The 56684-nt window shown below is 40.5% G+C and carries 61 protein-coding genes, 1 tRNA gene and 1 pseudogene (1 of these 63 running past the window's edge); 37 read left to right on the top strand and 26 right to left on the bottom strand.

Annotation, left to right across the window (positions count from 1 at the left end; translation table 11 throughout):
* Positions 1–1072: the start of a flagellar hook-length control protein FliK gene (gene fliK, locus FW757_RS16765; RefSeq protein WP_259398485.1), read on the bottom strand. 1595 nt of this gene lie to the left of the window's left edge; only the first 1072 of its 2667 coding nucleotides appear in the window; the start codon lies at positions 1070–1072; the stop codon falls past the left edge of the window.
* A 102-nt stretch (positions 1073–1174) separates the two neighbouring features.
* On the opposite strand from fliK, the gene ccmA reads away from it, so the two are divergent.
* From ccmA to FW757_RS16715, 10 genes are read left to right on the top strand one after another with little or no spacing between them, the layout of a single operon-like run.
* The gene (gene ccmA / locus FW757_RS16760; RefSeq protein WP_149981467.1) at positions 1175–1795 is read left to right on the top strand and encodes a cytochrome c biogenesis heme-transporting ATPase CcmA; all 621 of its coding nucleotides are present in this window, start codon (positions 1175–1177) and stop codon (positions 1793–1795) included.
* Complete coding sequence (gene ccmB, locus FW757_RS16755) at positions 1795–2481, top strand: heme exporter protein CcmB (protein ID WP_182718172.1); 687 nt, start codon at positions 1795–1797, stop codon at positions 2479–2481. Before ccmA ends, ccmB begins: the two co-directional genes overlap by 1 nt.
* Position 2482: 1 nt before the next feature.
* On the top strand, positions 2483–3220 hold the full coding sequence (locus tag FW757_RS16750; RefSeq protein ID WP_149981466.1) for a heme ABC transporter permease: 738 nt from the start codon (positions 2483–2485) through the stop codon (positions 3218–3220).
* Positions 3221–3222: 2 nt separating this feature from the next.
* Positions 3223–3426, top strand: coding sequence for a heme exporter protein CcmD (ccmD, locus tag FW757_RS16745; protein WP_182718171.1), 204 nt, complete (start codon positions 3223–3225; stop codon positions 3424–3426).
* Entirely contained in the window at positions 3423–3902 is a 480-nt protein-coding gene (gene ccmE, locus FW757_RS16740; RefSeq protein ID WP_149981464.1) for a cytochrome c maturation protein CcmE, read from the top strand. Before ccmD ends, ccmE begins: the two co-directional genes overlap by 4 nt.
* Position 3903: 1 nt before the next feature.
* Positions 3904–5871 (top strand): heme lyase CcmF/NrfE family subunit, encoded by a 1968-nt coding sequence (locus FW757_RS16735; RefSeq protein WP_182794254.1) that lies wholly within the window; start codon positions 3904–3906, stop codon positions 5869–5871.
* Complete coding sequence (locus FW757_RS16730) at positions 5868–6440, top strand: DsbE family thiol:disulfide interchange protein (RefSeq protein WP_182718169.1); 573 nt, start codon at positions 5868–5870, stop codon at positions 6438–6440. The genes FW757_RS16735 and FW757_RS16730 overlap by 4 nt, the downstream gene beginning before the upstream one ends.
* A complete protein-coding gene (locus FW757_RS16725; RefSeq protein ID WP_182718168.1) occupies positions 6437–6898 on the top strand; it encodes a cytochrome c-type biogenesis protein in 462 nt (153 codons plus the stop codon). Before FW757_RS16730 ends, FW757_RS16725 begins: the two co-directional genes overlap by 4 nt.
* Positions 6899–8197, top strand: coding sequence for a c-type cytochrome biogenesis protein CcmI (gene ccmI, locus FW757_RS16720; RefSeq protein ID WP_182761086.1), 1299 nt, complete (start codon positions 6899–6901; stop codon positions 8195–8197).
* A gap of 9 nt (positions 8198–8206) precedes the next feature.
* Positions 8207–8938 (top strand): MlaA family lipoprotein, encoded by a 732-nt coding sequence (locus tag FW757_RS16715; protein WP_182718166.1) that lies wholly within the window; start codon positions 8207–8209, stop codon positions 8936–8938.
* Positions 8939–9005: 67 nt separating this feature from the next.
* On the opposite strand, the gene FW757_RS16710 is transcribed toward FW757_RS16715, so the two are convergent.
* On the bottom strand, positions 9006–10229 hold the full coding sequence (locus FW757_RS16710) for an EAL and HDOD domain-containing protein (protein WP_182718219.1): 1224 nt from the start codon (positions 10227–10229) through the stop codon (positions 9006–9008).
* A 378-nt stretch (positions 10230–10607) separates the two neighbouring features.
* Between FW757_RS16710 and putP the strand changes: the two genes are divergently transcribed.
* The gene (gene putP, locus FW757_RS16705; RefSeq protein WP_149981458.1) at positions 10608–12119 is read left to right on the top strand and encodes a sodium/proline symporter PutP; all 1512 of its coding nucleotides are present in this window, start codon (positions 10608–10610) and stop codon (positions 12117–12119) included.
* A gap of 70 nt (positions 12120–12189) precedes the next feature.
* Here putP and FW757_RS16700 read toward each other — a convergent pair whose 3' ends face one another.
* The gene (locus tag FW757_RS16700) at positions 12190–12504 is read right to left on the bottom strand and encodes a YebG family protein (protein ID WP_182718165.1); all 315 of its coding nucleotides are present in this window, start codon (positions 12502–12504) and stop codon (positions 12190–12192) included.
* Positions 12505–12765: 261 nt separating this feature from the next.
* Here FW757_RS16700 and FW757_RS16695 point away from each other — a divergent pair, with 261 nt between their 5' ends.
* Positions 12766–13062, top strand: coding sequence for a ComEA family DNA-binding protein (locus tag FW757_RS16695; RefSeq protein ID WP_446441455.1), 297 nt, complete (start codon positions 12766–12768; stop codon positions 13060–13062).
* Positions 13063–13078: 16 nt separating this feature from the next.
* On the opposite strand, the gene FW757_RS16690 is transcribed toward FW757_RS16695, so the two are convergent.
* From FW757_RS16690 to nhaB, 3 genes are all read right to left on the bottom strand, one after another.
* Positions 13079–13381: a DUF6170 family protein gene (locus FW757_RS16690; protein WP_182718163.1), complete on the bottom strand. Its 303-nt coding sequence runs from the start codon at positions 13379–13381 to the stop codon at positions 13079–13081.
* Positions 13381–13893, bottom strand: coding sequence for a disulfide bond formation protein DsbB (gene dsbB / locus FW757_RS16685; RefSeq protein ID WP_182739673.1), 513 nt, complete (start codon positions 13891–13893; stop codon positions 13381–13383). The genes FW757_RS16690 and dsbB overlap by 1 nt, the downstream gene beginning before the upstream one ends.
* Positions 13894–14057: 164 nt before the next feature.
* Positions 14058–15641, bottom strand: coding sequence for a sodium/proton antiporter NhaB (gene nhaB, locus FW757_RS16680; RefSeq protein ID WP_182718161.1), 1584 nt, complete (start codon positions 15639–15641; stop codon positions 14058–14060).
* A 433-nt stretch (positions 15642–16074) separates the two neighbouring features.
* Between nhaB and fadR the strand changes: the two genes are divergently transcribed.
* Positions 16075–16788 carry a fatty acid metabolism transcriptional regulator FadR gene (gene fadR / locus FW757_RS16675; RefSeq protein ID WP_149981452.1) on the top strand — a complete coding sequence of 238 codons (714 nt, stop codon included), beginning with the start codon at positions 16075–16077 and terminating at the stop codon, positions 16786–16788.
* A 270-nt stretch (positions 16789–17058) separates the two neighbouring features.
* Positions 17059–17664, top strand: coding sequence for a peroxiredoxin C (locus FW757_RS16670; protein WP_145239274.1), 606 nt, complete (start codon positions 17059–17061; stop codon positions 17662–17664).
* Positions 17665–17768: 104 nt separating this feature from the next.
* Here FW757_RS16670 and smpB read toward each other — a convergent pair whose 3' ends face one another.
* Complete coding sequence (smpB, locus tag FW757_RS16665; protein ID WP_064666579.1) at positions 17769–18248, bottom strand: SsrA-binding protein SmpB; 480 nt, start codon at positions 18246–18248, stop codon at positions 17769–17771.
* A gap of 146 nt (positions 18249–18394) precedes the next feature.
* Between smpB and FW757_RS16660 the strand changes: the two genes are divergently transcribed.
* The gene (locus FW757_RS16660) at positions 18395–18832 is read left to right on the top strand and encodes a type II toxin-antitoxin system RatA family toxin (protein WP_149981450.1); all 438 of its coding nucleotides are present in this window, start codon (positions 18395–18397) and stop codon (positions 18830–18832) included.
* Entirely contained in the window at positions 18832–19161 is a 330-nt protein-coding gene (locus FW757_RS16655; protein ID WP_145239596.1) for an RnfH family protein, read from the top strand. Before FW757_RS16660 ends, FW757_RS16655 begins: the two co-directional genes overlap by 1 nt.
* 75 nt (positions 19162–19236) lie before the next feature.
* Here the strand turns inward: FW757_RS16655 and FW757_RS16650 are convergent, their stop codons facing one another.
* Entirely contained in the window at positions 19237–19596 is a 360-nt protein-coding gene (locus tag FW757_RS16650) for an outer membrane protein assembly factor BamE (protein WP_145239264.1), read from the bottom strand.
* Positions 19597–19715: 119 nt separating this feature from the next.
* Here FW757_RS16650 and FW757_RS16645 point away from each other — a divergent pair, with 119 nt between their 5' ends.
* Complete coding sequence (locus FW757_RS16645) at positions 19716–20033, top strand: GIY-YIG nuclease family protein (RefSeq protein ID WP_446441454.1); 318 nt, start codon at positions 19716–19718, stop codon at positions 20031–20033.
* A 37-nt stretch (positions 20034–20070) separates the two neighbouring features.
* Here FW757_RS16645 and FW757_RS16640 read toward each other — a convergent pair whose 3' ends face one another.
* The 4 genes from FW757_RS16640 to ilvC form a co-directional block, all read right to left on the bottom strand.
* Entirely contained in the window at positions 20071–20940 is an 870-nt protein-coding gene (locus FW757_RS16640) for a M28 family peptidase (protein WP_446441453.1), read from the bottom strand.
* A gap of 37 nt (positions 20941–20977) precedes the next feature.
* A complete protein-coding gene (locus FW757_RS16635; RefSeq protein ID WP_182719323.1) occupies positions 20978–22171 on the bottom strand; it encodes a tetratricopeptide repeat protein in 1194 nt (397 codons plus the stop codon).
* Positions 22172–22252: 81 nt separating this feature from the next.
* Positions 22253–24166 (bottom strand): methyl-accepting chemotaxis protein, encoded by a 1914-nt coding sequence (locus tag FW757_RS16630; RefSeq protein ID WP_446441452.1) that lies wholly within the window; start codon positions 24164–24166, stop codon positions 22253–22255.
* A gap of 194 nt (positions 24167–24360) precedes the next feature.
* Positions 24361–25833 carry a ketol-acid reductoisomerase gene (gene ilvC / locus FW757_RS16625; RefSeq protein WP_182830584.1) on the bottom strand — a complete coding sequence of 491 codons (1473 nt, stop codon included), beginning with the start codon at positions 25831–25833 and terminating at the stop codon, positions 24361–24363.
* 164 nt (positions 25834–25997) lie between these two features.
* Between ilvC and ilvY the strand changes: the two genes are divergently transcribed.
* From ilvY to FW757_RS16600, 5 genes are all read left to right on the top strand, one after another.
* On the top strand, positions 25998–26912 hold the full coding sequence (gene ilvY, locus FW757_RS16620) for an HTH-type transcriptional activator IlvY (RefSeq protein WP_145239251.1): 915 nt from the start codon (positions 25998–26000) through the stop codon (positions 26910–26912).
* Positions 26913–27064: 152 nt separating this feature from the next.
* Positions 27065–27925: a MipA/OmpV family protein gene (locus FW757_RS16615; RefSeq protein ID WP_182731025.1), complete on the top strand. Its 861-nt coding sequence runs from the start codon at positions 27065–27067 to the stop codon at positions 27923–27925.
* A gap of 1 nt (position 27926) precedes the next feature.
* Positions 27927–28313 carry a DUF3019 domain-containing protein gene (locus FW757_RS16610; RefSeq protein WP_182719327.1) on the top strand — a complete coding sequence of 129 codons (387 nt, stop codon included), beginning with the start codon at positions 27927–27929 and terminating at the stop codon, positions 28311–28313.
* A gap of 14 nt (positions 28314–28327) precedes the next feature.
* The gene (locus FW757_RS16605) at positions 28328–29020 is read left to right on the top strand and encodes a response regulator (protein ID WP_145239242.1); all 693 of its coding nucleotides are present in this window, start codon (positions 28328–28330) and stop codon (positions 29018–29020) included.
* Positions 29021–29026: 6 nt separating this feature from the next.
* A complete protein-coding gene (locus FW757_RS16600; protein ID WP_182739676.1) occupies positions 29027–30262 on the top strand; it encodes an ATP-binding protein in 1236 nt (411 codons plus the stop codon).
* 171 nt (positions 30263–30433) lie between these two features.
* Here the strand turns inward: FW757_RS16600 and FW757_RS16595 are convergent, their stop codons facing one another.
* From FW757_RS16595 to FW757_RS16585, 3 genes are all read right to left on the bottom strand, one after another.
* A complete protein-coding gene (locus FW757_RS16595) occupies positions 30434–30652 on the bottom strand; it encodes a DUF3820 family protein (protein WP_182719329.1) in 219 nt (72 codons plus the stop codon).
* A gap of 117 nt (positions 30653–30769) precedes the next feature.
* Positions 30770–31051 carry a hypothetical protein gene (locus tag FW757_RS16590; protein ID WP_145239233.1) on the bottom strand — a complete coding sequence of 94 codons (282 nt, stop codon included), beginning with the start codon at positions 31049–31051 and terminating at the stop codon, positions 30770–30772.
* 286 nt (positions 31052–31337) lie between these two features.
* Positions 31338–32909 (bottom strand): cation:proton antiporter family protein, encoded by a 1572-nt coding sequence (locus FW757_RS16585; protein WP_149981440.1) that lies wholly within the window; start codon positions 32907–32909, stop codon positions 31338–31340.
* Positions 32910–33174: 265 nt separating this feature from the next.
* Here FW757_RS16585 and FW757_RS16580 point away from each other — a divergent pair, with 265 nt between their 5' ends.
* Together FW757_RS16580 and FW757_RS16575 are read left to right on the top strand one after the other, a co-directional pair.
* Positions 33175–33918 carry a sporulation protein gene (locus FW757_RS16580; RefSeq protein WP_145239228.1) on the top strand — a complete coding sequence of 248 codons (744 nt, stop codon included), beginning with the start codon at positions 33175–33177 and terminating at the stop codon, positions 33916–33918.
* A 79-nt stretch (positions 33919–33997) separates the two neighbouring features.
* On the top strand, positions 33998–34450 hold the full coding sequence (locus FW757_RS16575; protein WP_145239226.1) for a GNAT family N-acetyltransferase: 453 nt from the start codon (positions 33998–34000) through the stop codon (positions 34448–34450).
* 16 nt (positions 34451–34466) lie between these two features.
* On the opposite strand, the gene FW757_RS16570 is transcribed toward FW757_RS16575, so the two are convergent.
* From FW757_RS16570 to FW757_RS16545, 6 genes are all read right to left on the bottom strand, one after another.
* Entirely contained in the window at positions 34467–35819 is a 1353-nt protein-coding gene (locus FW757_RS16570; protein WP_182719332.1) for a sodium-dependent transporter, read from the bottom strand.
* A 216-nt stretch (positions 35820–36035) separates the two neighbouring features.
* Positions 36036–37331 carry a sensor histidine kinase gene (locus FW757_RS16565; protein ID WP_182719333.1) on the bottom strand — a complete coding sequence of 432 codons (1296 nt, stop codon included), beginning with the start codon at positions 37329–37331 and terminating at the stop codon, positions 36036–36038.
* Between the two features lie 28 nt (positions 37332–37359).
* Positions 37360–38064, bottom strand: coding sequence for a response regulator transcription factor (locus FW757_RS16560; RefSeq protein WP_182831387.1), 705 nt, complete (start codon positions 38062–38064; stop codon positions 37360–37362).
* Positions 38065–38077: 13 nt separating this feature from the next.
* Positions 38078–38470, bottom strand: a complete 393-nt coding sequence (locus FW757_RS16555; protein WP_149981434.1) for a DUF3019 domain-containing protein — start codon at positions 38468–38470, stop codon at positions 38078–38080.
* Positions 38460–39317: a MipA/OmpV family protein gene (locus tag FW757_RS16550; RefSeq protein WP_404699367.1), complete on the bottom strand. Its 858-nt coding sequence runs from the start codon at positions 39315–39317 to the stop codon at positions 38460–38462. Before FW757_RS16550 ends, FW757_RS16555 begins: the two co-directional genes overlap by 11 nt.
* Positions 39318–39421: 104 nt before the next feature.
* Entirely contained in the window at positions 39422–40225 is an 804-nt protein-coding gene (locus FW757_RS16545; RefSeq protein WP_182719340.1) for a hypothetical protein, read from the bottom strand.
* Positions 40226–40341: 116 nt separating this feature from the next.
* Between FW757_RS16545 and FW757_RS16540 the strand changes: the two genes are divergently transcribed.
* Complete coding sequence (locus FW757_RS16540; RefSeq protein WP_446441451.1) at positions 40342–41520, top strand: serine hydrolase domain-containing protein; 1179 nt, start codon at positions 40342–40344, stop codon at positions 41518–41520.
* The gene (locus tag FW757_RS16535; RefSeq protein ID WP_182719336.1) at positions 41517–41993 is read left to right on the top strand and encodes a SixA phosphatase family protein; all 477 of its coding nucleotides are present in this window, start codon (positions 41517–41519) and stop codon (positions 41991–41993) included. The genes FW757_RS16540 and FW757_RS16535 overlap by 4 nt, the downstream gene beginning before the upstream one ends.
* A gap of 93 nt (positions 41994–42086) precedes the next feature.
* Here the strand turns inward: FW757_RS16535 and yhbY are convergent, their stop codons facing one another.
* Positions 42087–42383, bottom strand: coding sequence for a ribosome assembly RNA-binding protein YhbY (gene yhbY / locus FW757_RS16530; protein ID WP_016707974.1), 297 nt, complete (start codon positions 42381–42383; stop codon positions 42087–42089).
* A gap of 88 nt (positions 42384–42471) precedes the next feature.
* Here yhbY and rlmE point away from each other — a divergent pair, with 88 nt between their 5' ends.
* The 8 genes and pseudogenes from rlmE to FW757_RS16490 all read left to right on the top strand — a co-directional run.
* A complete protein-coding gene (gene rlmE / locus FW757_RS16525; RefSeq protein WP_145239201.1) occupies positions 42472–43101 on the top strand; it encodes a 23S rRNA (uridine(2552)-2'-O)-methyltransferase RlmE in 630 nt (209 codons plus the stop codon).
* 66 nt (positions 43102–43167) lie between these two features.
* Positions 43168–45111, top strand: coding sequence for an ATP-dependent zinc metalloprotease FtsH (gene ftsH / locus FW757_RS16520; protein ID WP_145239198.1), 1944 nt, complete (start codon positions 43168–43170; stop codon positions 45109–45111).
* 102 nt (positions 45112–45213) lie between these two features.
* Positions 45214–46068: a dihydropteroate synthase gene (gene folP / locus FW757_RS16515; protein WP_182761081.1), complete on the top strand. Its 855-nt coding sequence runs from the start codon at positions 45214–45216 to the stop codon at positions 46066–46068.
* Positions 46069–46070: 2 nt separating this feature from the next.
* Positions 46071–47420 carry a phosphoglucosamine mutase gene (gene glmM, locus FW757_RS16510; RefSeq protein ID WP_145239192.1) on the top strand — a complete coding sequence of 450 codons (1350 nt, stop codon included), beginning with the start codon at positions 46071–46073 and terminating at the stop codon, positions 47418–47420.
* A gap of 72 nt (positions 47421–47492) precedes the next feature.
* Positions 47493–48242, top strand: a complete 750-nt coding sequence (gene tpiA / locus FW757_RS16505; RefSeq protein WP_182719338.1) for a triose-phosphate isomerase — start codon at positions 47493–47495, stop codon at positions 48240–48242.
* Position 48243: 1 nt separating this feature from the next.
* Complete coding sequence (gene secG / locus FW757_RS16500) at positions 48244–48594, top strand: preprotein translocase subunit SecG (protein WP_169019853.1); 351 nt, start codon at positions 48244–48246, stop codon at positions 48592–48594.
* A gap of 82 nt (positions 48595–48676) precedes the next feature.
* Positions 48677–48761 (top strand) — tRNA-Leu (locus tag FW757_RS16495).
* A 546-nt stretch (positions 48762–49307) separates the two neighbouring features.
* A pseudogene (locus FW757_RS16490) lies at positions 49308–49400 on the top strand (transposase); the annotation flags it as partial.
* Positions 49401–49582: 182 nt separating this feature from the next.
* On the opposite strand, the gene FW757_RS16485 reads toward FW757_RS16490, so the two are convergent.
* Entirely contained in the window at positions 49583–49951 is a 369-nt protein-coding gene (locus FW757_RS16485; RefSeq protein WP_446441450.1) for a hypothetical protein, read from the bottom strand.
* Between the two features lie 95 nt (positions 49952–50046).
* On the opposite strand from FW757_RS16485, the gene FW757_RS16480 reads away from it, so the two are divergent.
* Together FW757_RS16480 and ggt are read left to right on the top strand one after the other, a co-directional pair.
* Entirely contained in the window at positions 50047–50583 is a 537-nt protein-coding gene (locus FW757_RS16480) for a GNAT family N-acetyltransferase (RefSeq protein WP_446441449.1), read from the top strand.
* A gap of 92 nt (positions 50584–50675) precedes the next feature.
* Entirely contained in the window at positions 50676–52346 is a 1671-nt protein-coding gene (ggt, locus tag FW757_RS16475; RefSeq protein WP_446441448.1) for a gamma-glutamyltransferase, read from the top strand.
* A gap of 458 nt (positions 52347–52804) precedes the next feature.
* On the opposite strand, the gene FW757_RS16470 is transcribed toward ggt, so the two are convergent.
* The 3 genes from FW757_RS16470 to FW757_RS16460 all read right to left on the bottom strand — a co-directional run bounded on the left by FW757_RS16470 (position 52805) and on the right by FW757_RS16460 (position 55079).
* The gene (locus tag FW757_RS16470) at positions 52805–53098 is read right to left on the bottom strand and encodes a HigA family addiction module antitoxin (RefSeq protein WP_182719628.1); all 294 of its coding nucleotides are present in this window, start codon (positions 53096–53098) and stop codon (positions 52805–52807) included.
* On the bottom strand, positions 53098–53376 hold the full coding sequence (locus tag FW757_RS16465) for a type II toxin-antitoxin system RelE/ParE family toxin (protein ID WP_182740827.1): 279 nt from the start codon (positions 53374–53376) through the stop codon (positions 53098–53100). Before FW757_RS16465 ends, FW757_RS16470 begins: the two co-directional genes overlap by 1 nt.
* 836 nt (positions 53377–54212) lie before the next feature.
* Complete coding sequence (locus FW757_RS16460; RefSeq protein ID WP_182719627.1) at positions 54213–55079, bottom strand: alpha/beta fold hydrolase; 867 nt, start codon at positions 55077–55079, stop codon at positions 54213–54215.
* Positions 55080–55771: 692 nt separating this feature from the next.
* Between FW757_RS16460 and FW757_RS16455 the strand changes: the two genes are divergently transcribed.
* A partial coding sequence (locus FW757_RS16455) for a transposase (protein WP_446441447.1) occupies positions 55772–56684 on the top strand: 913 nt, incomplete at its 3' end.

Genomic DNA, 56684 nt, shown 5'->3' with positions numbered 1-56684 from the left:
CAGTTTGATCTGTTGGTGTTAGTGATTGTGCTACAGCTGATTTATTGCTGACTTGACTAAATGGTTTGCTTTCAAAATAGCGTACAGCGTCACTTATTCGGGTTTTTAAGTCAGCAAAACTGTCTTGCAACCACGAGCTTATTGGGCTGCTGCTGACCAATAAGGGGCTGCTAGGTGCGACACTTGTTTGGGTATTAAACTGGCCTGGTACATGGCTTTTTTGTAGCAATGAATTAAAAGTATGGGCTAATGAATTTTTTAACTGCAGAGCTATTTTTGGTAGCTGCGTTTTTATTATTAATTGTTCATTAAGCGCATTTAATTGTACTTTTTGAATTACCCCACCAGGCTGAGTTGAGTGTATGCTGTGATTATTTAACGGCTGCTGCAGTGCGAGCTTAATATTGCCATTATAATTATTAAAGCTCAGTATTGCGGTATTTTTATCTAGCTGTAGCTGCCCATTTGGTACCAGTTTACTGAGCCAAAGAGCAAGTTTTGCTTGGCTGATTGGCTGCTGGTGAAGTGTATCAGCAAAGCGATTAACAACACTTAAGGTAAAATTATTGCGGTTCGGGGTAATTATTGCTTTTAGATCTTGCTCATTGTGCAGTAGTTGGGCGACTTCTTTATTGATAGGAATACTGGCGTGTAACTGATTTAACAGTAATTTTGCAGCAGGCTGTAAAATAATTTGCAACGACAAAGGTTTATTCTCGACCTGAACACCACTGTTAATTAAATTTAAAACACTTTGCAGTTGGTTTGTTTGACGCAAGCTGATCTCAGCTTGCTTTGGTAAAATAGTGAGTTGTTTACCATCATTACTGAGTTGAATATCGGCACTGGCAATTTTTTGAGTGTTTGTTTCAGTGCCAGTTGTAGCTAAGCGTAATGTTTGCCAATGCTTATCAACATAGACTTCCATCTGCACAGAGCCTTTGGCGAACACGATGTTTTTAGCGCTGAGTGTTTGCTCGCTGAAAACAGGTAATTGCTGTGCAACGCCATTGTGCGACGAATGACTGACAGGAAGCGAATTCGCTAATGTTATCTGTGTAGGTTTGTTCATTATTTTAAATCAAGTTTTTGTTAATCGGTGCAAAGCATTATTCGTATTACCCTATCATTATGCTAGACTAACGCCTAATTTTGGGTATAGAGAATCATCATCTTGTTACACATTAAGTCCGTCACCTGCATCAAGCAAGAACGTTGTTTGTTTGCGGATCTTAATTTCAGCTTGAAATCAGGCCAAATCATGCAATTAGCAGGCCCAAATGGGGCTGGTAAAACATCCTTGCTGCGTATAATTGCGGGTTTTTCTGCGCCCGATGAAGGACAAGTTATGTGGCAAGGTGAATCAATTGCTAAAAATTATGATGAATTTGCCCGGCAATTGTTATTTATCGGCCATAAAACAGGGGTGAATAGCCAACTTAGTGCGATTGAAAACCTGCGATTTTGGTTACAGATTCAAGGTTACGACACTGAGCAAGATCTTTACTCATTATTAGCTAAGATTGGCTTAGTTGGTCTTGAAGATGTACCTGTGCGTACTCTATCTGCTGGTCAACAACGTCGTGTTGCGTTGATCAGACTTTGGCTTAATGATGCGAAGTTATGGGTGCTGGATGAGCCATTTACAGCCTTAGATAAAGCCGGTATCGCATTTTTGCAGCAACGCTTTTTAGCTCACCTAGCACAAGGTGGGGCGATTTTATTAACCACCCACCAAGACTTAACGACCCACTTTAATGAGTTGCAAACCGTTACTCTGGAGTACCGACACTGATGTTACGCCAGCATTCATATTGGCAGCTATTTAGTGCCGTTTGTAAAAAAGATTTACGGCTGGCATTTCGCCAGCGTGCTGAAATCGTAAACCCCATTTTGTTCTTCTTAATTGTTATTACATTATTTCCGTTAGCAATTGGTCCTGAGCCCGGTCTACTTAGCCGTATGGCACCTGGTATTATCTGGGTCGCTGCGTTACTTTCAACCATGTTAGGCTTAGATAAACTATTTCGTGATGACTATCATGATGGTAGTTTAGAGCAATTGATTGCTTCATCGTACCCGTTACCGTTGACGGTGCTTGGCAAAGTCGTTGCCCATTGGATTATTACAGGCTTGCCGTTGGTGTTGATGACGCCGCTGTTCGCCTTGTTATTAAATTTAGACAATCAAGCATTGATTGCAACGGTGCTTACCTTGCTATTGGGTACGCCATTACTTAGTTTTATCGGCGCTATTGGCGCTGGGCTTACAGTGGGATTACAAAAAGGCGGCATTTTGATGAGTTTATTGGTCTTGCCTTTATATATCCCCGTATTAATTTTTGCAACGTCTGCTATCGATACCAGCACAATGTCGCTGGATTATAGTGGTCAGCTTGCCATCCTTGGTGCGATGCTTGTCATTGCAATTATCAGCGCACCAATTGCCATATCGTCAGCATTGAAAGTGAGTGTAAGTTAATATGTGGAAGTGGTTACATCCCTACGCTAAAGCAGATCGTGCATATCAATTATGCAATACGTTACTGCCCTATTTTGCCGTGATAACGGTTGTCTTTATGATTATTGGTTGGGTCTGGGGGTTAGCCTATGCACCAGCTGACTATCAACAAAAAGACAGTTATCGCATTATTTTCATTCATGTACCGTCAGCTATTTTGTCGATGGGGGCTTATTCATCAATGGCTATTGCGGCAGTGATCGCTTTGGTATGGCAACTTCGTAATGCCGAGTTGGCGGTGATTGCCATCGCACCTGTTGGCGCATGTGTAACTGCAATTGCACTTATTACTGGCGCCGCTTGGGGTAAACCTATGTGGGGTGCGTGGTGGGTATGGGATGCACGACTTACGTCTGAGCTCATTCTATTATTTCTATATTTGGGGGTATTGTCTTTATATCATGCCTTTGAAGATAAAAAAGCAGCAGGTCGAGCTGCATCTATTTTAGCTATTGTGGGGGTAATTAACCTACCCATTATCCACTTTTCGGTTGAGTGGTGGAACACCTTGCATCAAGGTGCCACTATTACTAAGTTTGATACGAAAGCCATTGATTCAAGTATGTTTTGGCCATTAATGGTAAATATAGTCGCGTTTGCTGGTTTTGTTGGCATGGTGACTTTGATGCGTCTTAAAAATGAAATTTTACAACGTGAAAAGCATCGCCCTTGGGTGCGTCAGTTGTTAAATAGGGGCTAGTTATGCAGTTTGATTCTTTTTCTGATTTTATTGCCATGGGCGGTTACGGCTTTTATGTGTGGCTTTCTTTTGGTTCATGTGCACTGATTTTATTAGGTATTTTAGTTAGTTCTTTGAATGATACTAAGCGCATTATGGCTTCTGTGCAGCAACAAGCTGAACGAGAGGCTCGCATTAAACACGCTCAACAGGAGAATCAAGCATGAACCCAAGACGTAAGAAACGTTTGCTTGGCGTCGTCGCTATTGTATTCGGTATTGGTGCCGCCATCGGTTTAGTATTGTATGCGCTGCAAGAAAATATTAACTTATTTTATACTCCAAGTGAGTTAATTGAAGGTAAAGGCCCGAATAAAGAAAAGCCGCACATTGGTCAAAAGTTGCGTATTGGCGGTATGGTGGTCCCAGGATCAGTGATTCGAGATGAAACCAGCCTACAAGTAAGCTTTACCTTGATTGATACAGGCCCTTTAGTAACGATCAAATACCAAGGTATTTTGCCTGACTTATTTCGCGAGGGGCAAGGGATTGTTGCTCAAGGTGTGTTGATTGAACCTAATGTAATAGAAGCGTTTGAAGTATTGGCTAAGCATGATGAAGAATACATGCCTGCTGAAGTTGCGGAAGCGGTGAAGGGGATCAAACACGAAAAACCTAAATATAACTTAGAAAGTGGCAATTAAGATGATCCCAGAACTCGGTTATTTTTCCCTAACACTGGCCATGGTGCTGAGTGTTTTATTGTGTATTTTTCCTCTATGGGGCGCACATACTGGTAATTTACGGTTAATGCGTGCAGCTCCTTCATTAGCTGTTGGCCAATTTGTATTTGTATTAGTGTCATTCGCTGCCTTAATTTATGCCAGTTTAACCGATGATTTTACCGTCGCGTACGTGGCTTATCATTCTAGCAGTACCTTGCCTTGGTATTATAAAATCACTTCAACCTGGGGTGGGCACGAAGGTGCTATTTTATTGTGGCTAGTAATGCAAGCCGGTTGGACAGCAGTAGTAGCACTGCGCTCTAATTCACTGCCTTGGATACTGCGTGCTCGTGTATTAGGTGTGTTAGGCTTTTTAGGTGTTGGCTTTATGCTTTACACCCTGTGGATGTCAAATCCATTTGAATTATTACTGCCGTATTTTCCTGTCGAAGGGCGCGACCTTAATCCGCTATTACAAGATCCAGGGATGATCATCCATCCACCTTTATTATATATGGGTTATGTTGGTCTATCGGTTTCTTTTGCATTCGCAATTGCAGCGTTATTAACAGGTAAACTTGATAATACGTGGGCTAAGTGGTCACGTCCTTGGACAATGACTGCGTGGGGATTTTTAACACTAGGTATTACTATTGGAAGCTGGTGGGCATATTCCGAGCTTGGCTGGGGTGGCTGGTGGTTTTGGGATCCCGTTGAAAACGCATCGCTTATGCCTTGGTTAGTAGCTACTGCATTATTGCACTCATTATCGGCAACCGAAAAACGCGGTGTATTTAAATCATGGACCGTATTACTTGCGATTGCTGCATTTTCATTGAGTTTACTGGGCACCTTTATTGTTCGCTCTGGCATTATTGTGTCAGTGCATGCGTTTGCTACCGATCCTGATCGTGGCTTATTTATCTTAGCGTTTTTAGCGATAGTGGTTGGTGGTGCGTTAACCTTATATGCATTTAGGGTATCGCAAGTACGCAGCGAAGGTCGTTACAAACTGGTATCACGTGAAGTGGCGTTATGGCTCAATAATATATTTTTAGTGGTTGCTACATTTATTGTGTTACTGGGTACTTTATTACCTATGGTTCATAAAGAAATGGGCTTAGGCAGTATTTCAATTGGCGAACCATTCTTTAATAAAATGTTTGCCATTATTTTGGTGCCGTTTGCCATCTTAATGGGCACTGGCCCTCTGTTACGTTGGAAGCAAAATAAGTGGTCTTTTTTACAAAATAAACTACTTGTGTCAGCGTTAATGAGCATAGTGATCAGTGCTGCTTGGTTATATTCAAGTTATGCCAGCGTAGCGCCTTTAACTTTATTGGCGACCACGCTTGCGATATGGATTGTGATCACCACCGGTGTTGATTTATATGTTAAAGCTACTTTGCAAACTAACTTTAGCCAAGGTCTTAAAAGGTTAGGACTTAGTTATTGGGCTATGGTACTAGGGCATGTTGGTATTGCCTTTGTTATCGCAGGTGTCACTTTAACTTCGGCGTATTCGGTTGAACGTGATGTTTCGATGAAGCCGGGCGAAATCGTACAGTTAAATCAATATCAGTATCGTTTTGAAGGGGTATACACTATTCGTGGTGCAAACTACAGTGGTCATGCTGGAGAAGTGAGCGTCCTGAAAAATGATAAACTAGTCACTGTACTGCATGCTGAAAAGCGCCGTTACGATATTGGTATGCAATTTATGACTGAGGCTGCAATTGATGCTGGCTTTACCCGTGATTTATACCTTGCTCTGGGTGAGCAATTAAATAACGGCGGTTGGTCATTGCGCATCTATCACAAGCCATTTGTACGTTGGATGTGGATTGGTGGTGTATTGATCTCACTTGCCGGTTTTATGATTTTAGGTGACAAACGTTACCGTACTAGCAAGAAAAAAACCGATAAGTCACAGGAGAAACTGGTATGAACCGCAAATTGTTAGCGCTGATACCTCTGCTGGCATTTGTTTTAGTGTGCGTGTTTTTATTTCAAGGTTTGTTTTCAAACCCAAGAGAAATTCAAACCGGTCGGTTAGGTCAGCCAATGCCAGCCTTTGATTTACCTGATTTAATGCAGGATTCAAAGCGTTGGCAAGATAGCCAATTAAAAGGCGATGTATATCTACTCAATGTATGGGGCACTTGGTGTCCTACCTGTTTAGCTGAATTAGATTATTTAACCCAATTGCGAGAGCAAGGCGTTAAAATTATCGGGCTTTACTATGTACAAAGTTATGATGCTGACTTTGATGGTGAATTTGATATGCCAGCGCTACGTGAAGAAGTGACGTCAATGTTAAGTCGTGCCGGTGATCCGTATCAGTTTAATATTCTTGACTTACACCGTACTCTTTCGCTTGATTTAGGTGTGTCAGGTGCACCTGAAACATTTTTAGTGGATAGCAAAGGCACCATTTTATTGCACCATACTGGCGATATAAACCCACGAGTTTGGCGTGCTAAATTTGCTCCCTTGATGCAGGAATTACAGCCATGAAATATTTTTTAATTGTTTTAATGATACTAGCCAGTGGCATAGCTATGGCAGAGCAAGATCGTTACCAATTTGATAACAACGAACAAGCGCAACGCTTTACTGAGTTAACTAAAGAATTACGTTGCCCTAAATGTCAAAATCAAAATATCGCAGATTCAGATGCTGTGGTTGCGAAAGATTTGCGCGAAAAAGTATTGGCGTTAGTCAAAGAAGGCAAATCGAAAGACGATGTGATTGAATATATGATTGACCGCTATGGCTATTTTGTTCACTATGATCCGCCAGTAACGCCAGCAACATTAGTGTTATGGGTATTACCTATTTTGATTGTGGTATTTGGCTTTGGCTTTATTATTTTTCGTCAACGTAAGGCTGCGGTTAAGCAAACATGGAGTGAGCAAGATGAGGCGTTATTAGCCAAGCTCATTGCGAAAAATGAACGTCAGGAGCAGATTTAAATGATACTAATGTGGGTTTCTTTTGCATTATTAACCTTATTAGCTGTGACGTTTGTGGCATTGCCGTTTTTGAGTAAAGAGCGGGTACAAAGTCTCACTTACAATGCTAATTCAGAGCTTATTGCCATCTACCATCAGCGCCTTGGCGAGCTGGCAAATGATTTAGCAAATCAACGTATTGACCAAGTTAACCATGATGAGTCTGTGATTGAGCTCAAACGTCGTTTACTAAATGAGTTATCGCCTGAAAAATCACTGATGAGCAGAGGCAATAACCGTATTTTTGCATTAACAGGCAGTGCATTTTTAATCGCTTTTACCGCTGTATTTTATACCGCAACTGGTTCACAACAACAGTTGCAGAACTGGCACAGCGCCATGGATAATTTAGCAGTTTATGGTGAACGAGCCGTGATGCAACAAGGCGAACCTTTAACCCAAAATGAATTACAAGCGTTTGCGTTAGGGCTACGCACTAAACTTGCGCAAAGTGGTGATGATCAAGTGGCTTGGATGCTACTCGGTCGTGTTGCAATGTCATTGAATGAATACGACATGGCGCAACAGTCATTTGATAAAGTGCTACGCATGGATCCTGACAACATGCCTGTGCTGATCAGTTACAGCCAAGTACTATTACTTGAAGGCAGTGATGTAAATATGACGCGCGCTGCGGGTATGCTCTCTAAAGTGCTCAAAGACGATCCAACTAACCTTGATGCTATTTCATTGTTAGCGTTAATTGCTTATGAGCGTCATGATTGGTTGCAAGCAAAAGCAGCATTCGAAGTGCTTTTAAAGAGTATGGATGAGCAAGATACTCGCTATGACATGATTGCTCAGCGAATTACTGAAATTGAACAAAATATTACAGCTGAAAACACACAACTAGCACCTGCGTTGCAACCACAAGCTGAGCAGGGCAGTGGCGAGGATAATAACGCAGCTAAAATGAGTGCTATCAAAGTTACCGTTAATCTTGCGCCACAGCTTGCGGACAAGCTTCCAATCCAAGGTACCTTATTCGTATTTGCAAAAGCTGCCAATGGTCCGCCAATGCCGCTCGCAGTGGTAAAATTAACAGATTATAGTTTTCCAATTGAAGTACAGTTAAGTGATAGTAATGCTATGGTCGCAGGGTTAACGCTTTCAAGCGTTGATAAAATTATTTTAACTGCACGCATTTCAAAGGATGCATCAGTAATGCCTTCAACGGGTGAGTTGGAAGGGCGTTCAGATGTGTTAGAACGTAGCCAAACCAAGGCTTACGATTTACTTATCAATGAATTAATACCTTAAGGATAAAAGATGTTAAGACAGAGTTTAGTTTTGTTTGGGCTATTGGTGCTAGCAGGATGCGCGCAAGTGCCTGACGAAAAAATAGATGAGCGAGATCCACTACAATCATTTAACCGTCCAATGTATGATTTTAATATGGATGTACTTGATGCTTATGTTCTGCGCCCTGTTGCGGTAGGGTATGTGGCCGTAACACCAACACCGGTGCGCCGTAGTATCGTCAATTTTACTGGCAACATTAGTGCACCAACTGATGTAGTTAATGCCACGCTACAAGGTAAAGCGGGTAACGCAGGCGTGAGCTTAGCGCGGTTTTTAGTTAATTCAACTGTGGGTATTTTTGGCTTATTTGATGTTGCGACATCGCTTGGTTTGAATATTGTCGATGAAGACTTTGGTCAAACTCTGGGGGTATGGGGAATAGGCGACGGTGCTTATTTAATGCTACCGGGAATGGGACCGTCAACAGCGCGTAACCTAACGGGTGCAGTGGTTGATGGCTATGTGTTACCAAAAATTGCCTTAACCACGCCACAAACTGTATTGGTGTTTGCGTTAAAGGCTGTAGAAGCTCGGGCTTCTTTAATACCACAAGAAAGCTTATTGAATGAGTCACTCGATCCGTATATTTTTATGAAAGACATTTACTTTCAACGTCAGTTATATGAGTTGTATGATGGTAATCCACCGGTTGAAAAAGAGCCCGACGATTTTGATGAAGACTTTTTAGAAAGCCTTTAATGTGTATTTTCAGGTTAAATAAAAATGCCAGCGTCTAAGCTGGCATTGTTATTTACGGTATTATTTATTATCCTGCCAGCACTTTCATTTGTTCATTAGCCCAGTTAACGGCATCATGATACGCATCTGGCACTTTACCAGCGCCAAGACCAAGCTCATCTTTAATCGCGTTTGCACCTTGCCAATTGGCTTGTTCGTATAATTTTACTAAGCGCAGATATTGTGCCAGTAAACCTTGATCCTCTAATAATGCTAACTTTATGTCGTTGGATAATGGTAGCTTTTTCATCACGCTTTGCATATCTTCATCTAATATGGCATCCATTAATGACATCATACCGGTTAAAAAAGCCATGCCCGTATCTTTGAGTTTATTATGGTTTATAGCTAGCAACTCAGTAAAGCGTGCTCTGGTTAACGATAAGCGTATTAACTCTGCGGGTTTATCACCAGCAACTTGAGCTGCAAACAACAAGGATAAAAACTTTTTAATTTCTGCTGCACCTAGCACAATTAGGGCTTGTTTGATGGTGCTGATCTCAGCTCTGCGCTTAAATGCCGCTGAATTACTATAACGTAATAATTTATAAGAGAGGTTTACATCTCGCTCAAATACGTCGGTAATTTTCTTTAAATTGACTTCAACAGTGGATGTCTCATAAAGCAGCTCGGCAAGAGCTATCTCTGATGGCGGCAAGGTTTTACTTTGCACCATTTCTGGTTTGGAAAAGAAAAACCCCTGAAAGTAAGTAAAGCCAAGATCTAATGCTAATTGATACTTTTCGTAGGTTTCTACCTTTTCTGCTAATAATTTTATATGCGGATAAGGTTTAATTTCTTCGATTATGGTGTGGATAGTGTCAACGTCACAATTGATAAAATCTATTTTAATAATATCAATAAAAGGATAAAAATGACGCCATACAGGCTGGTGAATATAATCATCCAGCGCGAGCGTATAACCTTTTTGTTTTAAGTCTTTGACGATCGCGAGCAAGCGTTTCCCAGGTTGAATTGTTTCGAGTATTTCTACAACAATCTGATCTTTACCAAGCAGAGTTGGGTAGCCTTTTTGTAATGTTTCAAGCGTAAAGTTGATATACGCTGGTTTATTATCGGTGAGATCTTCTAAACCAAAATTGAATTGACTACCTTCAATTAGCCGAGTGGTTGCCTCGTCACCATCAATATCAGGGAATACATTATCAACGCCATCACGAAAGAGTAGCTCATACCCTACAAGTTGTTTGTTTCGATCTAAAATTGGTTGGCGTGCAGCATAAAAATACATAAACAGCGGGTCCACATCAGTTAAGCGATTACTTGGGCAATATAAGATAAAACAGCATAAATAGCATTAATTATATTTAGAATATCAATGCTATAGTATTAATTAATTGATACATCATCGATCTAATCCTAAGGTAATTAAGTATTAATTACCATGTTCTGTAGTTAAATAATTAACCATCAGATAAAAACAACTCCACCTTATATCATTACTTGGCTACCTCAGTAAGTGGAGTTATTCACCCTTTGCGTGATATAGTCAAGTTCTAGGTTGGTTTTTACACCAATAATGACTTTATATAGTATTGATTTATGAGTCATTATTAGGATTGAAAGCCAGGTTTTAACTTCAGAGTTGGAGGCGAGTTTGGAAACTGGAATGATTATTTCTTTAGCTGCGTATTTTATCGTAATGCTAGGCATTGGCTTGTACGCTTATAAGCAGTCTACCGCCGATGTGTCGGGTTATATGTTGGGTGGCAGAAGTTTATCACCAGCTGTAGCTGCACTATCTGCAGGTGCATCGGACATGAGTGGTTGGCTACTTATGGGTTTACCCGGTGCTATGTATCTATTTGGCTTAAGTAAAGTTTGGATTGCGATAGGTTTAGTACTTGGTGCTTGGGCAAACTACTTTTTAGTCGCGCCAAGGCTACGTGTCTATACTGAAAAAGCGAATGACTCGATTACCATCCCAGATTACTTTGCTAATCGTTTTGCTGATAATAAAAATATATTACGAGTCATCTCGGCAATCGTGATCATCGTTTTCTTCACACTTTATACTTCTTCAGGCGTTGTCGCTGGCGGAAAATTATTCGAAAACTCATTTCAGATGAGTTACGAAACAGGGCTTTATGTGACAACCGGAGTCGTCGTACTCTATACATTGTTTGGTGGTTTCTTAGCTGTTAGTTTGACTGACTTTGTGCAAGGTTGCATTATGTTTGTCTCGCTACTTGCTGTACCTATTGTTACTTATACGATGCTAGACCAGCCAGTGTTAGACACACTTGCTAATGCCAGCTATGACTTGCTGTTAAGCGCTCCGAAAGAGAGCGAAGTCCACTCGCTTAATATGTTAGATTGGTTTGCTGGTGGTTCAACTATCGCTATTATTTCTGCAATGGCATGGGGCTTAGGTTATTTTGGTCAACCGCATATCATAGTACGTTTTATGTCAGTACGGTCAGTGAAAGATATGCCAACTATGCGTCGTATTGGTATGTCGTGGATGACTTTATCAGCGATTGGTGCAGTGTTAACTGGACTATTTGGTGCCGCTTACATGATCGAAAATCAAATGCTGATTGACGATAAAGAAACTATATTCTTAGTATTATCTGAATTGGTTTTCCATCCACTTATTGCCGGCTTTTTACTTGCTGCTATTTTAGCTGCGATTATGAGTACTATTTCATCTCAGTTATTGGTTTGTTCAAGCTCTTTGACTGAAGACTTCTATAAAATTTATTTAAACCGTGATGCATCACAAACCGAGCTGGTTTTAGTTGGGCGAATTAGTGTACTACTCGTTGCATTATTTGCTATTTATTTGGCTTATGATCGCGATAGTTCTATTTTAGATTTAGTAAGTAATGCATGGGCTGGTTTTGGGGCTGCGTTTGGCCCGTTAGTATTACTTAGCTTGTATTGGAAGCGAATGAATCTACAAGGTGCGATCAGTGGCATGGTTGTGGGTGCAGGGACAGTGTTGATCTGGATATACGCGCCAATCACTATAAATGGTGAGAGCCTCAGCAGTATCATTTATGAAATTATACCGGGCTTTATACTTGCAACAATTGCAATCATTACAGTGAGCTTATCAACAGCGCCACCAAATAAAGAGATCACCGAATTATTTGATGAAGTTGAACGAGGGCTATAACGGGTAGTAATTTTTATAACTAAAAAAGGGCAATTAATTGCCCTTTTTTAGTTAGTTAACTTGTAATTTTTTAGCTTGCTTCTTTATCTGCGCTGGCTTTAATCGACGCTACATTTTCTTTTTTTACTTTCGCCGTAGGTGTTTTCTGTATTGCCTCTTTGCCGCCTTTAAGTACATTCATAAAGTCGTCTTTACTTTTAGCAATCTCAAGTGCGAGCGATTCGATTTGTTGTTCGCTTAGTGGCACATCAACTTTCTCAAGCATAACCTCAAGCGACTCTGCTATATCAAGCATTTTGTCATACGCGTCAGCTTCTTTTTTAGTAGTAAACGTCATACGCTCGACTCCGTTTCTCTCTACAACATATTTAACAACAACAGCCATGATTTCTCCTGCCAATTTGCTTGGTGAATAACAAGTTCACCTTGATTGATTACTGTTTTTATGTACAGTAATTGTTTATTGGTCTTTTTGCAAGTGAACATTTTTATTTTTTACTACTAGGATTTGACAAAGAGGTACAACTTTACTTTATTTAAATAGTCGCACTTTTTTAGTATGACTTTATTTGGAGGTAGTCCAAAAGTGAAGGCATTAAAATCAACTATTAATTGAGTCCACGTATGGATATCATGGAGGAGAAACATGAAGTTTTTAACTTTAATAGTGGTAGTGCTTGGCTTAGCTATTTCATTGCCTAGTAGCGCAGCTGTAACTAAAACAGAGACTGCTGAAAGTATGAAGAAAGTTCAGTTAGTCAATGTGAATCAAGCAACAGTCGAACAGCTTACTAAGCTGCCGGGTATTGGTAAATCAAAAGCGCAAGCGATAATTGATTTCCGTACCAAGCAAGGCAAGTTTAAGTCTGTTGCAGATTTAGCGCAGGTGAAAGGTATTGGCGAAAAATTAGTCGCTAAATTGGATGGCAAAGTTACATTCTAAAAATCAGCAGGGCGAATTATTCGCCCTGCTCAAATTGCTTAATAGCGTGCCTTAAATAGCGTTTAGAGAATTGAATTTCGACTGGAGTGGTTAACAACGGGTAGCTTAACCCGGCCAGAAGTAAAGCTGGAAGTAACAACCAACCTTCAACATACGCTAATGATAGAAATACTGGGATCAATAAAACCAGCTTTATAATACGCAAACTGATTTTTTGCATTGGAGTTAACATACTCACTGCAATCGCAATTATTTGCTGACGTTGACGTATTTTAAACGATTTTAATTGCGTTACTTGACTTGAAAATAATGCCATCATCACAGCGACTTTTTAATTATTAAACGACTTGCTACAACGGCCATTAGTATCAGAGTAAATGCGGCAAAAATGATCTCCATCCACGCCGGCATACTTAGCCCTGCAAATTGCCAATCGATGTTGCCACAGTCACCTGTTGCAGCAAAAAAATGTGGCATCCATTCGTGCAATGGTAATGGGAAATTAGGTTCGAATTCACAGCTAAACGCAAAAGGATCGGTGGTAGTTTGCATATCGATATGTTCGCGTGCAATTAAATAACCCCAAATACTGGCAACTGCCCATGCAGAAAATGCTGTTAGACGGCATATTACATTCGTGGGTTTAATTGCACCGAGTAACCCTGCGGCTAATAACCCCAGCATGGCAGTACGTTGGTAAATACACATAATGCATGGCTCTAAGCCCATTTGATATTGAAAAAACAATGCGATTACTTCAAAAATAAAAGCACTAAAAGCGAGCAGTAACCAAGCACTGCGCTGTTGGGCTAAATTTGCTAACCAAGTCATAAAATATCCAATCTATAATTTGTAGATGAATTATGACTTAGTCATTAAACTAGGCGCAAGGATAAATATGATTTGTAACAATAAAAAAGCTGCCGAAGCAGCTTTGTTTTTTACTCTTTAACCTAAATATGGGTTAAGGGATTTACTGTCCAGAGTTTGGATATTTAATGCCCTGAACTTCCTATACTTTGTAAGCTTGCGCTGTGGTGTTCAATCCAACCCCATTGATAGAGTAAATCAGTTACCTCACTAAGCCCTAGATATGTAGAGCTTAAACCAACAACCGTAAGTACAATGGTATAGGGAAGTGCCATATAAACCATACGCCCGTAAGATAAACGTAATACGGGAGCAAGTGTTGATGTTAGTAAGAATAAAAATGCAGCTTGTCCATTCGGTGTGGCTACACTTGGTAAGTTAGTACCAGTATTAATTGCTACTGCTAATAAATCAAATTGGTCGCGACTAATTTGTCCTGCTTTTAAAGCCGCCGCTACTTCGTTGATGTAAACAGTGCCAACAAACACATTATCACTGACCATCGAGAGTAGGCCATTAGCGACAAAAAACATAACTAACTGTAATTGCCCTTCAAATGTCAGTACCCAAGTTATTACAGGAGTAAATAAGTGTTGATCAATAATTACTGCAACGATTGAGAAAAATACACATAACAGTGCAGTAAACGGCAATGCTTCTTCAAACGCTTTTCCTAGTTGGTGTTCTTCGATTATACCAGCGGACGCAGTTGCAAAAATAATGACGGATAAGCCAATTAAGCCAACCGTGGCAAGGTGTAAAGCTAATGCAATGATCAACCATACAGCAATAAATGACTGAAACATCAGATTAACTTTATCGCGTTTAGTGCGTTTGTTATCGAGCTCTTTTGCGTGATCAGCAAGTATTTGATGAATCGGTTCTGGTAACTTTGCGCCATAACCGAAGGTTTTTGTTTTTTCGAGTAATATTGTAGTAACAATACCAGCGATGAATACAGGCATAGTAACAGGCAACATACGCAAGAAAAACTCCCCAAATTGCCAGCTTGCTCGTTCTGCAATAATAAGATTTTGTGGTTCACCCACCATAGTACAGACTCCACCAAGCGCGGTACCAATCGAAGCATGCATTAATAAGTTACGTAAAAAAGCTCGAAATTCTTCAAGTTCCTGACGATTAACTGGGCGTACTTGGTTATCATCGTTAATGTCATGTTCACTAGTGGAGTCTTTCCCTGAGGCGACTTTATGGTAAATACTGTAAAAGCCCATAGCGACAGCTATGACCACCGCCATTACTGTAAGTGCGTCTAAAAAAGCAGAAAGAAATGCTGCAGAAATAGTAAATGCTAAGGAAAGTACAGTTTTGCTGCGAACTGATACCACCAAGCGGGTGAAAATATAGAGTAATAAATCTTTCATAAAGTAGATACCTGCGACCATAAAGATCAACAGTAAGATTACATCTACATTTTGAACAATTTCATGCTCTACTTGCCCGGCAGTTGTCATGCCTATAAACAGTGCTTCAATTGCAAGTAAACCACCTGGTTGCAGTGGATAACATTTCAGCGCCATCGCGAGAGTAAAAATAAACTCTAAAACTAATGCCCAACCAGCCATATAGGGATTGATATGAAATAACACAGGGTTAATAGCTAAAAAAGCAATAATTGTGTATTTATACCACTGTGGGGCAGAGCCTAAAAAATTCTTAAAAATTGCATTGAAAACACTCTGTTGCATAGGTGTTCCTTATTATTGTACATTTAAGTATAACTGTTGTTGGTTAAGTTAATTCAGTCTAGCCGTGGTGTAAACAAAAAAGCTATAAACAACATCACGTACCTTTTATCCATTTAATATGCCGCGCTATATTAAGTGTAGCTGAAATAGCGAAATGGGTATTTTTATTCAGTCCGTATAGTGTGCATAATGAAGTTAAATGTCTATTACTCTTTGTGGTCAATCCCTTCAATTTAGTATAAAAGAAAGCGACACTGAAAGAGTGATAAATTAGCCTGTATCCATTTTAAAAACGTGGCGAGAGTAGAGGCTTAAGCCTGTCGTCGTGGGTGAATTAATGAAGTGACTTTACTTGTTAGTTTGGCTTCATCTGGTACAATCAGTCAGTTAATCGTTTAAAGTAATGTTATGTGGTAACTCAAGTGGGAATTGAATGAGAATTTTTAAAGCGAAAAGCCCAGCAGGGTTTGCCGAAGAGTACATTGTTGAGTCAATTTGGAATGGTGATTTTCCACCAGGTTCTATTCTTCCCGCTGAGCGAGAGTTATCAGAATTAATCGGTGTTACTCGTACAACCTTACGTGAAGTACTGCAGCGTTTAGCGCGTGATGGTTGGTTAACAATCCAACACGGTAAACCGACTCGAGTAAATAACTTTTGGGAAACCTCAGGACTTAATATTTTAGAGACCTTAGCGCGTCTTGATGAAGATAAAATGCCCGAGTTAACCGACCAGTTACTTTCTGCGCGTACTAATATTAGCGCTATCTATACTCGCGCTGCCATTAAACTAGCACCTGATCGCGTGATAGAAATTCTTTCAAAAAGTGATGAACTTGAAGATAGTGCACAAGCTTTCGCTGATTATGATTATAAAGTACATCATGAGTTGGCTGTTGCAGGTAATAACCGTATTTATGTACTTATTCTTAATGGTTTTAAGGGTTTTTACTCTAAAATTGGCTGTCATTATTTTTCAGATCCAGGCACGCGTCAGTTAGCGCGTCAATTTTATAAAGATTTAACCATACTTGCTGAGAAACGCGAACATGACGGCGCAATTTCAATGATGCGTAAATACGGTCATCAAACTGGTGAGATCTGGCAAAAAATCCGTGGTGATATGCCGGAAAATATCATGGATTAACTCTGCATTTACTGTATAGTTATATCTATAAGAAGCCTGCATATGCAGGTTTTTTTTCGCTGTTATTAATGACAAACAGCGAGTGATACACCGCGTTCGTATTTTTCGATGAGTGACATCGGAAAATACGATTGTTATTTTAAGTCTTTAGTCTCTAAAATATTTTGATAATTATGCATGCTAGCCCTTGGTATTTACTTTTTAGATCCCATATTAAAGGCAAGCATTGCGTAAGCAATTAAAAGCAAACTCAAATATTTGGAGAATAAAATGGGTGTATTAGTAGGCCGCCAGGCACCAGACTTTACCGCTGCAGCAGTACTAGGTAACGGCGAGATCGTAGATAGCTACAATCTTCACGAAACAATCAAAGGTAAAAAAGCAGTCATCTTCTTTTACCCATTAGATTTCACTTTCGTATGTCCTTCTGAACTAATTGCTTTTGACAAGCGTTATGAAGAATTCCAAAAGCGTGGCGTAGAAGTAATTGGTGTTTCAATCGATTCACAATTCTCACACAACGCATGGCGTAACACTGCTGTTGCAGACGGCGGTATCGGTGCAGTTAAATACGCACTAGTTGCAGATGTTAAGCACGAAATCTGTAAAGCATACGATGTTGAGCATCCAGAAGCGGGCGTTGCATTTCGTGGTTCATTCTTAATTGATGAAGAAGGTAATGTACGTCATCAAGTAGTAAATGACTTACCACTAGGTCGTAACATCGACGAAATGCTTCGTATGGTTGACGCTCTAGCGTTTCACACTGAGCACGGTGAAGTATGTCCAGCTGGTTGGACTGAAGGTAAAAAAGGTATGGATGCAAGCCCAGCAGGCGTTGCTAAGTTCCTTTCTGAAAACGAAAGCGACCTATAAATATAGGCCTTTGTTTTAGAATATAAAAAACCCGCCAATTTGGCGGGTTTTTTGTTTATATTAAGCCTAATTGAGTTAGGCGTTTTTGAGGTTGTTTAGATAGATTAAACTTTGTGCTTCATTAACCGTTCTTTTTCGCGAGACCAGTCTTTGTTTTTACCGTCTTCACGTTTGTCATGCATTTTTTTACCTTTACCAAGGTGGAACTCAAGTTTCACCCAGCATTTTTTCCAATACATGGCAGTGGCGATTAATGAATAGCCATCGCGCTCAGTCGCACCGACTAAGCGATCTAGCTCGCGTCTGCTTAATAATAACTTGCGATAACGTAATGGATCGCAAATAACATGGGTTGAAGCACTATTGAGAGGCTGTATTTGACTGCCAAGCAAAAACGCTTCGCCATTTTTAAGGTGAATGTATGTTTCAGAGATGTTTACTTTACCAGCTCGGATACTTTTTACTTCCCAGCCTTGTAGTTCAACACCAGCCTCAAACTTGTCGTGTAAAAAATACTCATGACGCGCCTTTTTATTTAGCGCGATAGTATTACTTGTCGATTTAGATGAATTTTTCTTAGCCATAGTGGCCCATATTATACGTAAAGCTCTGCTTTTTACATCGATTTTTTATTTTTGCTAATAAAAAAGTGTTTGTAAATAAAGCGCCATGAAAGTTTGGGGAAAAACGCAAAGCTTGCTAAAATTCGCCCACACAGTTGGGAGTGAGTATGCCACAAATAGAAAAAAGTGCGCTAGTAATGTATAGCAGCAAAGAAATGTTTGATTTAGTCAATGATGTGGATGCTTATCCTGAATTTTTACCCCATTGCTCGGATGCAAAAATTATTGCACAGCAAGGTAATACCATGACGGCAAGTTTGGAAATTTCCAAAGCGGGTATAAAAAAATGGTTTACTACTGAAAACACCTTTGTAGATGATAATACAGTAACATTGCGCTTAGTTGATGGGCCATTTAAAGCCTTGCAAGGGCGTTGGCATTTTCAAGTGTTGGATGACAATGCATGTAAAGTTCAGCTACAGCTTGAGTTTGAATTTGCGAGTAAATTAATTGAACTTGCGTTTGGGCGCGTATTTAACGATGTTGCAAAAAACATGGTGAATGCATTTACTCAACGCGCTAAACAGGTATATGGACTGCGATGATGATAAAAGTTGAAGTTGTGTATGCATTACCTACCACGGCAACGTGTTTGCTTGTTGAAGTACCAGTTGGTACAACGGCAGAAAATGCCGTGATGCAATCAGGTATCCTCGCTAAGTGCCCTGAAATTGATGGCTTAGCATTAACCTTAGGAATATGGAACCGTACCTGCAAGCTTACGCAAGTGCTTGAGGATGGCGATAGAATTGAAATTTACCGTCCTTTAATTGCTGATCCTAAAGACGCACGACGAAAACGTGCAGAAAAAGCTAAAGACGAAGGTCGTGCTAATAAAATTACAGGTGGGCGACCGCTTGATAAAGCTAAATAATAGCTCAAACAAAAAAGGTTAGCTGTTGCTAACCTTTTCGTAATTTACTGAACTGTAATTTACTGTACTGGAGCGTTATTGCTCAAGCGGTGTATTAAACTCTGCGGGTTGTTCATAGTCACCACTGAGCGATACCAATTTTTCATTTTCAAAATTAATAGTCAGTGATTTACGTTGTTCGTTATCACGGCCAAGATTAAAAGAATATAAGTAATGCCACGTGTTTTTATCGAAAGCGTCTTCTGCAACAGGTTTACCTAATACATAAAGAACTTGCTCACGGGTCATATTGATACGAAGCTTGTCAACATCGGTTTGTTCTAAAAAGTTACCTTGTGGGATGTTGATACGATAAACCCAGCTAGAACAACCGGCGGTTGCGCTTAAGGTCAGAGCAACGATAAACCAAAGAGAAAAAGTTTTTAACGACTGCATTGTTTGTTTGGATCCTTATTTTTTATAAACTGCATGATACCGATTAGTCACCTAAGGTAAAACCCTTTTGAGTAATTGTTTGTGACTTAATTTTTACTATCGATGTTTGGAGCGTAATTTTGACCTCTGAGTCCACAAAAAGTTTAACTACTACTGAAAATACTATGACAACTAAGATCTCCACGTGGTCACTTTATATTGTACAAACACGTTTAGGGCATTGGTACACTGGGATCAGCACGAATGTGGCAAAACGATTTGCAGCACATCAAGCGGGCAAAGGGGCTAAAAACTTAAAGGGGAAGGGGCCACTGACTTTAATATATCAATGTGAAGTCGGTTCTCGCAGTGAAGCCAGCAAGCTTGAGATCAAAATTAAACGCTTAAGTAAGGCACAAAAGCGAGTGTTTGTTAGCTCTGGGATTTTGCTAACCTGAATTCAGTTTAAAATATATTTACTATCTACAATTTAGCTCAAAGAGTGTTTATATCGTTTATATCAAGTTGGCTAATAAATGCGGCAATATAATTAACTGCATCAATATAAAGCGCTTGGTCAATATTACTTAGTAGGTCGGAACTCTTATGATGGTGGGGATCATGACCCATACCAAAGTAAATATAAGCAATTCCGGCTTTAGCAAACGCATAATGGTCGCTTGCTCGGCGCCAATCAATACTATCTCCGAGGGTCATTCTGTTCATTGTGGTTGATGAACTAGCTACTTTTATCTTTAAATTATGCTCAGGCACCTGCTGTAGTTGTGCTTGTAAAGCACTGCGTTGTGCATGTGAGACAAAGGCATATAAGATTTTTTTTGGCGGCTTTACTGCTAACATATCCAAATTAATATTTAGCACGTTTACGCTGTCGTCGATTTGCAATTGACTAACAAAATATTCAGCTCCATGTAAACCATTTTCCTCTGCGTCAGTAGCAACAAAACTAAGTTGGAAAGGCAGATTTGTGTGTGCGAAGCGTTGCGCTAGGAATAACAAGGCACTGACGCCACTGGCATTATCGTTTGCGCCTGCATATAAAGTGTTACCACGCATACCTAAGTGATCATAATGAGCGGTAATTACCAAATGAGTCTTGACTAAGTGCGGTGGTTTTAAAGTCGCAACTACATTTTGCCCCGTTGCTTTTGAAGACCAGCCATGGCTGTAACTAAACGGCTGTAATTGTGTATTGTAACCGAGCGTTTGCAGTCGCGTACTAATGTATTGGGCACTGATACGCGCGCCATCTGTATTGGTTTTTCTACCGCTTAGAGCCGTAGAGCTTAGATGCCTCAGATCATCGATCAGCTGTTGCTGCGCGCTGCTATTACTTTGGCACAATGTTGAAAAGCTGAGGCTCAATAGCAAAATAAAATAGTTAATGATTAATTACTCGCGCAGTCATGTCACTTAGTGCCTGTAATTTATTTTGATAACGTTGCTTATCATGGTCAAAATCGGCATGTTTATTAGCCAAACGTAATTGGCGATATGCTTGCTTAAAATCACCTAACTGATAATAAGTGCGGGCAAGACCAAAGTAGCTATCATGAATATCATCATCAATTCTTTTTGCTTTATTGAAATGCTTGATGGCATCTTGATAGTTTTGTCCAAGGTATGCGTTATTTCCTAATGACACATGATAATACGGATTACTTTGGCGCTTCAAATCAAGTTTATATAAAATCTTGTCTGCCAGCTCAGGACGGTCGGTGAGTTGATACAGTAAAGCTAAGTTGCCCAGTGCTGTATTGTTGTCGTTATTAAGCAGCAAAGCATAATTATAGGCTAATTCGGCGTTATCATACTGAGAATCAAGGCGAAGTAATACGGCTAAGTTACCCCATGCAGCAGAGTAATATTTATCTGCTTTTGTTGCCGCTAAAAAGTAGCTATAGGCTAAATCATAATTTTGATTGAGCATTGCCGCTGCCCCTTTATTGTTATAAAACATCGCGGTAATTCGTTGTTTGCTGATGGGGGTCGTCTGAAATTTCTCACCTCGCGAGTTCGGATCAAAATCAATCACTAATGAGGTTTTTGCGTCATACACATAAGTCACATTAGTGTGGTTATTACGACGCTGTGTGACGATCAAATTAATATGCCCAGTCAATAAGTTATAGCCTTTATTTAGCGCCCAATACTCAGGAATATGAACCGTTTGAAATTGCCCCTGCATGCCTAAATATTCCGCGATACTATAGGCCAAAATCGATAATGATAAACAGTTAGCATTTAAATCTCGGTAGGCTTGATTGGCGGTTAGGGTAGCCCCTGCTTGATATAGTAAGGATGCATCGCCATTTTCTAACAAAAAGTTTAGTAACTTTCGAGTTGTGTTTAAATTGCGTTTAGTACTTGGAAAGGCTGCATCGAGTTGTTGTGTTATTGTATCGCTTAAGGTAAAAATCTGTTCACTACTTTCTACTGGGTAAAGCGTGAAAGATTGGTTTTCAGTCACTGGTGGCGGGATGAGTATTGGTTGATTACTCACACTGGTACAGGCAGAGATACTAAAAAGCAGCACAATGACTGCTAGCTTATAAAGCCGCGTTAATATTGTCATAATCATACCCCAACTAATTACTGACTTATTAAGTTTAGTCTGTTTTTTAGTCGGGGTAGATGTTAAATGTTACAAACTGTGTCAGCGCTTTTCAAAGGTGGCGACTAAACTTGCTAAGGTTTGTGCGCTGGTTGCAAGTCCTTTGATCGCCTGCTCGGTATCAATTTGTTCTCGCATTGCCATATCGCTGATCTCACTAATTTGTTCAATATTGCGGCCGACGTCAGCAACCACGCTACTTTGCTCCTCAGTAGCTGTAGCAATCAAGGTTGCCATATCATTAATTTCATTAGCGGTATTGGTAATGGCATCAAGCAACTGCACAGAGCTTTGCATTGTTGCTACGCTGTGTTGAGCTTTATCTTTGGACTGGGCTATATGTTCAACCACATTGGTAGCTGTTTTCGCGAGCTCTTCAATCATTGATTGAATTTCAGTCGTTGATTGTGACGTACGGTTGGCTAAGGCTCGTACTTCATCCGCAACCACGGCAAAGCCGCGGCCGTGTTCACCAGCACGTGCTGATTCAATTGCTGCATTTAGTGCCAATAAATTGGTTTGCTCTGAAATACCACGAATAGAGTCAACAATACTGGCAATAGTCTGGGTTTTATTGGCAAGCTCAGTCACTTGTCCCGCAATTGTGTCAATATCACTGGCTAATGCGGTAATACTCTGTTGGCTTTGCACTACTTGCTGGTGGCTCTGTAATGTATTCGCTTTACTATCTTCGGTCAGTTTTGCGGCAGTTGCGGCGCTGTGGGCAATTTCTTGCACTGTTGCGCCCATTTCGTTGATTGCTGCTGCAACAGAGATAGTCTGCTCTTTTTGGTTGTCCATTGCCTGTGAGTTATGCTTGGCTTGAGTAAATACCTGACCTGAGCTTTGACGAATTTTTAAACTTTCGTGGGAGACTTGCGCAATGGCGGTTTCAATTTTATCAATGAATTGGTTAAAACCATTCGTTAATGCTGATAGCTCAGGCTGGTCACTGTGAGGTAAACGGTAAGCTAGATTGGCATCACCAGATCCTAAACGAGTAAATAACTCTGCCATTTTTGATAGCGGTGAAGCTAACGAACGAGCCAGTAAAAAACTAACGATACATGCCAACAGCGCAATTGCGATAGCAAAACTTAAAATTTGCCATTGTAAAGTGGTGATCTCGGCAAACACTTCTGCTTTTGGTACTTGTGCAACCACATAGAGTTGAGTGTTTTTAATCGGACTCGCCGCTAGGAAAAAAGTGTCGCCATTGAGTTCGACTTCTTGCAAGTTAAATTCATTGCTTGTTAATAATTGACCACTTACTTGATGACCATACAAGCTATCTAGATTTGTTTTTTCTACTTTATTAACGTCTTGATGGAGTTTAATTACGCCTTTATCGTCAGTGATAAATACAAAACCGGTTTGCTCGATAGTAAATCTATTCAGCAGTGCCTGCATATCATCAATACTTTTTGCCAGTCCAGTTAAGCCGATGCCATTGATTTGTTGATGATTAATAAACATTTTTGTGTCGCCATTAGGCTCTTGATATAAGCTAATAGAGTAAGCTTGATTGGCGTTTTTAAAATCAAAAAACCAGCCATCTTGCTGCCTATCTAATACTCTTAAAAAGCCATCTTGATTCCAGTACTGCGCGGTATCACGATTAGCCCATGATGCGGTTGCTAAGCCGTATTGTTTTACCAGACGATTTAATTCTTTGATTAAAACGTCATCATTGTTATCACGACTATTTGCCCACGCGAGTATAAAATGATTACTTGATACTTGTTCGGCCGCACTGAGTAATTCATTGATCTCTAAGCTGATATAGTTATTAATTGCGTGTAGTTTACTGGGCAACTCAGATTGTATCATCCGTTGTTCGATAATGGTTTTGGCGGATAACAGCGCCGTAATGCCAATTAAGCTGGCAACTGACAGGGCAATAGCGATCCCTAAAATAGTGATCTTACGCGTGATACTAAGAGTTTTATACGACATTGTGGGTACTGAATTTACAAATTATGCGGGTATTTTAGCATGTTTTTTTCATGCAGTTCATCATCTATTAGAGTAAGTACTCAGTTTGTAATTTACTCTAAGATGTATTTTGACAAAGTAAATAAAATGAAAAAGCCCACTGCGTTTAGCATGTGGGCTTGGTTTCTAACAAGCGAAATTGTTACTTTCCAGGGTTAAACAATTTTCTTCATTGCTGACATGTAGCCACGCAATTTGGTACCAATGATTTCAACAGGGTGCTCACGCAGCGACTTGTTGATTGCAATTAGTGTTTGGTTATCAACATGATTACAGCGCTCGCCTAAGCCTCTACCAATCACATCAGTATCGATGTTTTGCATAAAGTCTTGTAACAGTGGCAAACATGCGTGATTGTATAAGTAGCAACCATACTCTGCAGTATCGGAGATCGTGCGGTTCATTTCGAATAATTTTTTACGCGCAATGGTATTGGCAATTAATGGCGTTTCATGTAGCGATTCATAATATGCTGACTCAGCGATAATACCTGCAGCAGTCATGGTCTCAAACGCTAATTCCACACCGGCTTTCACCATTGCAACCATCAAGATACCGTTATCAAAAAACTCTTGTTCGGTGATTTCAACATCACCTGCTGGGGTTTTTTCAAAATTTGTTTCAGCTGTTTCTGCACGCCATTTCAAAAGGTTTGCATCATCATTCGCCCAATCTTCCATCATTACACGAGAGAACGTACCATCGATGATGTCGTCTTGGTGTTTATTGTAAAGCGGGCGCATGATTACTTTTAATTCTTCACTTAATTCAAACGCTTTTACTTTCGCTGGGTTTGATAAACGGTCAAGCATATTTGTAACGCCGCCGTATTTAAGTGCTTCAGTAACCACTTCCCAACCGTATTGAATTAGTTTTGATGCGTAACCGGCGTCTATACCTTTTTCGATCATCTTATCAAAACATAAGATTGAACCGGTTTGTAACATGCCGCAAAGAATTGTTTGCTCACCCATTAGGTCTGATTTTACTTCAGCAATAAATGAAGACTTTAATACCCCAGCGCGATGACCGCCAGTACCCGCTGCATAAGCTTTAGCCTGGGCTAGACCATGTCCCTGAGGATCGTTTTCAGGGTGAACTGCAATCAGTGTTGGTACTCCAAAACCGCGCTTATATTCTTCACGAACTTCAGAACCTGGGCACTTAGGTGCAACCATTATTACGGTGATATCGTCACGTACTTGCATACCTTCTTCAACAATATTGAAGCCATGAGAATAAGCAAGCGTAGAGCCTTGTTTCATCATCGGCATGATTGCGTTTACAACCGCAGTATGCTGTTTATCAGGTGTTAGGTTTAACACAACATCAGCAGTAGGGATCAATTCTTCGTAAGTACCTACAGTAAAATCATTTTCTGACGCATTAAGAAATGATTGACGACGTTCGCTGATTGCAGAATCACGCAATGTGTAGGCAACATCTAAACCTGAATCTCGTAAGTTCAGTCCTTGGTTTAAACCTTGTGCACCACACCCAACAATAACAAGTTTTTTGCCTTTAAGTGCTTCAACACCATCGGCAAATTCAGCCGGATCCATAAATTCACATTGTGCTAGTTGTGCTAACTGCTCGCGTAAGGGAAGAGTATTAAAATAATTCGCCATTGTTAGTATCCTATAAATTTCGTATTTGTTAGATGCAAGCGCTTGCTGCTTTGCTTAAAGTCACCATAAGGAATTTTTACCCTTGCGTAAAATGATATATTTGCATTAAAGTATTTCAAAAAATGAAATGCTTTAATTAATAACCGCTAACTATTGGGATCACTATGGACCATAAACGATTACATTACTTTCTGGCACTTGCCAAAACCTTACATTTTGCCCGTGCCAGCGAGTTATGCCACATAAGTGCTCCCACCTTAAGTCGCAATATTAAACAGTTAGAGGATGAAGTTGGAGTCGCATTATTCAGTCGCGATAATCGCAGTGTAAAGTTAACAGCTGAAGGAGAATCGTTTATCGACTATGCAACGGCTACGTTAGCTAATTGGCAGCGTTTTCGAGCAAATGTACAAAATCCTGAGCAAACTATTTACGGTAAAGTAAGCATTTACTGTTCAGTAACTGCCTCTTATAGTTTTTTGCATCAACTATTAGAGCAACTGCGTTTGCAACATCAACATATAGAAATAAAGCTTAATACTGGCGATCCCGCAGTGGCAATAAACCGTGTGCTTGACGGACACGAAGCCATGGCAATTGCCGCAAAGCCTGATAAATTACCGACGCAAATTGCATTTGCCAGTATTGGTTATTCATCCTTGGTATTTATCGCGCCACGTATTCCGTCGTTGCTCACTGAAAAACTGGCCCAGTTTGGCGATAAGATAGATTGGTCTGAGCTTGAGTTTATAGTGCCAGAGCAAGGTTTTACTCGTCAAAGGTTAGAGCTGTGGTGGCGTAAGCACGGTATTAATGCAAAGATCTATGCGCAAGTAGCGGGGCATGAAGCTATGGTGTCAATGGTGAGTTTAGGGCTAGGCATTGCCATGGTGCCAAAAATTGTTTTAGATAATAGCCCATTAAAAGATCGCGTTCAGGTGATCAGTGATCAAAAAGAGGCCCCTGCCGGGTTTGAGATTGGTTTGGCAGTATTACGTAAAGAGTTACCAGATGCCGCGTTAAATGCATTATGGGAGATTGCTCAATCACTGAAAAACGTTAATAGCTTAGCTCCTTAGCCGAGTCTAAATACGCAGATGTAAAGTTTATTTACCTTGAATCGTTCCATATGTATCAAAAGTGTGAATGATTGTAATCGTCTAGGGATTAGTTATTAATACCTTGCTATGATAACGATATTGGGTTGTCTCTTTTGGCATAAATAACAACAATGAAGTCGATAGTTAATATTCTTACTGCGCTTTGCATCTCTGTATGGCTTACAGTACCTTGTTTTGCACAGCCATCAGAAATTGAGCCTGTGCAGGATATAACAACAGGGCAGTGGCACTTGAGCCTTAACACGGGATTAGGAGTCATAACAAATCCATTAGCTGGTGGAGGTGATTTACCATTAGTGTTGATCCCAGATATAGCTTATTACGGTGAACAGTTCTTTTTTGATAATGGTCGCTTAGGCTATAGCCTGATACAAGACTCCCCACATACCTTTAATTTAGTCACTGAGTTTAATTCGGAAACTCGTTTTTTTGTTGATTGGCATCCAAGTAACATTTTTGCATTAAGATCAGAAAGTTCATTTACGAACAGTGAAAATGAACTTCAAATCCAACAACCTAGTCTAGATATCCGTGAGCTTAATAAACGTAAATGGGCACTCGATGCTGGCCTGAGTTACCATTATAGCTATCAGCAGCATGTATTTTCCGTGCAGGCATTAGCTGATGTATCCGGAGTGTATGACGGGTGGCGAAGTGCACTGCAGTGGCAAATGCACAAGAACATTGGTGAGTTACAGATTAAGCCGACTATTGGCATCTGGTATAAATCGGCAGCACTGAATACATATTTTTATGGCGTAACAGAAAAAGAGTCTCCAGTTCGTGCAATTGAGGTTGGCAGTAGTTGGCAGCCTTATGCTAAAATAGATGCCCGCTGGCCCTTAAATGGAGCCAACTCATTGCGTTTTCATCTGGCTTATTATGATTATTCCGCCTTAGCTGACGACAGTCCGCTGTTTGAACAAACGTATTCTCTGACTGCCTTTATAGGGTTTGATCATATTTTTTAATATGAAGTATTTACAACTTGGTGCGTGCGTCATTTTTTTGTTGGTATGGCCAAAGTTAGCTGCCGCAAAAAAAGATATATTAACAGTTACTCCAAAAGTCTGTGTGGTTTCCGAACAACAAGACTTTTGCGATGTTGATGTAAAATTTGCTTTAAATATGCCCCATAAAATGGACGTTTGTTTATACAGCGAAGATCAACAACTGCAATGTTGGCAACAGGTTACCTTAGAAGAATTCAATCATAAAGCGCGTGTTCAGGTTGAAACCATATACTCCCTAGTCAATCCTCACACGGATGAATTACTGGCGACAACACGCATTGAAGTACAGAGCACTCGCGCTAAAACAACTCGGCGCCGATTACGTTCTCCGTGGAGCTTTTTTTAATCTTGGAGCTGCAAATGGCAAAGATCTTACTTGTAGAAGATGATTTAGGGTTACAGCAATTAACCCGTGACTATCTTGAAAATAATGGCCTTGAAGTGGCGGTGCTAGACCGTGGCGATGAAGTGTTTAGTTACCTTGAAAACAATCCGGTTGATTTGATGATCCTCGATGTGATGCTGCCAGGTAAAGATGGCTTTAGTGTTTGTCGTCAAGTCAGAGATAAATTTAGCTTACCAATATTAATGTTGACCGCCAAAGGTGAAGACTTTGATCAAGTCATTGGTTTGGAACTTGGTGCCGATGATTATGTTATTAAGCCAGCTGAGCCAAGAGTATTGCTTGCCCGTATTAATGCGCTATTACGCCGTGGCCAAGCTTCAGTAAAAGCGCCAGAAGAATTACAATTTGGCGATTTATGTATTGATAAAACCAGCCGTATTGTTCGCTTAAAGAATAACGAAATCACCCTCACTTCCCATGAATTTGAATTACTGTGGTTATTAGCTTCAAATTCCGGTGAAGTACTAAGTCGTGAACATGTTCATCAACACATGATTGGTCGCCAATATGATGGATTAGACCGCACCGTAGATGTACGTGTATCTCGGATCCGTAAAAAATTAGGTGATAACAGCGATAAACCATACCGTATTAAAACCGTTTGGGGACAAGGCTACTTATTTGTCTCCGATGCATGGGGTATGTAACTATTAATGGGGAAGCTATTTGCAAGTTTATATGTGTATATTATAGTTTCCCTGTTTTTAGTCAGTGGGGTAATTGAACAACTTTGGCCCTATGAAGACAGTCAACAACAAATTGCGCTCGATGATGAGTTTGGTCAATCCCTATGGCTATTAGCGCAAACCCCGCAAGGGCTTACTAAAATAGCCACTCGCTTTCAAAGTGAAATAGTACAAAAACAAGACCTAATGTTGCCCGCACAACAACAACAAGAACTTAACCTACATAATTATATTTATCTATTTGATCAACAACAGCGAGCTATCTGGTATATCGTTGTTGATAATGAGCAATTATTGCAAGTGGGTCCAATTACCGTTTCTGCGCCAGTATTCTCATCCGTTTGGCCTTATCTATTATTATTGTGTGTCGTTGGGATCCCTGTTGGCTTATGGAGTTTTTTACTGTGGCGTGATTTTGCTAAGTTGCGACTGGCCTGTGAAGCCGTTGGTGGATCACAAGACTTTGAGCTGAGCGCCACCTCGAAATCATTCTTTTTACCAATTACCGACACCTTAAGTGCTATGCAGCAGCGTATTCAGCATTTATTAACCGCTCAACAAGAACTTACATCGTCGGTATCGCATGAGTTTAGAACGCCACTGGCACGTTTAAAATTTGCGTTGGCAATGCTTGAGGATAAAGTAGCTGACGAAAAAGCCTTTGAATATATCGATAACATGCAATTAGATATTGTGGAGTTAGAGTCGTTAGTTAAAGAAATGCTTGATTATGCTCGCCTTGATAGCCAACAACCTAATCTTACGGTGCAAACATGTAACTTAGTGCAGCTAGTAGAAAGTGTTGTCACTAAACTTGATTTTGCTACGCAAATAAAACTCAATATGCAATTACCAGCTTTATGCAGTTACACTTGTGACAGTCACTTTATCGCCCGCAGTATCCAAAACTTAGTAGGCAATGCGTTGAAATATGCTCGTCACGAAGTGCGAATTAGCTTAGTTGAAAATACTGGGCAGTTAATTTTATCGGTCGAAGACGATGGCCCTGGCATTGAACAATCACAATGGGATGCAGTGTTTAAACCTTTTGCCCGACTTGATAAAAGTCGCGATAAAAAGACTGGAGGCTTTGGGCTTGGTTTAGCCATTGTGGCAAAAATAGTGTCTTGGCACCAAGGCAGCTGTTCGATATCGAATTCAGAATTAGGTGGCGCCAAATTTACAATCTATTTGCCTAAGTAACCAGAGTTCAGGGTAAGTAACTCCTTTTCTATTGCTATATCTGTGGCTAAATTGATACTCAAAAAAAAAGCGCCTAATAGGCGCTTTTCTGCGGTTAAAACCAAAATCAACAAGTAGCAAAAGAGTAGACTTCACTTTGCTAAGTAAGTTCCATTATTTATTACTTTTAATTTATTTATGTGTTTTTAAAAGCGGCATGAGCATCTGCTCCAAGCCATTGAGTTTAACTTCATACATCATTGCTAATTGAGCACCGAGTGTGCCGTGAGGAAATCCTTGCTGCTTAAACCAGACTAAGTATGGTTCTGGTAATAACAGCAAAGGGCGGCCTGCATATTTACCAAATGGCATTTTTGTATTAATCGCTATTTTTAAAAGCTCTGGATCCATGGTTAACTTAGTTTGCTAGGTTATGCGTGAAGTGTATTACAAAAGAGAGAGAGAAAATAGGCTGTGACGGGCAAGAAACAGCCTATTTAATGAGGGAGAGTAGGGCCCTCATAATTACTAATGGATCTGGTATTGATGCTTTTTGGTAAATCCAAGTTGTTTAAGTTTGTTTATAATTGACGGATCATCGATGCGGCTTGGTGTTTCGCTATCACGCAAGAAATGATTTTCCGGCACTTGATATATATCGAGCATTTTTTGAAATAGCACTGCGCGCATTGTTAACGCTGTCATTCCATTTCTTTGTATTTCATCAAGGCGATTTTGAAGTTCAACCAGTTTTGGGTTATTTACATCATCCGCCACTGTCTGAAACTGTGTAGCAAACTTATTTTTCATCTAAAAACCTTATTTAATAGTAAAAGACAAAATGCCGATAAATACGTATACACAAACATGAGAAGGCTTTTTTTGTGCTAAAAATAGATACTTACGTATTACTCAACAAGTGCAGTTTACTCTTTTTTCATGGGTAAATGCCAATCTGGATGTAAAGCTTTGTAAATGCGCTTGACTCTTATTTGGGGACTTCTGCGGGATTGTTTCAGGCGGCTATATATAAGGATATGAAAATTAAATGAAAATAGTTCTCAGTACCTTTTGTGGTACTGAGAACCTTTCTATATTATGGAAATAATTTTTGTTTTACATGCTCAGCGAAGCCACTACCGGCCTCTAAATAGAAGTTATAAGTAGAGTCAACGCCCATATCTTCTAATTCTTTTTGCTGATCTGGATAGTTAGCAATGGCAGTAACTTGACCTTGGTAACCCGAAGCACGCAATTGCTCTAAAGCAAAAATGTTCTGCATATGTTTCGGCATCGCGAGCATGATCATCTCTACATGGGAGTGATTTACCCGTTGCCAAAAGTCTGGATCGGTTGCATCTGCCAAGAGTGCCTTACGACCTCGTGTAACATGCTTTTCGACCACTTCAGGTTTGATATCTATACCCGCTACAACGCCAGGATGGGTGATGTTAATTGTTTCATATGCACCGGTGCCAATACGACCCATACCAAAAATAACAATCTTGGTGTCATTTAAGTTCACAGGAAGTTCTTCTGCTAAGCGAGTAGGGCTTTCAAAACGCATGAGCCAAGCTTCGATCTTTACATAAATTTCGTTTGAACGTTTATTTAGTGGGGATGCAATGATAAAGGTCATTGATACTGCAATAGCCATAACAGCCAACCACTCAGAGGTGATTAACCCGCTACTGGCAGCAACCATACAGACTATCAAACCAAATTCGCTGTAGTTAGCTAGACTAAAAGCACTTAATAAAGAAGTACGAGCGCGTAACTTAAAGGCATTCGTTAGTACATAATACAGGGCAACTTTGACTGGTAACACCAATACAATAATAAGCGCTATAAGTAATGAGTTGAGCGTCAGATCAGCACCTAAACCAATTGTTAAGAAAAACCCAACTAATAAAATTTCTTTTAGATTGAGTAGTGATTTTGCAAGCTCACTGGCTTTTTTATGAGGAGCAAAGATCATACCGATGATCAACGCGCCTAAATCACCTTTCAAGCCTGCAAATTCAAATGCATGATAGCCAACGACAAGTGCAAAGAAAAAGCCAAACAAAGGTAGTAGCTCACCATGTTTAGAACGATTTAACACCCAAAACATGACTGGTCGTAACAATGGCAAGGCAACTAATAGCGCAAAAGCCCAACCGTTGGGGGTTTTACCTGTGCTGATGGCTAAAAAGATCACTGCAAAGATATCTTGCATAACCAAAATACCAATGGCTATTTTGCCGTGAAGGCTTGCCATTTCACCACGTTCTTCAAGTACTTTTACAGCAAAAACTGTGCTAGAAAAGCTAAAAGCAAAACCAACAAGTAACGCACTTTGCCAACTTAGGTCAGCAAATAATGGCAAAGAAAGTGCGCCTAAGAACAGCATCAAACTGCAAAAAATAGCGCTACTAATAATAATATGTAAAGAGGCTGGGGCCCAAACTTGTGGCTTAATAAGATGACTAACTTTTAGTTTTAGACCAATACTAAATAGTAATAACGTGATCCCTAAATTAGCAATCGTATTAAGTAGCTCAGTGGTTTTAAAGCCAGATAAGTTCAGTACAAAGCCAGCAATCAAAAAACCGATTAGCGGAGGAAGTTTAAGTTGGTACACGGCAAAGCCACACACAAATGCGACAGCAAAATATAATAGTTCCATAATTCTTAATATCACTTCATTTGGTTACCTAGTGTAGCGAAATATCAGCATTTTTGAAAATCATTCGTGTATATTATGCATATAAATTGCGCGCATAGAGATATACCTGTGTATGAAAAACACTCGTTTAGTTAATTATTCTGCTAAAAACTCAAAAAATAGTTATTTTTTCACTGACAGCAGCTTTTAAATATGGTTAAGATGCAGTAACAAAGGAATTTAAGCGTGATTCAGGTTTAGGTGAATTAAGCTTAAGGAGAAATAGATGTTTAAAAAAATTCTTGCATCAGTCGGTATTGGTGCAGCAACAGTAGATACCGTGCTTGAAACTGAGCATTTACAACCTGGGCAATTATTTAATGCCCAAATAGTGATCACCGCAGGGGATGTTAGCCAAGCGATAACAGGTCTTGATTTAGCATTAATGACGCGCGTAAAAGTGGAAGGTGAAGACGGTGCTTATTTTACCAATCATATTATTGATAAGTGGCGTATAACCGATATTGGTACAATTGAACCTGGTCAACAAAAACACATTCCGTTTGAAGCGCGCTTACATTCAGAAACACCGATCACCGAAATCAACGCCGGTTATAACCAATCACATGTGTGGCTTGAAACAGGTTTAGATATTGATTTAGCACTTGATCCTACGGATAAAGATCATCTTCATATTTATCCAAATGATGCCGTAACTACTTTTATGCAAGCGATGGATAAACTGGGTTTTAGCTTGGTAAAAGCGGATGTTGAAAAGGGCTTCTTACGTGCTAGTACGTTTAACTCTGTCTCTGGTTGTTATCAAGAGCTGGAATATAAACCAAATAGCCGTAGCTTGTTCGGTATTCAAGAGATTGAACTATCGTTTGTGCCTGAAGCTCATAAAACTCATGTTTTAATTGAGCTTGACCGTGGTTTTCGTGGTGATGGCTATGTTGACCTGACGATTGAACATGATCACGTTAATCTTTCGCATTTATGTGATCAATTAGAACGTTTGCTTGCCTAGCTATTCAGAGCTCGGTTAGTTAGCTAAGCGTAATAAGTAGCCCAGTATTGACTGGGCTTTTTTTATGTTAGGAGTTTTTATGCGATTAACAACAAAACCATTTTCTCAACTGTCTGCGCAGGTACTGTTTACTATCATGCGCACGCGGGTCGATGTATTTGTAGTTGAGCAGCAATGCCCATACCCTGAATTAGACGATATCGATTGCACTGCAACAACTCAGCATCTCTATTGGCTCGAGGCTGAACAATTAGCTGCATACGCACGTTGTTATGAGAAAAATGAGCAGTACAGCGCTATTGGTCGCGTGCTGGTTGAAAAATCACAACGGGGTAAGGGGTTGGCAGTGTTATTGGTTAAAGAGGCGATCCAGTGTTGCTTTACGCATTGGCCGAACAAGGATATATACATTGGCGCGCAAACCTATTTACTCGCGTTTTATCAGTCGCTGGGTTTTCAGTGTATTGGCGAGCCTTATTTAGAAGATGGTATTGCACATCAAGATATGATTTTAAAAAACCGCTCCGTGTAAAGAGCGGTTTTTTGAGTTAGCCTAATAGCGAGCTGACAAACACTAAACCAATTGCAATTGGGCAAATGAATTTAATATACCATGGCCATATTTTCCAAAATAGGCTGGTAGCAACTTCTGGGCAGCCTTGTTGTATTTCGTTTAATAGTGAGTTGCGATACCAAATCCAGCCGACAAACAAGCAACACATTAAACCAAGAATAGGCTGACCAAATTTAGTTGTGAGCGCAATAACTAAACCAAACAGCGCATTAAAGTTCAGGACTATCGTAAAGCTCACCAATGCTATAATCGTTCCTATTAACCAAGTGGCTTTTACACGGCCAAGATCAAAGCGCTCTACCGCATACGAAACCGGTGCTTCAAGCATTGAAATAGACGATGTCAGTGCAGCTATACTCATCAATGCAAAAAAGGCAAAGCCAACGAATAAACCAATGGTGCCCATGCCATCAAAAAGAGCGGGTAATACTTGAAATACTAAAGTGTCTTCAGAAAGCAACTCTCCAGTAGCTGAGAATATTTCCACCCCTTGTGCCTGCGCAACGTACATCGCAGGGATAATTAGTAACCCAGCAACAAAAGCAATAAACACATCAATAAGGGTAACGTAGGCGCCAAGTGAGACTAAATTTTCTTTTTTACTAATGTAGGAGCCATAAATGATCATCACACTAGTGCCTAATGACAACGAAAAGAACGCTTGTCCCAGTGCACTAACAAGTAATTCAGGGTCTAAAATAGAGCTGAAATCAGGCACTAAGTAGGCTTTTAGGCCTGTCATAGCGCCTTCTTGCATCATCACATAAACAATCAGTGCAAATAAAATAGTCAGCAATGCGGGCATTAGGCGTTTTGACCATTTTTCAATGCCATTTTCTACTCCGCGGCTAATGATTGCGACAGTAAGAATAATAAATCCAGCAGTAAATATAAGGTTTCTAGAGATTGACTGCTCACTCAACCAAGTTGAAGAGCTCTCACTGCCCACTAAAGTCGCAATGGGCTCTAGAGTGGCACTGATCATCCAACCGGCGACAATGGCATAAAAGCTGAGGATCAGTCCGGCACATATGATACCGCCAAAACCGACCACAAACGCAAAACGTTTTTGGAGCGGGTTATTTGAAATTTTCCGCAATGAACTAACCGCATTGGCTTGACCATGGCGACCAATTGTTAGCTCTGCCATCAGTGCTGGGTAAGCTAAACAAAATGCTAATACAAGGTAAGCAATTAAAAAGGCCGCGCCTCCATTGCTGGCTGTCTGTGTTGGGAAACCCCAGATATTACCAAGACCTACTGCAGATCCTGCTGCGGCCATAATGAATCCAAAACGGGAGCTAAACTCCCCTCTGACTGCGCTCATAATTATTTTTTCTTCTCTATATAGTGACGGCGCTGACAATCTACTGTAAATGTTAAAAAATAAAAAGCTCTTATTTTTAACTGCAGCCGTGAAGAATTAACGCCTGACTGTATTTACAAAACTTAGAATGCCAATGCTGTTAACATTTATAATTTAAGTTGTTGTTATCTAATCATAATGAGGTGATTTATGATAATGTAAACTGTAACATAAAAGTTACAATTGTTCTGGGTTATGTATTTTAAGGGTAAAGCATGCACCCGCTAGCTGCTTACTGCGATTTACGCTTACACTGCCATGATGCCAATCAGCTACTTTAGCTACTATGGCAAGTCCTAGGCCATAACTTTGATCGGCTCGATTGCGATGACTCTGTTCTTGAAAAAAAGGACTAAAAACTTTGTGCCAATTTTGCTCTTCGATACCTGGACCATCATCCTCAACAGTGATTATCAGTGTTTGCTCTTTCATTGATGCTGTGAGAATAATTTTTTGTTTGGCAAAGTCACAGGCATTGCTAAGCAGATTAGTGATTGCGCGTGCTAACCAGTGTAAATCTGCATAAATATGAGAATTATCATGACAGATAAGTTGTAAATCAAGTTGTTGCTGTACTAACTTAGGCTCTAGTTGTTGTATTAGGGTGCTTAGGTAGCTGTTTAACTCAGTGTGTGAGTAGGTCAGTTGGTTGGCTTTTTGCTCAAGCGTGGCAAATGCTAAATAACTTTTCAACATTGATTCCATTTGGTCTAAATCAGCTTCCATACGATTTAAATAATGTTTTATTTTTTCTTCGCTATGACTATCTAGTGCCGCATCTAAGCCAAATCGTAGGCAGGCAATGGGGGTGCGTATATCATGAGATAAACTCGAGGCCATCAGTTTATTTTCATCGAGTAATTTTTCGATCTGGCTTGCCATGCGGTTAAAAGTAAGCTCAACATCTTTAATGTAAGTGAAATGGGATACCCGAATGCGAGCATGTAAGTCGCCACTGGCAAACTTTTTAGCTGCGTCATTAACCACGCCTAGTCGTTTAGCTAATGGTGCAATAATAAACCCCATAAACACACATAACCCAGCGTAAAACATTAAGGTAAGTAACATATCATTTTGTTGATCTTGTTCGTGGGGTTTTTCTAAACGTAATTTAAGATGAAAAGGCGCAAGCAAATCATTACTGTAGAGTAGGTAATACCCTTCTTGATCTTCTAAAATCAGTCCGCCTTCAGCATTGATCTCTTCTAGCAGTGATGGTGGCAGCGCTAAAGATTGCGTGGCTCGATAACTTAATCCCAACGAAAACTGTTGTGCAAGTAAGGCGGTGTAGTCTGCTCTTTGCATGAAGGGTTGGCTGGCAATTTGCTGGCTGAAGCCCATTAAAAGTTTACTTTGAAAGCCAAACTCATCCTGCGAGGTATGAGTTTGCTGACTAAAAGCATCAATTAACCAACCTAATATCACAATCGAGAGCAGGGCACTGGCTAATAAGGAAAGATAAAACTTTTTCATAGCGTTCGCCAGTATACCTTAGCGGCGATCACCAAGCGCTTGCGACGAGTAAATAGCCTCGCCCCCAAATTGTTTTAATTTTTTCAGGTTGCTGGGGATCATCATTAAATTTTTTACGCAGCGCAGAAATGAGCACATCGACACTGCGATCAAGGCCATCATATTCACGGCCCTTGGTTGCTTTGAATACAGCATCTCGCGACACAACTTGCCCTGCGTTACAGGCTAAATAATGCAGTAATAAGTACTCAGCGCTGGATACCCCTTGATCAATATCATTAATAAAAACATTGCGAGATTGTGTATCAATTTTTAAAGAGCCTACCTGAATAATGGTATCATCCGCTTGCGACTCCGAATTATCGTTATTGGCGCGCAGCGCCGCTTTGATCCGCGCTAGTAATGCACGCGGCCTGACCGGTTTCATTATATAATCACTGGCACCGACTTCAAGACCAATCACTTCGTCCATTTCTTCGTCTCGAGCGGTTAGCATAATAATAGGGCTTTGGTAAAATTGACGTAGTTCACGACAGACACTAATACCGTCTTGGCCGGGGAGCATAATGTCGAGTAAAATTAAGTCAGGCTTGAGCTCTTTTACATGACTGACAACTTGGTCGCCTCGCTCACAAATATGAGTTGTGTAGCCTTGCTCAGTTAAATACTCTGCCACCCACTGGGCTAAAGAGCCGTCATCTTCAACAAGTAATATTGTGCCGTAATTATCCATGCTTTATCTCGTTTTAAAAAAGCCGCCAGCGGCGTTTCTTTTGGCGATTTTGATACACCCATTGCAACTGTACTTGTGTTGATGCAATGATCTTACCGGTATCGCTGTTTATTAACTCAAATGAAATGCTTTCAACAGAATCAAAAGCATAATTTAACTTTCCGCTATTTTGTCTAAGCCAGCATTGCATAATATGCTTCGATGTTGCATCACGTAAACAGTAATTACCGATGCTAGTTTGTTGCCAGCTTAACTCAATATCAGCATAGCAGCTGCGTCCTTCTCGCAGTGCAACACAGGTATCGGGCAATGCAATTAAACTACTGTCGTGCGGTTCTTCGCCATCGGCCAATAACGGCTTTGTGTTAAGTAACAGTAATAAAATTACTGTGGTTTTAAAATACATAGCGCACGCCTACCATGGCTTTATGCTGATAATCCTGAGATACAATGGGACTGTTGGAAATTTCATTTGAAAACCAGGTTGATAGCCAGCCACCTAAAAATACCCAGTGTTGATTGAGTGGGTACTCGGCGTGGAATTCAAAAATCATACTCATTGCGGTGTCTGTTTGATAGACCGCACGAGTAGCGGTGGCTTCCTCTGTTGTAATACCAAAATAGTAATTGGTGAAATCAGCTGAGTAAGCGCTGATACCAACACCGGTGCGAAACTCCCAGTTTTGCCATGGTAAAATATGACTAAAAAAGCTATTTACAACCCAGCCATTATGAGCACTGGAAATGTCATGTAAGTATTCAAAAGAGATTTGTGAGTTTTCAAAGCGGCGGGTAAGGCGTAAGCCAGTATCAAAGTCACTTTTTCGGCTTCGTATTCCTTTAAGTTCTGACACCACTCCACTGCTATAAAAGTCGAGTCCTGTTTCATCAAACCCAGCTTGCATATTAGTGCCAAGAATATCAAGATCCCAATCATACTTATTGATGATGCTATAACCAATAATAATGCCGCCACTGAGTTGGCTATGATCAATATCTAAATAAAAGCGTTCGTAAGAAATAGCAAGATTAATATCAAGTTCTAGGCCGTCACTGTAAGAATCCATTCCAACTAGATAAGAATCTTCAACATAATAGCCCGCACCCGCGCTCCAATCCCAAGCAAAGCCTGTGGTAGGCTCTAAGGTATTATCAGCATAATAGCGATTGCTGGCATTGCTAGAGGTGCTCCATAAACCCACACTGATCAGTAATAACAGTAGTTTCTGTAGAGTGTGTTGTTTACGTTGCATCCATGATCCAAATAAATTAAGCAGTTGTTAAGTGTATTATATTGTCAAAGAGTTCCTTTGATCTGTAAAAAATTGTAGCCAGTAGTCATTCTGCAGACATGAACTTAGTGTACTTTAATTTTATCGATCAAAATACTACTCAGATAATAGTGCATCATCGGTGTTAGAGCACTCACTTCAGTGCGATTACACGGTCCTTGAAGTTTAGCTAAACTGGTCATTTTAGAAATGGTTTTATAGCTTGGTATGCTGACCTCTTGATTGGCACGGGCAAGACGTGCTTGCTCAGTATTTTGTTGATGGATAAAAGTGGCTACTTCAAGCTCATTACTGATCACTTGTTCATCACTGAAGCTGTAAATAAGTGGTTCGCGGTGGAAGCTTGCACTGTCGATTGAGGATTTTCCAAACCACACTACATCACCTGATGCACGATGGATCAGGCGCATGCTAACCTCTGCATTGATGGTTGAGCATTGTTGGATCGGATACAGTTGTGTTATTTGCGCAAATAAAGGATACGCTTTATTCGGTGGTTGTATTTGATATTCAGTATCTTCAATAAAGTTGAGCTCTAGCTGGTGTATAGCTAGGGTATAATCACTATTGCCTTGATCAACGACACGTAAGTTCATAGTCGTTAATGCATCAGTTATTTGTTTAAATAGGGTATCCGTGACACTTGCTTTATCGGCAATAACTTGCACAGTTTGGTTACGAGTAATTTTATGCGCTGGTAATTGTACTGATTTTACTTTCGGTGAAGCATGTTCGGTTTCATAGGCTACTTGATAGCTTTGGCTTTTTAATTGCGGTTTGAGTGGCATTTCTAAAGGCGCAGCAGGTGGCGGCGCAGTGACACAGGCCGTTGTAATGAAAGTAAAAAAAACTATTGATAAATAACGTATGAACACTTTAAAACCCTTTGAAAGCTCGATAATCGGAATATTGTACGTTAGTCTTAATAAAACTTCATGGTATTATAAGGCTAAGAATGTCTTAATCTAGATAAAAATAATAAAAAATGAAGCCTTTTGTGTCGTTAATCAACTCCTTTTTTTTCGTTATCACGTTAGTTTTATTTCAATCGCAGGTTCATGCCAGCAAGCAACAGTGGCAAGAATTTGTCAATGATTACACACAACATATCGAACATAAATTAAAAAGCAAAGGGATCCCAGGGGCTGCGTTGTCGATAGTTAATGGCCCTGATGATACGCATATACAAGGGTTTGGGGTAACAAAGCTAAATAAGGGCTTAGCAGTCAATGCCCATACTCGGTTTCGCTTAGCATCGGTATCTAAAACGTTTGCAGGCTCACTCAGTGCAAAGTTAGCCAATGAGGGGAAGTTTGCTTTAGACGACCCTGTCAGTAAATTTATTCCAGCCTTCGCCAATACGGATTACAAAAATAATTTAAAAGTTTTTCACTTACTCAGTCACTCCAGCGGTTTAGTACCTAATGCGTATGATAACTTGATTGAATCAAGAATGAGTTACCCTGATATAGTGCAAAAGTTGTTGAGTGTTGAACCTATCTGCCAACCAGGGCTGTGCTATGGCTATCAAAATGTGATGTTTAGCTTAATTGCTGAAGTGATCAAAAGCAGTACTAAATTGGATTACTCTCGGTGGATGAGTGAATTTATATTTTCACCATTAAATATGAATGATGCAAGCCTGGGTTATACCGCGATGGTAACAGATGATAATTATGCTCATCCCCATGTAAGAGGGCGCAAACGCTGGCATACCGCAAAATTGAAAAAAAATTATTACAAGGTACTTCCCGCAGCCGGCGTTAATGCTAGTGCCAGTGATATGGCTATTTGGTTAAAAGCGCAGTTAGGATATTACCCAACGGTATTATCCAGTGTAGTGTTAGCCAGTCAAACTCGTCCTTATACGCATACAAAAAAAGAGTTACGGCGTCGAGTGTGGAAAAAGCACCTTAGCGAGGCCTATTATGGCTTAGGCTGGCGGGTTTACGAATATGATAATGAAACCATTTACTATCATAGCGGCTGGGTGCAAGGATATCGCAGTGACCTTGTAGTAATACCGCACTTAAACATAGGTTTCAGTCTGATCCTTAACGCCGAAACCGGTATCATTAATGAATTAACAACAGAGTTTATTGATCGTGTGTTGCTATTCAAACGCTCACAACAACTAGCAATGTATAAAGAGGAAGACAAATGAACTATATTTTAGCGAGCGTAATATTACTGTTTACTGCGAATTTAACAGCAGCACCGCAAAGTATTTTTTTGTTTCGCCATAGTGAAAAATTAACAGGCAACGATCCCCATCTTACGGATGCCGGCAAGCAACGGGCGCAGCAGTTAGTGAGTCTGCTTAGTAAAGTCCAGCCAACAGCAGTTTTTAGTACGGACTATAATCGCACTATCGAGACCGCAACTCCTATTGCTGAACATTTTAATATTACAATTCAAAGCTACGACCCTCGTGACTTAGCCGCATTTAAACACACTGTTTTAGCGCAAGATGGCGTAGTGGTGATTGTAGGCCATAGTAATACCACGGCAGAATTGGCAAAATTAATAGCGCAAATAGATGTTGAAAAGATGCCTGAAACTGAATTTAACCGCTATTTTATCTTACAAAGCGAAGCGCAAGGTTATCAGTTGAGTGATATGAAGATGAATTTTTGAGCAATGTAATATATTTATTTACAATTTATTGCAGTTGCGTCGCAGATATAAAAAAACCAGCAATTGCTGGTTTTTTTATAGCGGAATAGAAAATTAATTACGTGGTAATTGGATCTTCTTTTCTTCGCTTTGGCGATAAAGCACAAGGGTGTGGCCGATTGACTGTAATTTCTCAGCACCGGTTTCACGAATAATAGCTTCAAAAATCAGTGCTTTAGTCTCACGATCATCAGTAGGTACTTTTACTTTAATAAGTTCGTGGATTTCTAGAGCGCTTTGAATTTCAACTAATACACCTTCAGTTAAACCGTTAGAACCAAGAAGTACAACTGGTTTTAGAGAGTGTGCTTGACCTTTTAAAAACTGCTTTTGTTTGTTCGATAATTTCATGTTGTTACAAATTTTGCTGAATATGGCTTGAATTAAGGGTATTCTAACGCCATCTAGAGAATATTACTAATTAGTTGCGTGTTAATTTATGACGAATAAGAAACTTTCGGCCAGTTCACAGCGATGGTTGAAGGAACATTTTGATGATCCTTATGTTCACGAGGCACAAAAGAAAGGTTGGCGCTCTCGTGCGATTTTTAAACTCGACGAGATCCAAAATAAAGATAAATTACTACGCCCAGCCATGACTGTTGTTGATTTGGGAGCTGCGCCGGGAAGCTGGTCACAGTATTTAGCAGAAAAAGTAGGCGATAAAGGGCAGGTGATCGCTTGTGATATATTACCTATGGATTCATTGGCCGGCGTTGATTTTTTGCAAGGAGATTTCCGAGAAGAAGCTGTTTTAGATGCGTTATTAAATCGCATTAATGGTAAAAATGTTGATGTGGTGCTCTCTGATATGGCACCAAACATGAGTGGTAATAGCTCCGTTGACCAAGCTGGAAGCATGTATTTAGTGGAATTAGCATTAGATATGTGTAGCCAAGTTTTAAAGAAAAATGGTGCATTTGTTGTTAAAGTATTCCAAGGTGAAGGCTTTGATGAATTCTTAAAAACAGTGCGTGATAGCTTTAAAACTGTAAAAATCCGTAAACCCGACGCCTCACGTGCGCGATCACGTGAAGTATATATAGTAGCGACAGGCTACAAACTGTAGTACAGTTGTCAGGCGTTTAGTTGAATTTAAATTAATTGGATACAAGAGGTTAACCCCTTGAGCGATATGGCGAAAAATCTAATACTCTGGCTGGTCATTGCAGTTGTGCTAATGTCAGTATTTCAGAGCTTTAATGGTGGCGATCAAACAGACCGTCAAACTAGTTACAGTCAATTTGTAAAAGATGCCCGAAGTGGCGCTATACAAGAAGTGGCAATCGAAAGTACCAGTGGCACAATTACTGGCACTAAAACCAATGGCGATCGCTTTCAAACGATCATGCCTATTTATGATAAAGACATTCTTAATGACTTATTAAAAAGTGATGTGAATGTAAAAGGTGTGAAGCCAGAAGAGCAATCATTCTTAGCGAGCATCTTAATTTCATGGTTCCCAATGTTATTACTAATTGGGGTATGGATTTTCTTCATGCGTCAAATGCAAGGCGGCGGTGGCAAAGGTGCTATGTCGTTTGGCAAGAGTAAAGCACGCTTAATGAGTGAAGACCAAATTAAAACCACCTTCGCAGATGTTGCCGGTTGTGATGAAGCTAAAGACGATCTAACAGAGCTTGTTGATTTCTTACGTGATCCATCTAAATTCCAAAAACTTGGCGGTAGTATTCCTAAAGGCGTATTAATGGTTGGTCCTCCAGGTACGGGTAAAACCTTACTTGCTAAGGCCGTTGCTGGTGAAGCAAAAGTACCATTCTTTACGATTTCAGGTTCAGACTTTGTTGAGATGTTTGTTGGTGTGGGTGCTTCGCGTGTTCGAGATATGTTTGAACAAGCGAAAAAAGCAGCGCCATGTATCATCTTTATCGATGAAATTGATGCCGTAGGCCGTAAACGTGGCGCAGGTATGGGTGGTGGTCACGATGAGCGTGAGCAAACACTTAACCAAATGCTAGTAGAGATGGATGGCTTTGAAGGCAATGAAGGTATTATCGTTATTGCCGCGACTAACCGCCCAGATGTACTTGATCCAGCATTACTTCGTCCTGGTCGTTTTGACCGTCAAGTAGTGGTTGGCTTACCTGATATCCGTGGCCGTGAACAGATCCTTAAAGTACATATGCGAAAAGTGCCATTAGGCGATAACGTAGAAGCTTCTGTTATTGCGCGTGGTACACCTGGATTTTCTGGTGCTGATTTAGCAAACTTAGTCAATGAAGCGGCTCTATATGCTGCACGTGGTAATAAACGTGTTGTTAGCATGGCTGAATTTGATGCTGCTAAAGATAAAATCATGATGGGCGCAGAGCGCAAGACCATGGTGATGAGCGAGAAAGAAAAAGAAATGACTGCGTATCATGAAGCCGGACATGCAATTGTTGGCCGCATCGTACCAGAGCACGATCCTGTTTATAAAGTATCGATTATTCCACGTGGCCGTGCCCTTGGTGTAACGATGTATTTACCAGAGCAAGACCGTGTTAGTCACTCTAAAGAGCTATTGGAATCTATGATTTCAAGCTTATATGGTGGCCGAATTGCTGAAGCACTGATTTATGGTGAAGATAAAGTAACTACCGGTGCTAGTAACGATATTGAACGTGCTACTGACATTGCGCGCAAAATGGTTACACAGTGGGGCCTAAGTGAAAAATTAGGGCCATTACTATACGCTGAAGATCAAAATGAGATGTACATGGGTGGCGGCGGTGGTCGTGCCATGAGCATGTCGGATGAAACGGCAAAAGTAATTGATGCTGAAGTTCGTTTGTTCTCAGATCGCAACTATCAACGCGCTGAGCAAATCTTGAAAGATCATATTGATATTCTGCATTCAATGAAAGATGCATTAATGAAATATGAAACGATTGATGCTAAGCAAATTGATGATCTAATGGCACGTCAGCCTGTACGTGAACCACGTGATGCGCATGACCGCCGTGATACTGCTGATAAAAAACCAGCAGTTGAAGAGAGCAAAGCAGAGCCAGTTGCTGAAAAAGACGACAAGCCAGCTCAAAAAGATGAAACAAATCTTGATGATAAAGCTGAATAACAGTTAAAATAGCTAAACGAAAAGCCCCGATTGTCGGGGCTTTTTTGTAACTGGTTAAATAAAGTATATATATCAATGCAATGGATGTATTGAAGGTGATAGATGACCACAGTTAAGTTACCTAGAGGTCGCAGTTTACACCTCGACACCCCAGTTATAATGGGGATCTTGAATGTCACTCCTGACTCTTTTTCAGATGGTGGGCGCTACTATCAAACAGACAGCGCTGTCATACAAGCTCAAAAGTTACTCGCAGATGGTGCTACCATATTAGATATTGGTGGCGAATCAACACGTCCTGGTGCGCCTGATGTTAGCCTTGAGGATGAATTAGCCAGAGTAATACCCGCAATCGAGGCAATTCGTGCCCACAGTGATAGCGCCGTTAATGATTGCATCATTTCGATTGATACCAGTAAAAGTGAAGTAATGCGTCAAGCTATTCTAGCTGGTGCTGATATTGTTAATGATGTGCGTGCTTTACAAGAGCCAAACGCACTGGCAACAGTTGCTCAGTATCCAGACGTTGCGGTGTGTTTAATGCACATGCAAGGCCAACCTCGAAGTATGCAAAACTCTCCACATTACGATGATTTATTCAGTGATATAAATGATTTTTTTGTACAGCGGATCAATGCCTGTGAAACAGCGGGTATTCAGCGCCAGCAAATTATTTTAGACCCCGGGTTTGGCTTTGGTAAAACCCTCAGTCACAACTACCAATTACTGGCGCGGTTTAATGAATTTAACCACTTTGGTTTACCTGTTTTAGCAGGACTATCGCGCAAATCAATGATTGGCAACTTATTAAATAGACAAACAAACGAGCGCCTTGCTGGCAGTTTAGCAGGGGCATTAATTGCAGCGCAAAATGGCGCAAAAATTATTCGTGTACATGATGTAAAAGAAACCGCAGATGTGCTTGGCGTGTGGCAAGCTTGCGAACAAGGAATTTAAAAATGAAAGAAAGAAAGTATTTTGGCACCGATGGTGTACGTGGCATGGTAGGTGAATACCCAATTACACCAGAATTTGCACTTAAATTAGGTTGGGCTGCAGGCAAGGTACTATCAAAAAATGGCACTAAGAAAGTCATTATTGGTAAAGATACTCGCATTTCTGGTTATATGTTAGAGACATCACTTGAAGCGGGTTTGATCGCCGCAGGTATCGATGTGGTATTACTTGGCCCGATGCCGACGCCAGCCGTTGCATATTTAACGCAAACATTTCGTGCTGAAGCTGGAATTGTGATCAGTGCATCTCATAACCCATATCATGACAACGGCATTAAGTTTTTTTGTGGCCGAGGTTTGAAGTTAGCTGATGAAGTTGAGCTACAAATTGAAGCAATGCTTGATGAACCAATGACCTGTGTAGCATCTGATAAGCTAGGTAAAGCCCGCCGTTTAGAAAGCGCTGATGGCCGTTATATTGAGTTTTGTAAAAGCCAATTCCCACAAGGCCTGTCGTTAGAAGGTTTAAAGATTGTATTAGATTGTGCCAATGGTGCAACTTATCATATCGCACCATCAGTAATGCGTGAATTAGGCGCGCAGATAATTAGCCATGCTTGCGAGCCAAATGGTGTAAACATCAACCTAGAATGCGGTGCGACCCATGTTGATGCATTAAAACGCAAAGTATTAGAACATAATGCTGATGTCGGCATTGCCTATGATGGTGATGGCGACCGTGTAATGATGGTTGATCACAATGGCCGTGTCTTTGATGGTGATGATATTGTTTATATTATTGCCTGCCAAGCTGCCAATGATGACATGTTAGGCGGTGGTGTTGTTGGCACGGTAATGTCTAATATGGGTCTTGAAAACGCGCTTAAAGCGAAAGGTATTGAGTTTGCTCGCAGTAAAGTGGGTGACCGTTATGTAATGGAATTACTACAAGAAAAAGGCTGGAAAATCGGCGGTGAAAGCTCAGGGCATGTATTGAATCTGGATTTGATCAGCACCGGTGATGGCATCATTTCAAGCCTACAAGTTTTGGCTGCTATGGTGGCGCAAAATCGTACGCTAAAAGATCTTGGCGCAGGGTTTGTTAAATACCCGATGAAGATGATTAATGTGCGCTATAAAGCGGGCACAGATCCAACACTTGCACCAGAGGTTATTGCTGCGGTTGCTGATGTTGAAAAACAACTTGCTGGTAAAGGCCGTGTGTTATTACGTAAATCTGGCACTGAGCCGGTTGTTCGCGTGATGGTAGAAGCCGAAGAAGAGAAAATAGTCCTTGATAGTGCACAAAAAATTGCTGCAGTTGTCGAATCTATGAGCAAACAAACTGATTAAGAACAATAACCTCTTGTAACTTTGGGCGAGTCGAGTTACTATCTCGCCCGCTTTCTAATGTGGAGTGGAAAAATGGCAATACGCAAGCCAATGGTCGCAGGCAATTGGAAAATGAACGGCTCGAAAGAGTTAGTACAGCAATTATCTGACGCTATCAACAACGTAAAATCAGATCAGATAGACGTTGTGGTATTTCCACCTTACCCATTGTTACCTATGCTAACAGCAACAGGTGTAACAACTGGGGCACAAACGGTTTCTGAAAATGAACCGGGTGCATTTACTGGTGAAGTTGATGCGCAATTAATTAAAGATATAGGTTGCCAATATACCTTAGTTGGTCACTCTGAACGTCGTAGTATCTACGGCGAAAGTAATGACACTGTTGCAGCTAAGTTTGCTCGTGCACAACAAGTGGGTTTAACACCTATCTTATGTGTTGGTGAAAGTGAACAGCAACGCGAACAAGGTCAAACTGAATTAGTCGTTGCTGCACAAATTGATGCAGTAATTGATAAATTAGGTCTAGCAGCACTGAAAGATTCTGTGATAGCATACGAGCCCGTTTGGGCCATTGGCACAGGTAAGACTGCATCGCCTGAACAAGCACAACATGTGCACAAATTTATCCGTGATAAAATTGCTGCTAACAGTAGTGATTTAGCACAAGGGCTGACCATTCTTTATGGTGGCAGCGTAAATGAAAAAAATAGCGAATTATTATTTGCACAACCAGATATAGACGGCGGCCTGATTGGTGGCGCTAGTCTAAAAGCAGAGTTATTTACTGCAATCTGCGAAAGTGCAAAAGGGACCGTATAAGATGTACGAAATTTTATTAGTAGTTTATTTAGTTGTTGCTTTAGCGCTTGTTGGTATGGTTTTAATTCAACAAGGTAAAGGCGCAGACATGGGTTCATCATTTGGTGCTGGTGCCTCTGCAACCGTTTTCGGTTCGTCAGGTGCAGGTAACTTTATGACAAAAACAACTACAATCTTAGCCAGTGTTTTCTTTGTGCTAAGTATTGTACTAGGTAACTTAACTGCAGGTCAGATAAAAAAGACTGATGAGTGGGAAAACCTAGAAGCAGCACCAGCAGTTGAAACAATTGCTCCTGCAGCTGATGATGTTCCAGTAACATCAACGAAAGAGAAATCTGACGTACCAAATTAATACTTATTAAAAGTATCGTTAAACGATTTATCATCCTCAAATAAATCATATGTTTAACACCTAAAGCGAAAGCTTTAACAATGCGGTTGTGGTGGAATTGGTAGACACGCTACCTTGAGGGGGTAGTGCTTTCGGGCGTGGGGGTTCAAGTCCCCCCAACCGCACCATCTTATAAAAACCAGTAACAGCGATGTTACTGGTTTTTTGCTTTTTGTGGTCTGCAATTAGCACAGACTCTCACCTCGATTAGCTCCTCCTGTTTATTATACCAATCGTGTTAAGTTACTGACCATTTATAGCGACAGATAAATACAGTGATAACAAGGCGTAAATTTTGACATGTAGTTGTTCTACTTGAAAAAATTATAACGCAGTTAGCGCTTTATTTAGCGCGCTAGAATGATTAAATATTTAAGTCGATTGGTATTAAAATTAGCATCACTTCAAGTATAGCGCTGTAGCGCACAGACGAAAAACGACGGTTAGTCCAAGTTATCAATACCTATTACGTTCTTTGATATATGGATTTATCCATTGGAGGCCTGAGTGACTACAACGTGCACCTTACCAGTTTGTAAGCAATCATTTATTAAACTATTTACCTAGACTCGAATACCAATGGTTTGTTGAAAATTGCACGCCAGTAGAGCTGTTGTTTGGCGAAACACTCAATATTGCTGATAAAGCGATATTGAGTGTTTATTTTCCAGTGATGGGGTGGAGAGTTTTGGTCTGATGGTTATTTTGCAAATACGGTAGGAAAACATGGTGACGGATCAATGATAAGAAAGTATGTGAAAAACTAAGGAAATAATTATGACCAACTCCATTTGGATCATCAGTTAGCTATGTTCTAACCAAATACCCCGCTCACGAAGTGAGTACTGCGTTAGCAGAAGGGCTTGCCCGGGGATGTTTATTAAATTGTTAGTCAGTCCATAGTTATAATAGTAGGGGCTACCTCAGTAAACTATAGGCCGCAGGTAAACTAGTTATTACTTTCTTTGTTATGTTCTTCACGTACAGCTTGTAATTCGTCAACGAGCTGTTGGGCTTTTTGCTTGGTTTTTTCAGTTAACTCACCTGCTGCTTCTTTACTTTCAATCCAGGCATCTAAAGCCACTTCTTTGCCATCATCATACATATCAAGGCCAAGTTTTTTACTTTCTTGCAGTAGCTCATCAAGTGATTCACCTTTAAATTGATTGCTGGTTTCTTTTACTTCATCCCATGCATCATTAAGTGCTTTTTTAACCTCAGCTTTTGCTTCAGCCGCTTCTTTTTTTGCTTCGCTGGCGTCTTCGCAACCGGTTAGTGCTACACAGCCTAATAAAACTAAACTTGCTAATTTGTTCATATTTGTTCCTTTGTATAATAATTATGTCCCGAGGAATATTTCCTCTGGTACAGTATTGATGGCAATCTTAAAACAAGCAATATACAGGCTAGAAAATGAATATACCTCGAACAGCACGACTTAATTTTAAATTAATGGATGAAAATGACAGTGCGCTACTGTTTGAACTCGATAACGACCCACAGGTTATGGAGTACCTTACTCGTGGCAAGACGACGACTATGAGCACCATCAAAGACGTTTTTATTCCGCGCATGCAAGCCTACCGCAATCCACAACAGGGCTGGGGGCTTTGGCAAGTTAACCTTAATGATAATGACAGCTTTATTGGTTGGATATTAATTCGGCCAATGGGGTTTTTTACTGCAGAGCCGGATTTTAGTGATATTGAAATTGGCTGGCGTTTTAAACGCACAAGTTGGGGTAAAGGTTACGCCAGTGAAGCCGCGCAAGCCGTTGCCGATGTGATCACCGCCAATGCTGAGATCAAGGCACTTAGCGCCACTGCACTAAAAGACAATAACGGCTCGATTAAAGTGATGGAAAAGCTGGGTCTGCAGTTTATTGAACACTATACCTATAGCGACGAGTTCGGCGAGTTACCAGCCGTGTTATATCGAAAATTTGTGTAAAGTTATTCATTGTAGTTTGACCCTTGTTAACTGAATGTGTATTAATGGGGTTAATAAAATAATCAAAAAATAAAATCAACAAGGAATTAAATATGTTTGCAGGTGTAAAACATTTACTGATTTTTAGTGTCGTTGTAATGCAGTTACACATAACTGCATTGGCAGCTAGTGGAAAAACAGCCCAAGCGGCAGTGGCTATGCCCGATAGTTACAGTAGTGACGTAGCAAGAGCCATTTTGGAGCAGGGCGGTAACGCGGTTGATGCAGCCATTGCTGCGCAGTTTGTATTAGCCGTTACTTTGCCTGAAGCGGGAAACATTGGCGGTGGTGGTTTTATGCTGATCCAAAAAGACGGGCAAGGCGACTTTATAGATTACCGCGAAACAGCTCCAATTGCCGCCCATCGCGATATGTATTTGGATGACAAAGGTAATGTGGTTGCAAATAAATCGATATACGGCATTCACGCCAGTGGGGTACCCGGTAGTGTGGCGGGTATGTGGCTTGCTCATCAAAAACACGGCACACTAGATTGGAAAATCCTTGTTGAGCCTGCAGTAAAGTTAGCCGAACAGGGTTTTATTGTTCACCCGAAATTAGCCAGCAGTATTGAGCGCTACATTGCCCGCATGGCTAAAAAAGACGTAACAATTAACTTTGCTGATTATTTTGCCAGCGCTAAAGCGAATCAAAACTTTAAGCAACCTGAGCTTGCAGCCACGTTAAAACGTATTCGCGAGCAAGGTAAGGCAGGATTTTATGAAGGCGAAACTGCTAAAATCATTGCCGATTTTATGGCTGAACATGGCGGGATCATTACGCAAGCGGATTTAAAATCCTATCAAGCAAAATCACGTACACCAATGAAAGCAGCTTGGAACGGTTACCAAGTACTTACATCACCACCACCAAGCTCCGGCGGTATTGCAATAATACAATGGTTAAAAATGTACGAGCTGACTAAACCCAAAGCAGGGCTTGAGCATAACTCCACAGCATATATTCATTTATTAGCAGAAACTGGCAAACGCGTATTTGCTGATAGAGCAGAGTACTTAGGTGATCCAGACTTTTTTGATGTGCCAAAGAGCGAATTAATCGCCATGGATTATCTTAAAAAGCGCAGTAGCAGCATCACACTCGATAAAATATCGACGACTGAAAACATTAAACCAGGGTTATATGAAAGCGAACAAACCACGCATTTTTCTATAGTTGATAAATGGGGTAATGCAGTATCGAATACCACCACCATTAATTTAGGTTATGGCAGTGGTGTAGTCGTTGCTGGCGCGGGCTTTTTGCTTAACGATGAAATGGATGACTTTAGTGCCAAACCAGGGGTGATGAATGTATTTGGCGCGCTCGGTGGTAAAGCCAATGAAATCCAGCCGCATAAGCGTATGCTTAGTTCAATGACGCCAACTATCTTACTCAAAGACAATAAAGTTAAAATGGTTACCGGCTCACCTGGCGGCACCACCATAATAAGCTCGGTGTACGAATCTATTTTAAACGCGGTTGAATTTAATATGAGCGCCGATGAAGTGGTAAATAGCCCGCGTTTTCATCATCAACTTTGGCCTAAAAATGTCATACGTCATCATGCAGGGTTAGATGCAAGCGTTGTTAAAGCACTAGAGAAAATGGGCTACACCTTAGACGAGCGCCATTTTGGTGATATGCATGTGATCATCGAACGTGATGGCAAACTAGATGCCGGCTCAGAAGCGTCAGGGCGGGGTAAGGCGATGGTGTTTTGATCGCAGCTTTAAGCGGTAAGTCATAAGTTGTAAGATTGCTTGGTGATAAATTAAGCGATTGTAGTTGGGGTGAGGGTAACGAAACCCAATTACAAAAAGGTTTTAGGAGCTAGGTAACTAGGTGTTAGGGGAGTGACTCGTAGGCGCGAGTTTACCTCGCGCAGTACGCAGTTTAATGAAATTGGCTGTCAGTGAGCGACTTGCCGTAGCATGTGGTATCACCAGCACCAAAAGTAGGCGCTTGGCAGCGAAGGCCCTTGTCGAAGCTCAAAAACAAAAGTAATTAATATTGCGCTAGGCAATGACTATTTAGCTTCACAAGGTTTAGCGTCATTGAGATCTTTGGATCAATATTCATTACGGGAGATGAACCGCCCATAGCACTTCCTGTTAATAAAAGTGCATGATGGGTGGTGTGGGGGCTGGAGGTTAGAGACCTCCGGCTACCCGATTATTTTTTATGGCACTGCAAAGTTTACTGCGTGGACATTGGTTAAATTAATTTGTTGTTTTGCATGCCACAGATCGTAGTTATCTTGCATTGCTAACCAACTCTCAGGAGTTCTGCCAATGGCTTTAGATAAGCGAAGTGCCATTTCTGGTGAGATTGCACTTTGACCTTTTAGAACTCTATTTAATGTAGACGATGCTACATCTAGTTGTTTAGCTAAATAACGGCAACTAAAGCCTGCAGGCTCTAGGTAAACGTCATAGATAAACTCTCCTGGGTGTGGTGGATTATGCATAGTCATTAGTGATAGTCCTCATAATTGAGAATGTATGCATTACCATCGATAAACTCAAAAGTAATGCGCCAGTTACCATTTACAGTAATAGACCAAATCCCGTCACGATCCCCTTTGAGAGGGGGCAATTTAAAACCGGGTAAATTGATATCATCAATTTCTTGTGCGGTATCTATTGCTGCAAGTTGCATGCGCAATTTGCGTTGATGTTTGGCCTGAATTCCAGCAACACTTCCTGTTTGGAAGTATTTCTTGAGGCCTTTATGTTTGAAAGATTTAATCATGGCACAAGTATAGCGCGATGCGCATCACTCTTCGATAAAAATATCGCCCAATTAAGCGGATGAAAACAGTGGGCTAAAATGTGGAACGAAGCGAAACTAACTGTTTTTTGTTCTTGTTTAACAGCTTGTTATACGTTTTATACAAATCGTGCAAGCATTCATTTTCTATGTCGTTAAGCAGTGTGTCACCGTGCGTTAACTTTAGGTTGTTAGAGTCACCTGTATCAAAAATTGACCTGACACCATCGAGTACACAAAGGAAACCAAAAACAGATTCATTTACAGCATCAGATATAATACTTTTTACCATATCTTTATCCGAGTCACTTAAGGAATTAAACCAAGCCTCCTGAAACGTATAACGAGCTTGTAGAATAACCCGTTTTTAATTTATTTTTATTGATGCATTAACCATAGCCGAGTTCCTATTCTGATTCAATCGACAACTGACTTTTACGTAAAATATAAAAAGAGCATTTGCTGTTGCTTTAATGGGCGTTTTGGAATGTATGACAGGTGTTTAAGTGGCTTATTTGATGAGGTAGCAGCTTACCTTTATTAATGCATCGTGTTTTACGCATGCTAATATTAGCCTTTAAGATAATCCTCATTTACTTCTCATTCTCTGCTCTTTGTGCAAAAAATCTTTTATTGAATTATTCATAAAGAGGTTCAGAGACGCTGCGCATTAGAGTAATAGATTAGCTTCATCTACTCGATGCCTCGTAAAACATAACGCTTTGCCAATGGGCAAATGCGAACGTTGTTGGACGAAGCCCAGTGAGTATTTGTCCCAGCCGCGTTGTTTGCGGCGATTTTGGGCAACTTGTTAAGCCTCATTTTCTAACAAGTTCCTTAATGCTTTTTACAACCAAATCACGGTCTGCGATGTGCAGATGATGCTTTTCTGATTCCGAATAGATAATTCGGCTATTTGTAGATAAACTTTTAAAGTAACTCTCTGCATTTGCATATAGGGAGTCCATTGACTTCGCGATTTCCTCGGGAACAAAAGGAGGGTCATAACGCTCTTCGGTCTGTTTTGAACGTAAAATTATAATTGGCTTATCACCGAATTTAGCTGCTTCAGATAGAATTTTGTAGCTTTTCATATGATCTACGTTTTCAGGAACTCTTTCAAACATTGGATCATGAACACTTTGCTCAAAATTATAAAAACGCTCCAATTTTTCATTGTTTGTTTTAAAGTTTTCAGGCCACCTTGTACCCATAGTGTAAAAGTAGCCTAAAGGAGGTGGATCAATCAGCACAGCCCCCATAACCTCTTGTGGATATAGGTTATTGAATGCCGTAATGATATAAGATGCATATGAGCCACCAGTAAAGTAATACGGCATTTTAACACCGGCTACTTGAAGCAGTTTTTTTAGCCTTTTAGCCATATCATCGACGGTGAAAGGCACGGGACCTTTTTCACTTTTTCCAAGACCTGATCGATCATATAAACAAATACTGAAATCATTTTTCAATTGTTTAATATTCTCCAACCAAACCCCATCAGAACCAGAACGACCGAAGCCTTGCTCAACTATTAATTGAGGCTTGTCATTTTCGTAGCACTCAAGATACAACTTAAACCCACCAACATCATATAGTCCTGACGTTGTTGGTTGTAACTCTTGCTCTGTACCTGGTGCACCAAAGCTAATAAAAATTGAGAATAACCATATAATTGATTTCATTTAGACTCCATTCCCTCGATGAGGCATAACTTCGGCATGACACGATTGTGTACGCCCGACATGGGCATTGACTTATGAGGTGAAAGTCCTCTGTAGGAAGATCACCGTTTAAATAACACGCTATTATTAAACGATAGACACTCGCGAATGGCAAGGGCTAAATCGCGAGAGATAGTCTGGAGGAAGCAGCTAGCATTCTTTATGATAAATAAATGTGAGCTGATGAGAAAAAACATCATATGAGGCGTAGGCTGGAGACGAGCTAGCACAAGATAGCGAAGTCATGCGATCTAACGGCCACCGTAAATGATGCAGTTGTGCAGAGAAAGTCGATGCACCTGTTCTTTATAGGTAAAAAAGGGGGAGATCTGATAAACACGCATTCGCGCTAACGCTTGGAGGAGGGTCAGTGAACGACTCGCCATAGCCTGTGGAATTACCAGTACCAAAAGTAGGCGCTTGGAAGCGAAGGCCCTTGTCGAAGCTCAAAACAAAAGGAATTAACATTGCGCTAGGTAATGACTATTTAGCGTCACAAGGTTTAGTGTCATTGAGAGATATTTGGATCAATATTGATAACGGGAGATGAACCGCCCATAGAAGGATGCTAAGAAGACACCCATCTTATGATTTGCAATGTATCAGTTACGTACTAATTTTATTATTAGCACAATAAATGAGCAGGTTGTCACATGGCTATTGCGAGAAAGCGTCAGATAAGTTTGGCTGATACAAAGTACTATCATTGTATTTCTAGGTGCGTACGTCGAGCCTATCTATGCGGCGAAGATCGTTTTACTGGCCAATCATATGAGCATCGCAGGTGTTGGGTTGAAGAGAAGCTATTGGCTCTTTCTAACGTGTTTTGTATTGATGTTTGCGCATATGCAGTGATGAGTAATCATACGCACTTAGTGTTGTATGTTGATGATAAAAAAGCGAAACGACTGAACGATAAAGCCATTATTATCCGTTGGCATAAATTATGTAAAGGCACCATGCTGACAAATAAATATGTTCAAGGGGGCAAGCTAACGAAAGCAGAATGCTTCTTTTTAAATGAGACCGTCGATGAGTACCGTGAGCGTTTATCAAGTATTAGCTGGTTTATGCGATTATTAAATGAAGATATAGCTCGCAGGGCGAATAAAGAAGATGGATGTACAGGGCGATTTTGGGAAGGCCGTTTCAAATCACAAGCACTGTTAGATGAAGCCGCATTGGCTGCATGTATGGCGTATGTTGATTTAAACCCAATCAGAGCGAAGATAGCTCACACACCAGAAACATCGGATTACACGAGCGTACAAAAACGGATTGAAAGTGCAACCGACGGTAAACAACCAATACAATTACTACGCTTTGCAGGTATGCCAAGGCAGCACATGGCAAAGGGCTTACCATTTGAGTTAAAATCTTATTTAGAACTTGTAGAGTTAACAGGTCGTTGTATACGAGAAGATAAGCGCGGTTATATAGATAATACTCATTCACGGTTATTGGAGCGGGTAAATATCTCAGCAGATAATTGGTTAAAACTCACGAGCCACTTTACACGGGTGTTTCATGGCGCAGTCGGGAGGCCAACATCGCAGGAAGGATACT

Source organism: Pseudoalteromonas sp. 1181_04 (assembly GCF_052850545.1).
This window is presented reverse-complemented; position numbering and strand designations above follow the sequence as displayed.

What these genes read in the sequence shown, in the direction of transcription:
- ccmB (WP_182718172.1), top strand. Translation starts at nt 1,795, where the DNA reads ATGTTACGCCAGCATTCATATTGGCAGCTATTTAGTGCCGTTTGTAAA.
- FW757_RS16750 (WP_149981466.1), top strand. Translation starts at nt 2,483, where the DNA reads ATGTGGAAGTGGTTACATCCCTACGCTAAAGCAGATCGTGCATATCAA.
- ccmD (WP_182718171.1), top strand. Translation starts at nt 3,223, where the DNA reads ATGCAGTTTGATTCTTTTTCTGATTTTATTGCCATGGGCGGTTACGGC.
- ccmE (WP_149981464.1), top strand. Translation starts at nt 3,423, where the DNA reads ATGAACCCAAGACGTAAGAAACGTTTGCTTGGCGTCGTCGCTATTGTA.
- FW757_RS16735 (WP_182794254.1), top strand. Translation starts at nt 3,904, where the DNA reads ATGATCCCAGAACTCGGTTATTTTTCCCTAACACTGGCCATGGTGCTG.
- FW757_RS16730 (WP_182718169.1), top strand. Translation starts at nt 5,868, where the DNA reads ATGAACCGCAAATTGTTAGCGCTGATACCTCTGCTGGCATTTGTTTTA.
- FW757_RS16725 (WP_182718168.1), top strand. Translation starts at nt 6,437, where the DNA reads ATGAAATATTTTTTAATTGTTTTAATGATACTAGCCAGTGGCATAGCT.
- ccmI (WP_182761086.1), top strand. Translation starts at nt 6,899, where the DNA reads ATGATACTAATGTGGGTTTCTTTTGCATTATTAACCTTATTAGCTGTG.
- FW757_RS16715 (WP_182718166.1), top strand. Translation starts at nt 8,207, where the DNA reads ATGTTAAGACAGAGTTTAGTTTTGTTTGGGCTATTGGTGCTAGCAGGA.
- FW757_RS16710 (WP_182718219.1), bottom strand. Translation starts at nt 10,229, where the DNA reads ATGTATTTTTATGCTGCACGCCAACCAATTTTAGATCGAAACAAACAA.
- putP (WP_149981458.1), top strand. Translation starts at nt 10,608, where the DNA reads ATGATTATTTCTTTAGCTGCGTATTTTATCGTAATGCTAGGCATTGGC.
- FW757_RS16700 (WP_182718165.1), bottom strand. Translation starts at nt 12,504, where the DNA reads ATGGCTGTTGTTGTTAAATATGTTGTAGAGAGAAACGGAGTCGAGCGT.
- FW757_RS16695 (WP_446441455.1), top strand. Translation starts at nt 12,766, where the DNA reads ATGAAGTTTTTAACTTTAATAGTGGTAGTGCTTGGCTTAGCTATTTCA.
- FW757_RS16690 (WP_182718163.1), bottom strand. Translation starts at nt 13,381, where the DNA reads ATGATGGCATTATTTTCAAGTCAAGTAACGCAATTAAAATCGTTTAAA.
- dsbB (WP_182739673.1), bottom strand. Translation starts at nt 13,893, where the DNA reads ATGACTTGGTTAGCAAATTTAGCCCAACAGCGCAGTGCTTGGTTACTG.
- nhaB (WP_182718161.1), bottom strand. Translation starts at nt 15,641, where the DNA reads ATGCAACAGAGTGTTTTCAATGCAATTTTTAAGAATTTTTTAGGCTCT.
- fadR (WP_149981452.1), top strand. Translation starts at nt 16,075, where the DNA reads ATGAGAATTTTTAAAGCGAAAAGCCCAGCAGGGTTTGCCGAAGAGTAC.
- FW757_RS16670 (WP_145239274.1), top strand. Translation starts at nt 17,059, where the DNA reads ATGGGTGTATTAGTAGGCCGCCAGGCACCAGACTTTACCGCTGCAGCA.
- smpB (WP_064666579.1), bottom strand. Translation starts at nt 18,248, where the DNA reads ATGGCTAAGAAAAATTCATCTAAATCGACAAGTAATACTATCGCGCTA.
- FW757_RS16660 (WP_149981450.1), top strand. Translation starts at nt 18,395, where the DNA reads ATGCCACAAATAGAAAAAAGTGCGCTAGTAATGTATAGCAGCAAAGAA.
- FW757_RS16655 (WP_145239596.1), top strand. Translation starts at nt 18,832, where the DNA reads ATGATAAAAGTTGAAGTTGTGTATGCATTACCTACCACGGCAACGTGT.
- FW757_RS16650 (WP_145239264.1), bottom strand. Translation starts at nt 19,596, where the DNA reads ATGCAGTCGTTAAAAACTTTTTCTCTTTGGTTTATCGTTGCTCTGACC.
- FW757_RS16635 (WP_182719323.1), bottom strand. Translation starts at nt 22,171, where the DNA reads ATGACAATATTAACGCGGCTTTATAAGCTAGCAGTCATTGTGCTGCTT.
- FW757_RS16630 (WP_446441452.1), bottom strand. Translation starts at nt 24,166, where the DNA reads ATGTCGTATAAAACTCTTAGTATCACGCGTAAGATCACTATTTTAGGG.
- ilvC (WP_182830584.1), bottom strand. Translation starts at nt 25,833, where the DNA reads ATGGCGAATTATTTTAATACTCTTCCCTTACGCGAGCAGTTAGCACAA.
- ilvY (WP_145239251.1), top strand. Translation starts at nt 25,998, where the DNA reads ATGGACCATAAACGATTACATTACTTTCTGGCACTTGCCAAAACCTTA.
- FW757_RS16615 (WP_182731025.1), top strand. Translation starts at nt 27,065, where the DNA reads ATGAAGTCGATAGTTAATATTCTTACTGCGCTTTGCATCTCTGTATGG.
- FW757_RS16610 (WP_182719327.1), top strand. Translation starts at nt 27,927, where the DNA reads ATGAAGTATTTACAACTTGGTGCGTGCGTCATTTTTTTGTTGGTATGG.
- FW757_RS16605 (WP_145239242.1), top strand. Translation starts at nt 28,328, where the DNA reads ATGGCAAAGATCTTACTTGTAGAAGATGATTTAGGGTTACAGCAATTA.
- FW757_RS16600 (WP_182739676.1), top strand. Translation starts at nt 29,027, where the DNA reads ATGGGGAAGCTATTTGCAAGTTTATATGTGTATATTATAGTTTCCCTG.
- FW757_RS16595 (WP_182719329.1), bottom strand. Translation starts at nt 30,652, where the DNA reads ATGGATCCAGAGCTTTTAAAAATAGCGATTAATACAAAAATGCCATTT.
- FW757_RS16590 (WP_145239233.1), bottom strand. Translation starts at nt 31,051, where the DNA reads ATGAAAAATAAGTTTGCTACACAGTTTCAGACAGTGGCGGATGATGTA.
- FW757_RS16585 (WP_149981440.1), bottom strand. Translation starts at nt 32,909, where the DNA reads ATGGAACTATTATATTTTGCTGTCGCATTTGTGTGTGGCTTTGCCGTG.
- FW757_RS16580 (WP_145239228.1), top strand. Translation starts at nt 33,175, where the DNA reads ATGTTTAAAAAAATTCTTGCATCAGTCGGTATTGGTGCAGCAACAGTA.
- FW757_RS16575 (WP_145239226.1), top strand. Translation starts at nt 33,998, where the DNA reads ATGCGATTAACAACAAAACCATTTTCTCAACTGTCTGCGCAGGTACTG.
- FW757_RS16570 (WP_182719332.1), bottom strand. Translation starts at nt 35,819, where the DNA reads ATGAGCGCAGTCAGAGGGGAGTTTAGCTCCCGTTTTGGATTCATTATG.
- FW757_RS16565 (WP_182719333.1), bottom strand. Translation starts at nt 37,331, where the DNA reads ATGAAAAAGTTTTATCTTTCCTTATTAGCCAGTGCCCTGCTCTCGATT.
- FW757_RS16560 (WP_182831387.1), bottom strand. Translation starts at nt 38,064, where the DNA reads ATGGATAATTACGGCACAATATTACTTGTTGAAGATGACGGCTCTTTA.
- FW757_RS16555 (WP_149981434.1), bottom strand. Translation starts at nt 38,470, where the DNA reads ATGTATTTTAAAACCACAGTAATTTTATTACTGTTACTTAACACAAAG.
- FW757_RS16550 (WP_404699367.1), bottom strand. Translation starts at nt 39,317, where the DNA reads ATGCAACGTAAACAACACACTCTACAGAAACTACTGTTATTACTGATC.
- FW757_RS16540 (WP_446441451.1), top strand. Translation starts at nt 40,342, where the DNA reads ATGAAGCCTTTTGTGTCGTTAATCAACTCCTTTTTTTTCGTTATCACG.
- FW757_RS16535 (WP_182719336.1), top strand. Translation starts at nt 41,517, where the DNA reads ATGAACTATATTTTAGCGAGCGTAATATTACTGTTTACTGCGAATTTA.
- yhbY (WP_016707974.1), bottom strand. Translation starts at nt 42,383, where the DNA reads ATGAAATTATCGAACAAACAAAAGCAGTTTTTAAAAGGTCAAGCACAC.
- rlmE (WP_145239201.1), top strand. Translation starts at nt 42,472, where the DNA reads ATGACGAATAAGAAACTTTCGGCCAGTTCACAGCGATGGTTGAAGGAA.
- ftsH (WP_145239198.1), top strand. Translation starts at nt 43,168, where the DNA reads ATGGCGAAAAATCTAATACTCTGGCTGGTCATTGCAGTTGTGCTAATG.
- folP (WP_182761081.1), top strand. Translation starts at nt 45,214, where the DNA reads ATGACCACAGTTAAGTTACCTAGAGGTCGCAGTTTACACCTCGACACC.
- glmM (WP_145239192.1), top strand. Translation starts at nt 46,071, where the DNA reads ATGAAAGAAAGAAAGTATTTTGGCACCGATGGTGTACGTGGCATGGTA.
- tpiA (WP_182719338.1), top strand. Translation starts at nt 47,493, where the DNA reads ATGGCAATACGCAAGCCAATGGTCGCAGGCAATTGGAAAATGAACGGC.
- secG (WP_169019853.1), top strand. Translation starts at nt 48,244, where the DNA reads ATGTACGAAATTTTATTAGTAGTTTATTTAGTTGTTGCTTTAGCGCTT.
- FW757_RS16485 (WP_446441450.1), bottom strand. Translation starts at nt 49,951, where the DNA reads ATGAACAAATTAGCAAGTTTAGTTTTATTAGGCTGTGTAGCACTAACC.
- FW757_RS16480 (WP_446441449.1), top strand. Translation starts at nt 50,047, where the DNA reads ATGAATATACCTCGAACAGCACGACTTAATTTTAAATTAATGGATGAA.
- ggt (WP_446441448.1), top strand. Translation starts at nt 50,676, where the DNA reads ATGTTTGCAGGTGTAAAACATTTACTGATTTTTAGTGTCGTTGTAATG.
- FW757_RS16470 (WP_182719628.1), bottom strand. Translation starts at nt 53,098, where the DNA reads ATGACTATGCATAATCCACCACACCCAGGAGAGTTTATCTATGACGTT.
- FW757_RS16465 (WP_182740827.1), bottom strand. Translation starts at nt 53,376, where the DNA reads ATGATTAAATCTTTCAAACATAAAGGCCTCAAGAAATACTTCCAAACA.
- FW757_RS16460 (WP_182719627.1), bottom strand. Translation starts at nt 55,079, where the DNA reads ATGAAATCAATTATATGGTTATTCTCAATTTTTATTAGCTTTGGTGCA.